We start from the raw sequence: 57,671 nt of genomic DNA, 5'->3' as shown, positions 1-57,671 counted from the left end.
ACCCGTAATCACGTCGAGCACGTGTACACCAAGCTCGACGTCCACAACCGTACGCAGGCAGGGCTCGCCGCCATCGACCTCGGTCTGAGCTGATCTGTGTGGATCCGGCCCCGCCATCCGGGGTCGAACCCACACAAATCAGTGTCCGCATCAGACGATGCGCCAGATGTATGCCGACGTGCTTCAGGACTGGGTACTTCCTCGCCTCCGCACGCGACGGCGCGACGAGCCGGAAGATCTGGTGTTCTCGACCGTCATATACGCCGTCGAGAACACCGGATCGGAACGGCGTCCTCGTCCCCTTACCGCGGATCGTCGGAATGGCTGACGATGTTGACAACCGTGCCGTCCGGTGCGCGCACGAAGAACCGTCGCACTCCCCACGGTTCCGTCGTCAGCGGATACACGATCTCGAATCCGCGATGCTGCGCCTCCTCGTAGGCCGCCTCCACCTCGTCGCCGACGTGGACGGAGATCGCCGAGTCCACGGGAGCCGATTCGTCACCACTGACCAACTGGACGACTGCACGACCGTCGGGAGTGGTGAACCGCGCGACCCATCCGAGGTTCATCTCCTCGACGCTCAGCCCCAGATAGTCCGAATAGAAGCTCCGCGCTTCCCCGATGTCCGGGACGTTGATGTTCGTGGTGATGCCGGTCGGACGCATGCGGGTCACTCCTTCGACGATCTTCGGTGGATTCGACCCTGCTCAGCGGGGTTGATTCCACACGAATCGGGGCGATGGGTCATCTCGGGTTCGAGTACACCACTACTCGCGCTTCGGGGTGTCGATCACGCCGGACTCGTGTTACCGGATGCACACTGTCCGCTCCGCAGTGCCGAACGCGCCGTCCCACCACGAATCGAGTAGCCCCTCTACTCTCGCCGGAGTGCTTGCGCGCTCGTAGTTTTCTTCTCACAGACCGCGGAGGGATCCGCGTTCCTCCAGATCGGAGTCCCGAGAATGAGTACGCAACCCGGACAGTGGCGGCTGTTGGACGAAGCCGAGGCCGCCGCACCCTCTCTGGCCGACGAATCGATGCCGGTGGCGCCGACCGTCGACAAGCCGATACAGACTCCCAGGCGTACACGGCAACCGCCTCGGAGCACTTCCTCTTCTTCTACGCGCACGGCGAAGGCGGCAGCCCGGAATGGAGCGGCCCGTTCGTCACCAATCTGCCGCAGCAGGCATTTGACTGGTGCTGGAACACCGCCAGCTCGTCGGGAACCAACCGCGGTCTCCAGAAGCTGATCGTTCCCACCACGAGCCTGGATCACACGGTCGTCTTCAGCTGATCGGCTTCCGATTCATCCACCCGACGGCGCCGCGTCATCGTCGCGTCGTATCCACAAGGATCGAACATGGCTACCAAGAACGGCAGGACCAGCCGCACACCCCGCCCCGAGAAGGACGAGCTCGCCGTTGCTCTGCGGAAGTTCATCCGCACCAAGGGCGCCGACTACCTCGATGATCCGAACGTCTCGTCGGTCGGCGTCGGATACAAACACGTGGACGGCAAGCCCACCGACGAGCTCACCGTGCAGTTCACGGTGAACGAGAAGGTATCGGAGCCCGAGGCTCTCGAAGCATTGGGCACCTCCCCGCTTCCGGAGAGCATCACGGTGAACGGTGTGGAGGTTCCGACCGATGTGATCGAGAGGTCGTACGAACCCGCATTCCGTCGCGTCCCGGAGGCAGCGACGCCGCCCCGGAAGACGCGACTGGATCCGATCGTCCCGGGTGTGAGCGTCGGGCACACGAGTGTCAGTGCCGGGACGATCGGATGCATCGTCTACGACGTCGACAGCCACACCCCGTACTTGCTCAGCAACTGGCACGTGCTGCACAACGCGACGGGTCGGGTGGGTGACACGATCGTCCAGCCCGGTCCGCACGACGACAACCGCATCGATGACAACCGGGTAGGACGACTCGTGGGTCGCACCTGGGGCCGGCCGGGGACTGTGCCGTGGCGACGATCGAGGATCGGCAGTTCGATCCGGAGATCTGTGGGCTCAGCGTGGTCCCGGACGCGATCGGGGAACCCGAACTCGGCGACAAGGTGATCAAGAGTGGTCGCACCACCGGCATCACCCACGGTCTGGTGCGTCGTGTCGACGTGATCGCCAAGATCACGTATCGAGGGGTCGGCACGAGGTCCGTCGGTGGGTTCGAGATCGGATCCGACCCGAAGCACCCTGCAGCCGACGGCGAGATCAGCAGCGGCGGCGACTCCGGAGCAGCGTGGATGTTCCGGTCCGGAACCGGCGCGGCGACCACCGTCCTGGCCGGGCTGCATTTCGCCGGCGAAGCGAACGGCAGCTCCGACGAGCACGCGCTGGCGTGCCTGCCGCAGTCCGTCTTCGAGAAACTGGGCGTGACCCTCACCCCGCCTGCGTCGGAAGCGGCGGTCGCGGCCGTCGGTTACGACCCGAACTTCCTGTCGACGCCCGTCCCCCTTCCCGAAGTGACGGCCGAGGTGAAGCCCGACATTGCGAAGGCAAACGACGGTTCCGAGGTGCTGCACTACACGCACTTCTCGCTGACGATGCGCAAGTCGCGTCGGTTCGCGGCCTGGGTGGCGTGGAACATCGACGGCGGATCCATGAAGAAGCTCAGCCGGAAGAACATCGACTTCGTCAAGGACCCACGTCTGGCTGCGGACGCCCAGGTCGGCAACGAGCTGTATCGATCGAACCGACTCGACCGTGGCCACCTTGCACGACGGGCCGACCTGCTCTGGGGCAGCACGAGCGAGGCGAAGAAGGCGAACACCGACTCGTTCTTCTACACCAACATCACCCCGCAGATGGACGACTTCAACCAGAGCGCCCGCGACGGCGTCTGGGGCAAGCTCGAGGACGCAGTCTTCGCAGACGTGGACGTCGATGATCTGAAGGTATCGGCGTTCGGCGGTCCGGTGTTCGCGGACGACGACCGCGAGTTCCGGAGGGTGAAGATCCCGCGTGAGTTCTGGAAGGTGCTCGTGTTCGTGGAAAACGGCGAGCTCGAGGCCCGAGGCTTCCTGCTGAGCCAGAACCTCGACCAGCTCGAGGTGCTCGACCTCGACGAGTTCCGGGTCTTCCAGGTGCCATTGACCGAGATCGAACAGCGCGCACTGCTGCGGTTTCCGCAGGCGTTGCGTGATGCGGATCTGCAGGTCGCGGCGGAGGCGATCACCGAACCGCTGGATTCGGTCGCAGCCATCCACTGGTGACGGCTCAGCCGATGTGAGGACGCGTGAGGCGTGTCCGCGGAGTCGTGATGATTCCGACCGATGCACCTACCACGACGGCGCGGGTCGTGGTGGAGGTCAGGGACGTGTCGTACGCGGACGGGACTGCGCCTGTGCTGGCGAGTGTCGCGATCGAGGGCGCTCCCATGTGGCCCGGTGGGCGTATCCCCTTCGTACTCGATGCACCGGAAGTACCTGCTGCAACGGCACTGTCGTTGCGTTGCCACGTCGACATCGTCGGTGACGGGACGGTCGCGGTCGGCGACCTGCTGTCGACTCGGTCGATACCGGTGCCGGTGACCGGCGACGTCGGTCCGCTCACAGCGCCGGTCGACGTGGTCACCTGACGACTCTGCGATCACAACCTCTACGGGAGAAGGCCATCGGATCCCGTATCGAACGAATCGACTCCCGACCGGGACGGTTCGCACCCCACGGAAGGAACACATCCCATGTCCATCGACGAAGCACCACTCACCCACGCCGAGGACTACGGCGACACCGGCGAGTATCAATCGGGACCGGTCGCCGGCACAGCCGTCGTCCACACCGCCGACGGTGATTGGGAAGTCCAATACGCCGACGTGGACGGCCTGGCCGTGTTCGAAGGCGACATCGTGCTGGGTACGGTCGAGGAGGTCGCAGCCCAGGCCGGTCCCGAGGGGATCGGCATCACGGGTGCTCACCTGCGCTGGCCGAACGCGACCGTCCCGTTCGAGGTCGACCCCGCATTCCCCAACGCCCAGCGCATCACAGACGCCGTGGCGCACTGGACCGCCAACACCCGAATACGGTTCGTCGCACGTGCGGGACACGCGAACTACGTTCGGTTCCGTCCGAGCACAGCGAGCCGGTCACCGGTCGGTATGCGCGGTGGACGTCAGGACATCGAGATCGCTGCCAATACTCCTGTCGGCACCGTCGTCCACGAAATGGCCCACGCGCTGGGACTGTGGCACGAGCAGAGCCGCGAGGACCGCAACACTCTCGTCGAGATCCGTTTCGCGAACATCGATCCCGCCAGTGCGCACAATTTTGACCAGCACATCACTGACGGTGACGATATCGGTGCCTACGACTTCGGTTCCGTCATGCACTATTCGGCGACGGCGTTCAGCACCAATGGGCAACCGACCATCGTGCCGCGAGTCCCGCTGCCACCCGGTGTGGTGATGGGGCAACGGAACGGCCTTTCCCGCGGCGACATCAACGCGGTGCACACGCTGTATCCGGATTGGTCGGGCATCGGTGACCGGTGGCGCAACATCGGTGGCGTCTTCCCGCCGGGGGCACCGCTGTCCGTCACGTCGCGCGGTGCCGGCAATCTCGACGCGTTCATCACGGGCAACGACGGTCGCGTCTACACGTCGTGGTGGTACCAGGGCAACGACTGGTCGGGGATCGGCGATCGGTGGCGCAACATCGGTGGCGTCTTCCCCAAGGGTGCACCGGTCACGGCGATCGCCAAGTCGTCGAACAGCATCGACCTGTTCATCACCGGCAACGACGGTCGCGTCTACACGTCCTGGTGGTACTACGGCAGCGACTGGTCGGGACTCGGCGACCGCTGGCGCTCCATCGGCGGGTTCTTCCCTCCGGGCGCACCCATCTCGGTCACTTCACGGAGCCCCGGCAACCTCGATCTGTTCGTCACCGGAAACGACGGCCGCGTCTATACCTTCTGGTGGTACCAGGGCGGCGACTGGTCCGGCATCAACAACAACTGGCGCAATATCGGCGGCGTGTTCCCGAAGGGGGCACCGGTCACCGCAATCGCCAAGTCGTCGAACAGCATCGACCTGTTCATCACCGGAAACGACGGCCGCGTCTACACCTCCTGGTGGTACCAGGGCGGCGACTGGTCCGGCATCGGCGACCGCTGGCGCTCGATCGGCGGCTTCTTCCCTCCCGGCGCACCTGTCGCGGTCACGTCGCGCAGCGCCGGCAACCTCGACGCGTTCGTCACCGGCAACGACGGTCGCGTCTACACCTCCTGGTGGTACCAGGGCGGCGACTGGTCGGGACTCAACAACACGTGGCGGAACATCGGCGGTGTCTTCCCGAGGGGTGCGCCGGTGAGCGCGGTTGCCAAGTCCCGCGACAGCATCGACCTGTTCATCTGCGGCAACGACGGTCGCGTCTACACCTCCTGGTGGTACCAAGGCGGTGATTGGTCGGGCATCGGCGACCGCTGGCGCAACATCGGCGGGGTGTTCCCGGCCGGTCGTAGGGTGACGGCGATAGCGCGTAGCCCCAAGAACCTCGACGCTGTCATCTGCGGCAACGACGGTCGGGTGTACACGTCGTGGTGGAAGGGGGCGTAACCCAGAAGGCCCGGGCCTGCCTCCGCGCCACCTGCGCCCGTGCAACTCCCGCGCGCTGAACCGAGACTCGCCTTGCGTGTAACGCGGACGCACCCCGGTTCAGCGCGTCAAGTTACGCACGTTTCAGTCTCCGCGCTGATCTTGAGAAGATCGAAATTCGAAAGGATGGGTAAACGAGGGCGGTTCTGCTGCGCACCGTGCCGCAAATAAGGGCGAGAGAGCGGCGGTTGCTACTGCTTACGCGCATCTTGTCGGTGGGCGGGCAAAGAACGGTCGGTACAACACTCGTGCCGACGAGTGTTGTACCGACGGTAACGCCCATTGCACAGACCACCCCCTGAAAACTGATGCCTCCCCGCCAAACCAGGTAAATTTTCTTAAGCGCCGTCCATCACCCCGACGTGGGCGCAATGGGTAAACCGCAGACGATCAGAGCATAAGGACGCCAGGCCCAACTCCGATTTTATCGAACGTTGCGGCGACGGCTTTTGTAGCGTTGCGGCGACGGCTTTTGTTCGGAGAGCGACAGCGTCTGGCTAAATGCTAAGCCGCAGGTATGCGAGGTCTCCGCCCCGCTCCCTGTCCCCCGACAGAATAACTGAGTGGTCGGGCAGACCATTCGTGACGCCACAGAGACTTTGCAACGGTCGAATACGCGGCCCTGGGGTTGACGACGTTGGTAAGTCGTACACTCCCGCTTATAAACCAGTCGATAATGTACTTTCACACCCAATGCAGCATGACAGGAACACCGCCTCGGATCGCGAGTAGGCGACGCGCATCGCCACCACCCTCGTTCACGGACAGCCAAGCTGCAGAAGTTCGATGATCCTCATCTGGACACTTGGCGCCTAGATGAAGTAGGGCTCTAGGTCGCAGGTTACGCTTCTTGGCACTTATCTGGTCTCCACAGTTTGAACTTGCGATGAGACGATCGCATCGCGACTGTTACATCTTGTCATCAGCATCCGATACTCTGCTCAGCACTCAGCTAGGGGAAGGATTCAGATGGCGCCGGAGCAGGTCGGTAGACACTTCGTCCTGTTGAAGACGGACAAGCGTTCTGGAGGGCTGTCGACGGTCCGAAAGGCTGTAGACACCAGAGACGGCTCAGCTGTCGCTGTGAAGTTTGTGATCGGCTCGTCGGACGAGCTAACCCAGAAGGTCTTTGAGCGTGAAGTTCGCGCCCTCAAGAGCCTCAGCCACCGCAACATAGTTGGGTTCCGTGATGCTGGCGTGGACGAGAGCGGAACATACTATCTCGTCCTCGACTGGGTGGATCGGAACCTGCATGACCTTATGAAAGATCCGCCGTGGCAGGGGTGGGACGATCTCTACGATGTAATCGCTAAGCCGATGATCGATGGGCTCGCGCATGCTCACCTGCAGCAACTCGAACATCGTGATATTAAACCGGGCAACATTTTGATTGACGACTCCGGTGCACCTCTCCTGGCCGACTTCGGCATCGCAAAGATCCGTGGAGACGAACCACATAGCGAGTTGACCGTCCAACACTACCGTTCAGGAGTTTATGCACCTCCCGAACTAGAGTCCCACCTTCCCTATGTGCGAGACGTTTACAGCGTCGGTGTCGTTCTTCTACAGTGCCTGACCGGTTCGTCCATCAAAGACTTCCCGGACGTGCAACGGGCGCTCGATTCCGTCAACGTTCGACCGGACGTACTCAAGATAATCGAAGCGTGCGTGAGTCCAGAACCCACAGAACGCCCGGTCAACGCAAGTGCACTCGCCGACGAGTTCAGTCGAATCGAGCGAGAACGGGTCGCTAGATACGAGAAACCGCGGAACGTGTTGTGGCTTAAATTGACTCAAGCAGCACAAAAGCACCTCGTTGGAGAACCAGTCGATCACTCTCTCGCTGCAGCGAAATTGCAGAAGGATTTGTCAGGAGAGGTGTTTGTACGGTACGGCACAGATAGTTCCGGACGTCGCGACCGCAACATGTTATTACTCTTCGGATCCGAACATCGATACACCCTCAAGCCTGAAAAAGACGAGCCGAAGTTCGTTGTTACGGCGGCTCCAACCCCTGAGCTGGAGGATCTCGAGGGCGGTCGCCGACGGAGCCTCGCACTGCCACCCATTTTCACCTGGACCGTTCGACAGCCCCTGAACACGCACCTCAGCGAGCGCGCTCGCGACCACTTGATGGAATTGCTCGACGACTATTACGAACGGCAGGATGACCCAGCAAGTGAACCCGGAACTCAGGGCGGCGACGAACTATTCGACCTTTGGCTCCGAGTGCTTGATGCCCGCGAGGAATTGACTCGCGGGGAACAGCGATCGATGCCATATAAGAGCGTTCACGTCGATGGACGGCGAGGAAAATTTGTCCTAACCGAGCCGCAAGAAGCAGATTTGATCGGTACGGATTGGCAGGTTGTCGACCAACAATCCGAGCGCCGATTCGCGTACGGCGAAGTGATCGATCAATCAGAGGATGAGCTTACTTTACTATCCAGCCGGCCACTAACGAGTCTGCCGAAGAGTGCTGCCCTTGTCCCATACGATGCGCCTTCTGCGATTTCGTTGTCTCGTCAGCGAAACGCCGTCACAGCCGTACGTAATGGCGCGACGCCAGGGCCTGATCTTCGGTCTGTGTTGCTCGATCCCTCTTCCAGTTCGACACCCGAGGCCGAAGTAGTCCACTCATGGTCTGCTGAGCTAGACACCCTGAAGAAGCGGGCCGTGCAGCTCGCTCTCGGCGCCAACGATATTCTGGTTGTACAAGGTCCACCTGGAACTGGAAAGACCCGATTTATCGCCGAGACAGTGATCCAGACACTCAGAAAGTGGCCCCGTGCGCGCATTCTGATCGCTTCACAAACGCACGTAGCCGTAGACAACGCTGTGGAGCGATTGCATAACGCAGGCGTGCGTGGGCTCGTACGTCTCGCAGGCGCCAATGAGTCCGTCGTCCAACCTGAGGTTCGTGATCTACTCTTAGATAAGCAAATCCGACGCTGGGCGGAAGGCGTTCGCTCACGCGCGGAATCGCACATTGCACGTCGAGCTAACGCCCTCGGCCTCGAAACGCATCACCTCCGAGCCGCAATGGTCTTGGGTCAATTGGCCGCCGTGTCCTCAAGCCTTGAAATGATGCAGCAGCACGTCACGGATCTCTCTGCGACCAAATCCGCCTCGTCGGAACTGCTTACCGTAGTCGAGAACGGCGACCCGTTTGATCGGTATCAAGCGAAACTTGACCAGCTATCCGAACGGAGGCAAGCCCTCGCTGAGCAAGCTCAGGCCCATCTAGTAGGCGATCTCACCATCTCTACTGAAATCGGGAGCATCGAGGCGCGGCATGCAATCGATGCCCTGGTTGGCGACAGTCCTCACGCCCTCGAACTACTCAAGCTATGGGAGCTTCAAGCCAACTGGTTGGAGCGCATAGAAGTAGAAGAAGATAGCCTTGCTTCGATCTTCTTGGCAGGTACGTCGGTCTTAGCTGGCACTTGTACCGGGTTTTTGCGCAATAAGGCTGTCGGGCAACTCGAGTTCGACCTATGCATCGTCGATGAAGCATCCAAGGCCACGCTGACCGAAGCGCTTGTCCCGATGTCTCGGGCAAAACGATGGGTCTTGGTCGGCGATACTCGGCAGCTCCCCCCGACAGACGAAGAGCTCCTTCGTGACACCAAAGTTCTCAACGAATACGGACTGAGTGCCGATGACGTCACGGAGACCTTGTTCCAGCGACTGGTAGATCACCTTCCCGAGCATTCTCAACTCATGCTCGAGGAGCAGTATAGGATGATTCGCCCAATTGGTGACCTGATTTCAACCTGCTTCTACGAAGGTAGGCTTCGTTCTCCGCGTACCGAGGGCTTGAAAGGTTACGCGAAAGTGATGGGTGGCGCCGTTACGTGGATCGACACAGCACTTCGTACTGACCGCAGAGAGCAAGGAACCACGAGTTTCGTCAATCGCGCCGAAGCCAAGTTACTTGTGACTCAGCTGGACACAATTGACAGGGCGATCAACATCGGATTCATTGAGATTGAGGACCGCGAATTGGAAGTGCTCGTAATAGCGCCCTACAAGAGCCAGGTTGAAGAGTTACGTCGACGGCTGGCACCAAAACGCTTCTCCCATTTGAGCATTAGCGTCATGTCTGTCGACGCGGTACAGGGACGTGAGGCCGACCTAGCTTTCGTCTCACTAACACGAAGTAATTCACAAGGTCGTCTAGGATTTTTGGGAGCGGATTACTGGCGACGCATTAACGTTGCGCTGTCGCGCGCTCGCTTCGGTCTGACCATTATCGGCGATGCCGAGTTCATCCGAGGCACGCATGGATCCCTCCGAAATGTACTTGAGTACATCGAACAGCACCCCGCCGACTGCGAAGTGAGGCAAGCAGGCCGTGACTAGGCAATTTCAGACTCTACAACGTCGATTTGGGGACGCCCGCCCGGGACTGCAGCTCATTGCTGTTGAAGACGCGGCTATTCCAGTCACGGTCGCTCGGGCTGATGTGCTTGCGCAGCAGAGAAAGGAACTTCCCATAACCGAGGAGTTCACCTTGAGGTTTGTAAACTTTGGCGTCGACTCACCCGGAGAAATCGCTGCGTACCTAGGGCTCGAACCGAGTCATGTACTGGATGCTGCCGCTGCTCAACTTAGCGAGAGTCGCCTGCGACGCCGCACATCCGGAAACCGACTCACACTGACCCCCCTCGGGATCGAGGCTGTCCGCGACCTCGCAGCAACGGCGCCGGTGCTAGAACAACTCCCAGTTGTATTTGACCGGCTAGTCTGGAAAATCGCCGAATACCCCCAACGCGCATTGGTCACTAAGAAAGAGGCTCAAGAACAGGGCATGACCATCCTTCCGGCAGCGCGCAACGCGCGAATCGGACTCGATGACGTCACCCCTGCCGGATTCAATGCATTGTTGAAGAAAGACACCCTCCAGGTACTGCGCATCTACAAGGTAGTCAGCACAAAACACCGTTATCTGCCCGTGCAACTTCTGATATATGGTGACGCCAGCCGTCGAGAACTCGAATTGGCGGTTGTCATCGATGATGACATGGCGACCGAACATGGCCTCGCTCTGGACCGCATCGAAGCAGTCGCTCGACTAGGTCTTGCCATGGAAGAAGCCGACCCGCGCCCAGTTCTGGACGATGAGTTGGAATTCCAGCGCGTGACCACTCTTGAGGCAGAGGCGGCAGAGCCAGCAATGTTAGGCGACGAGATGCCCACCCCTACAGCCGACAGTGGGAACACATCCTTAGTCCGAAGCATAAGTGTGCACGAACACGCAGATTTGCTTGCCGAAGCTCTCGATACCGCCAAAGAGCGATTATTAATCATTTCACCCTGGGTGCGCAAGGCCGTTGTCACGACTGATTTCCTTGCAAAACTGGAGCGGAGGCTCAAGTCCGGCGTAGAAGTAACTATCGCGCATGGGTACGGCAAGGATGACTCTGGTTCCGATAGTTACGCATTGACGCGGCTTACCAATCTTGCACACCGATACGAGAAAAATTTTACCTTTACCCGATTGAAGAACACCCATGCGAAAATTCTTATTTTCGATGGGCACTGGATCAGCACAAGTTTTAACTGGCTTTCTTTCCGAGGTGATCCGGAGCGCACCTATCGAATGGAGGAGGGCACCATGGTGAGCATTCCTCATCGGGTCGAGCAGGAATATGCAAGATACCGAGAGATGATCGAGGACCAGCGACTCGACTGAGGTTGAGTCCGGATTGGTCGAGCCATAGTTGCATTTGGCGGTGCCGCGCACTGCGTTACATGTATCGGACGGAAAGCGGGCTGGCGTGACCCCTGTGAGTAGGTCCGGGTTGTTCTAGAGTCCTGATTGCCCTGGTGAGGGCGAGGAAGGGACGATAGGGATCATGGCGGGACGCAAACGTCACTCGGCGGAGGACATCGTGCGCAAGCTGCGCCGGGCCGACGAGTTGGCCGCGGAAGGCAAGAACGGCGAGGAGATCGCCGCTGCGCTCGAGGTGTCGGCGGCGACGCTGTACAACTGGCGTCGTCAATACGGCGGCATGGATGCCGATGCGGCGAAAGAACTCAAGGAACTGCCGGAGCAGAACAGCCGGCTCAAGCGATTGCTCGCAGATGCCGAGTTGGAGAAGGACGCGCTGCGGGAGATCGCGAAGGACGCTCCTATAGAGGTCAAGTGGTCAGAGCTCGGTAGTCCTGTCGTAGCGCGGTGAACACTTCGCGGGCGAGATAGCGTTTCTGGCATCTGATTATCTCGGGCATCGATTTGCCCTCTGACGTGCGGCGTTCCGCGTAGCTGCGGGCGCTGTCGCTGTATCGGAGGCGGACGACGACGGCAGTGTGCAGGGCCTGGTTGGCGCGACGATCGCCACCGCGGTGCAGTCGATGCCGATTCGTCTTCCCCGACGATGCGGGGATGGGCGCGACGCCGCAGAGGTGAGCGAAGGACGACTCCGACCGTAGCCTCTGTGGGTTGTCGCCGACGGTGATGAGCAGTGCCGCCGCGGTGTCCGGGCCGAGTCCGAACACGCTCGCGGTTCGTGGGGCGACTTCCTTGACAAGTGCGGCCAGATTCTTCTTGAGCTCTTGTGCTTCCCTGCGTAGTTCGCGTGTCCGTTTCGCGAGTGAGCGCAGGGCGACGATCGTGGCGTTGACCGTGATGAGGCTCAGCGAAGGTGCTCACTTGTGCTCGTCGAAAGTGCCCACCCGTGGGCGGGTTCACTGTAGCGGTTGCCGGGTGCCGGTGGTGGCTTGACGGAGTTTTTCCGACCGGGCGTGGTGGTCACGCAGCCGGTAGGAATCCCCGTCGAGGTTGAGCACCACCGACCGATGTAGGAGCCGATCGAGCATGGCGGCGGCGACGGTCGTATCGCCGAGGACCTCACCCCATTCCCCGACCCCCCGGTTGGTGGTCATGATGATCGAGGTCTTCAGATAGCGTTGCGCGACAACCTGAAACAGTGCGGATGCGGCCTCGCCGGGCAGGGGTAGATAGCCGAGTTCGTCGATCACCAGCAGCGTCGGGCCGGCGTAGAACCGCATCGTCGTCGCCCACCGACCTTCGATCGCAGCGCGGTGACAGCGTGCGGCCAGATCGGCGGCGGTGGTGAAGTAGGTGCGATAGCCGGCATGCGCGGCCGCCCGCGCCAAACCCACCGACAGGTGGGTCTTCCCGACCCCCGGTGGCCCGATGAGCAGGACGTTCGTCGCGGTGTCGAGGAACCGGCAGGTGCCCAGTTCGGCAATCAGGGCCCGATCGAGTCCGGGGGCGGCGTCGTAGTCGAAGTCCTCGAGTGAGGCCGGGGTGGGCAGGCACGCGAACCGCAACCGCCCGGCCAATCTCCTCGCTTCGGTGGCATCGACCTCGATCGACAGCAACTGTTCGAGAGCAGCGGTCATCGACAGACCGTCCTTCTGTGCCCGGTCGAGCACCGACGGCAGCGCTTCGGCAGCATCGTGCAGCTTCAAGGTCGCCAGATGACCGCGCAGCCGCTGATAAAGACTCGCGGCGTGGATGGTGGTGTCGGGGGTGCTCATGCCAGGGTGTTCCTTCCGCGGGCGGCGCGCTCGTAGGCGGCCAGGTCGACCACCGTCGATCGCGGTGTCGTCGACGACAAGTGACGGTCAGTGGTGTTGGTGCGCAATGCTGCTGCCGCACTCAGGGCGTCGGGTCCGGGTGGGATGCGTTCCTTGCGCCGGTGCGGCCGGCCTCCGGCCGCGGCGGCGGCCATCGCGGCCTGGTCGAGGGCATGGACGTGGCCGTGATCGCGAACGAGAGCGCCGGCCCCGTCCGGAGCGAGGCGGTGGCGGGCGACGGTGATGTGTGAGGCGGTGACGATGTCGATCACCTCGTCACCGAGTCGGCGGGTGACGGTGATCTGTGCTGCGGCCAGTTCCGGGGGCACCGAGTAGCGGTTGCCGCGGTAGGCCACCAACGCCTGCCGTGACACGGTGCGGGTCTCGGTGACCGTCACCGGATACGGAACCGATGGGGGTGGTGTCAGGGGTTCGGCCGCCGCGATCGCCGCCACCGTCGATTTCCCTTCGGGGGTGGTCCGGGATCGGGTGTCGGTGCGCAGACGGCAGAATTCGTTCAGCCTCGTCTGCGCCTGCTCGGCGGTGACCTCGTCCGGCAGTGTTCGCCACCATCTCTGCGCAGCAGTCAGATTCGCTTTCTCGACGACGCCTTTGCGGTTCCCGGCCCGAGGCGGGCAGATCGCGACCGAGACGCCGTAGTGTTTGGCAGCGCCGGCGAACGAGGCGGTGACCTTCCCGCTGTTGGGGTGACACACCGTCGACATTCGATCGAACCGCCAGGTATGGGTCAGTCCGCCGAGTTCACGGACGATGCGGTCGAGACCGTCGATCAGATGCGGCTGGGTCGTCGCCGGGGCGAGCACCCCGCGCCACCGCCCGGAATGCGCCAGCGAGCCGACCAGCAGATATGCGGTCTTGCCCCAGCCCCACGAGGCGGGCGGGTCCGGCAGCTCGAGCCAGTCCCACTGGGTTTCCTCACCCGGTGGATGCGCGATCATCGCGTTCGGACGCTCGGTGACGCAGGCGCAGGCCTGACACACCGGACGCAGTTGTCGTCGCCGGATCTGGCGGGTCAGCGTCTGATACGAGGCGGTGTAGCCGAGGTTCTCGAGTTCGTCGCACAAGGTCCGCGCCCACAGATGCGGATCCTCGGTCAGACGAGCGGTGACGTAGGCGACGAACGGCTCGAACGGGTCCTCACCAGCGGGTTTGCGCACTCCTGGGGTGGTGGTGCCGTTCAGATAGTTACGGATCGTGCGCCGGTTTCGGCCGGTGTGCCGGGCGATCGCCGAGATCGTCCAGCCTCGTTTGTGCAGTGCGTGGATCTCCACGTCTTCCTCCCATGTCAACATGAGAAAGCGGGTCTCCTTCGGGGTGCTGGTGCGTGGTCAGAGACCACCAGCATCGAAGGAGACCCGCCCTCATCGGCGGAGCCACACGGGTGAGCACTTTCGGTGAGCAGGACTGAGCAGGATCAAGGAGCGCCATCAACCGGGTCGGTCATGGCGGCGGTGTCGGGTTCGAGCGCGATGCACGCGTCGAGCAATGCCGTGGTACTGCGCCCGCGTAGCTGAGTGCGCAGCGCTTCGGGGGCGGTGACAAGCATCGCGCGGATCGTGTTCATCGAGGCGGTTGCGGCCTTTACGGCGCCGGATCGGGCGACTCGTAGGGCCCGGATCGCTTCGATGGGTCCGTCGCCGTGTTTGGGCTCGGAAAGTTGGTGGCGGGCCAGGACGGCGCGGGCGGCGGCTTCGGCATCGATGGGGTCGCTCTTGCCTTCGCTTCTGCGGAGCTTGCGGTTCGGTCGGGGCACCTCCACCACGTCGATGTCATGGCGCCGTAGGTGGCGGCTGATGCCGGCGCCGTAGGAACAGGTGCCTTCGATGCCCACCGAGATCGGGTGACCATGATGATGGATCCATTCGACCAGAGCGTCATATCCTGCTGTGGTGGTGTCGAACTGGTGATGTGCAAGCAGGATTCCTGTGTCGGTGATGACGGCGGCGTGATGGGTGTCGGCGTGGGTGTCGATGCCGCAGTAGATGTGCTGGGGGGCTCGGGTCGGTGTCACGTGATGAGGCCTTCCTTCGGTGCGGGATCCTGCGAAAGGCACTTCGTGGCCAGGAAAATTCCGGGTCAGGCCGTCTCGCCAGCGGGTTGTTCTCATTATTCACTGGAAAATTCTGAGCCCGACCGCCAAACGCGCCGCGATCACCATGCTCACCGACACCATGCAGATGTCGGAGCGGTTCGTGTGCAAGGTCGTTGGGCTCTCCCGATCGGTTTACCGGCGGTTGCCGTTGGCGCAGACACCAGGCGACCCGGACGCCGATCTGCGCGCAGAGTTGCGCAGGTATTCCCGCAAGCATCCGCGGCACGGGTTTCGTCGGGCGTGGGCGTGGCTGCGCTACGACCAGGGCATCGAGGTGAACAAGAAGAAGGTGCACCGCCTGTGGAAAGAAGAAGGATTGCAGGTCCGGCGTGCTCCACGCCGCAAACGTGCCGGCCTGTCCTCCGTTCCGGTCGTCGATGCGGATGCTCCGAATGTGGTGTGGGCATTGGACTTCCAGTTCGATTCGACCGTCGACGGCAAGACGGTGAAGATCGCGTCGATGGTCGATGAACATACCCGGATGTCGTTGTTGAACATCGTGGACCGTTCGATCACCGCCGGGCGGTTGATCGAAGGCTTGGAGAAGGCGTTCGCGATGTGGGGTGGGCCGCCGCTGGTGTTGCGCATGGACAACGGGCCGGAGTTCATCTCGGAAGCGCTGCGGGACTTCTGTGCTGGGTCGGTGGGGGTGTCCTACATTCCGCCGGGTACGCCGAGGAACAACGGGTTCATCGAATCGCTCAACAACCGGTTGCGCGATGAGTGTCTGAACCGCAACTACTGGCCCACTCTGCTCGAGGCCCGGGTGGTGATCGAGGACTTCAAGGACGACCACAATCACCGACACCGTCATTCGGCATTGGGGTACCGAACTCCTGCCGAGTACGCTGCCGGATGCACCCACCGGCACCAGCCCGGGGCGTGCGAGATCGACTGATCGACTGCACGTAGGAATCGGCTCTAGAACCGACCGGACCGACTATCGGGGACCTGCCACACGTGCGGGACGGCCGGCTGAGCGTCGGGGACACTCTTCGCTACCAGGACGCCGCCACAGGTCTCACCCATACCTCGGAAGTGACCGCCACCGGACATCTCGGATTCGATAGTCACGAGAGTACGACGACCCGTCCGCTCCACATATCGAGAAGTGCGGTCGCACCCGGAACGGGTGGCGCGACTGGAGGCTCTCCGACGGGCGGTCGCTGCGTGATCTCGGTGTGCAGGCGCGCTCATCCTGATGTAGTTGTTGCCCATGCCCAGCGTTAATCGCGTTGGGCATGGGCAACATTCGTCGTTTCTATTGCCTTCGCAATCGTTCGATGTCAAGATTCCAAGATCGTCACCGTTCCGAGTGACGTCACAATTGAAGAAGGCCCGCCAGGAGCGGCAACTCCCGACGGGCCGGATGTCCGACTAAGTAGGAGTCGAACGTGGGCCAGAATACCCTGGCTGGCGGCGTACGTCGTGGACCGCGCCTCGCCAGCAACTTCACCATCCTCAGCAATGCTGTCATCAACGATGAGCGCTTGTCCTTCCGCGCCCGTGGCGTGCTCATCTGGTTGCTGTCGAAGCCGGACGACTGGCGCACCCGGTCCGACGCCATCGCTGGCCAGTCACCGAAGGAGGGACGCGACGCCATCCGCTCCGCCCTCCGCGAGCTGGCAGAACTCGGCTACTTGCTCCGGGAGAAGATCCAGAACGAGCGCGGACAGTGGATCACTATCCAGACGATCTACGAAGAGCCGCATACCGGCCCGGAGCCTGAAAAGCCGACGCGCGGTCGCGCGGACAGCGGAGAGCCAGGCGGTCTTTCAAATATTGATTCATCAAGGACGAAAACCAACCGCACGCGCCAAGTCTCGAACTCTACCCAGAGTCCCGAGATTGCTCGCTTGGCGGCGGCATGCAAGCAATCCGGATTATCGGCGACATTCGCCTACCTCCGCCCGGATGCCGTGGCTACGATCGAAGCGCTCATAGCGACGCATGACATATCAACCCTGGTCGCCGCAGCGAAGGCAGCGCACCGGCCGAGTGACCCGATGCGGTACGCGCACGCCTGGGTGCCGATTTGGCAAGCCTTACCGGTTCCTCGTATCCAGCGACCGAAGTGCGCCGAGTGCGACGAGTACGGTTGGCTGCCTGACGACGAGGAGGGACGGGCGGTGAGGTGTACCTGCCGCACTATCAGCGCCGCGTAGGAGCCAATCTTGCTGATGCGTCACTTCTCAGACTTCCAACAAATGCACGTAGCCATGCCTTTCGCGGTTTGTCGCAACTATCAGGGGCTTGATCGGCCGCGCCGACGTAGCCAACGCAATCGCGCTGTAACACCGCCCACTGCAGTAAAACTAAACAGGCGATCAATCGAATCGATCACCCGACGACAGCGTGTGCAGCCCTGCAGGAAACAGCGGGGTTAAGGTGGACCGGGGAGGTGACACGTGACAAAAAGCCGTCTCGGCCACGGCTCGTATTCGGCCCATCGCTGCCAGAGCATGCAGCGGGTCTAGACGGTATGGGCAGCCCCGGCGTTGAGTCAGGGGTTGCGGGCCGGGGCCCCTCTCACCCATGTTCGTGGGTTACCGAGTAGGAATCCCCCTGCCCGGCCTATCCGACAGTGGTGGGAGGCCCCGGTGTTTACCGAGCGTACGAGCGTAGGACTGGACGTGCACGCACGTTCGGTCGCAGCAGCAGCCATCGACAGCGTCACCGGCGAAGTGCTCCAAACCAAACTGACGCCGTCCTATGACCACATCCGATCCTGGATTGCGCAGCTACCAGGCCCGGCAGCAGTGACCTACGAGGCCGGCCCGACAGGCTTCGGCTTGTACCGATATCTGACCGAAGCGAGCATTCGGTGTGTGGTCGCCGCTCCGTCGAAGCTGCACAAACCCGCCGGGGATCGGGTCAAGACCGATGCCCGCGATGCGCTGCATCTGGCCCGGTTGCTGCGCCTGGACGAAGTCACCTCGGTGTCGATCCCGTCCGTCGGGCAGGAAGCGGCGCGGGATCTGGTCCGGGCCCGGGAGGACTGCCGCGGAGATCTGATGCGGGCACGGCACCGGTTGTCGAAACTGCTGCTGCGCCGCGGCATCGTCTACTACGGCGGACAGGCCTGGAGCGGGGCGCACGACCGCTGGTTGCGTACCGAGGCCGCACCGCAGTTGACCTCGCCGGCGACACGGATGGCGTTCGACGCCGACTACGACCACGTGCTCACCATGCAGGCGCGGCGCCGACGACTCGATGTGGCGATCGAGGAGATGGCCGTGGCCAGTGAATTGACTCCGGTGGTGCGCCGGATGTGCTGCCTGCGTGGGGTGTCCACCTTGACCGGGTTCGGTCTGGCGGTGGAGATCGGGGACTGGACTCGGTTCACTGGCAACACCATCGGCTCGTTCGTCGGGTTGGTGCCCTCGGAGTATTCCTCGGGATCGTCGCGGGCGCAGGGGTCGATCACCAAGACCGGAAATTCTCATGCGCGTCGGCTGTTGGTGGAAGCGGCCTGGCATCACCGCGCCCGCTATCACGTCGGAGCGGTAATGCGGTCGCGATGGGATCTGGCCCCGGCCGCGGCCCGGGCCCGTGGTGATGAGGGCAACCGCCGGTTGCACGGGCGCTGGGTGGGGTTCCTCGAACGCCGCAAACGACCCGTCGTCGCGAATGCGGCGATCGCCCGGGAGTTGGCGGGGTGGTGCTGGTCGCTGGCGGTGATGGATTGCTGAAGCCGGCCTGATGGACTGCTTCGTCCCATGGGTTCGGTGGTGGCAGCGCGTGGATCGACCCGCGATACACCTATGAGCAGGCCTTCCGGGGTCGACGCTCGATGCTAGACCCGAGTTAGGACATTACCGGCGGGTAGATTGATGCTCGGCTCCGTGACCTGCATGTTCGCTCCTCCGATCGGGTGGATTGGGGTACTAATCAGGTAGCGTCCCGGCGGTGACATACGTGCGGAAGGTGCGGACCGCGTCCGGAGCAGTCGCGGTGCAGGTCGCCCGCAAACACCGCGGCCGGGTCGAGATCATCGAACACCTCGGGTCGGCGCACACCGATGCGGAACTCGGTGTGCTGCTCGCCCGGGCTCGTCGCATCGTCGACGGTGAGCAGGGCGTACTCGACCTCGAGGTCTCCACCCGCATTGCCCGGGTCGACGAGGTCGCCGACTGGCGACCCGAACCCGAGCGGACTGCCGCCGCCTCGGTGGCGCCGGCCGGACGCACCCTGGGCACGAGTTCGCGGTTGCTCTACGACGTGCTCGGCGCCGTCTACGACCGACTCGGATTCGACGAGGTGGGCGACACCGTGTTCCGAGATCTGGTCATCGCCCGGATCGTCGAACCCACCTCGAAAGCCGACTCCGCACGAGTCCTCGACGATCTCGGTGCAGATACAGTCTCGTACAAAACAATCCAACGACATCTCGCCGCGGCGGTCACTCGCGACTATCGCAACATCGTCGCGACGCGATGCTTCGCCCGTGCCGCCACCAGCGGCGACTTGTCCCTGATTTTGTACGACGTGACGACCCTGTACTTCGAAGCGGAGAAGGAAGACGACCTGCGCAAGGTCGGGTACTCGAAGGAGCGTCGCGTCGATCCGCAGATCGTGGTCGGTCTGCTCGTCGATCGCACCGGATTCCCGCTGGAAATCGGATGTTTCGAAGGCAACACCGCCGAGACCACCACCATCGTGCCGATCGTGCGCCGATTCCAGCAGCGGCACGGCCTGGACGACACCGAGATGGTCGTTGCTGCTGATGCGGGCATGCTGTCCGCCTCGAACCTGACCGATCTCGATGCTGCCGGCGTGAAGTTCATCGTCGGGTCCCGTGTCACCAAGGCACCCGGCGATCTCGCCTCGCATTTTCACTGGCACGGCGACCTGTTCACCGACGGCCAGATCATCGACACCATCACCCCACGTCACGGGCGCAGCACCGTCAACAACGTGCGTACCAGGGCCGAGCCGGTGTGGGACCCGGCGACGCATCCGAACGGGTGGCGCGCAGTCTGGCAGTACTCGCGCAAACGTGCGGTGCGCGATGCGCAGACCCTCAACCTGCAGGAAGCTCGTGCCCGCGCTGTCATCGACGGCACCAAGCCCGCGAAAGCGACCCGGTTCGTCACCGTCACCACGAAGGGCCGGCGTCTGGATACTGCGAGTATCGAACGGGCCCGCTCTCTCATCGGTTTGAAGGGGTATGTTTCGAATCTGCCTGTCTCTGTGATGGATTCACGTGACATTATCGCGAAGTATCATGATCTGTGGCATGTGGAGCAGTCGTTCCGGATGTCGAAAACCGATCTGCGAGCTCGACCGATGTTCCATCGCACCCGCGATGCGATCGAGGCGCACTTGACCATCGTGTTCGCCGCGCTGGCCGTCGCCCGTGAAGTCCAGGACCACACCGGGTTGGCGATCGGCAATGTCGTCAAGCAGCTACGGCCGTTGCGGACCTCCACGATCGTCATCAACGGGGCCACCGAGTCGTTCCCGCCGCAGATCCCAGCCGCTCAGCAGAGAATCCTCGCGGATCTCGGCTTCGTGGGGTACTAAAAATGTCCTAAGTCGGGCTAGAGATGCGGATGCGATCCAGCCGAAATCCCGTCCTGCGGTAGCCAACCCGCGTATATCAGTCTGACCGCGCGTCGTATTGTCGACACGCTCACCACGCAGACTCGAGGGCGAAGCAATGAGGCGCCGTCAGGGTCGCTCCCCGACGGCGCCTCACCTTGCCCTCTTGACAAAGGTTCTTACATATCAGGTGTACCCGACCGACAGCTTGACGCCGGTCGGGTACACCTTGTGCGGCTCACCTGCAAGGCGACAGTGAACGCGTCAGTCGTTGGTTACGACCAGCTGGTTCCCCCGTTTCTTCGCGGCGAAGCCAATCCTTCCTCCAGGTGCGGCCGCCTTGGGCAAGGCGTAAGAGAATAGCGTCGCGATATCCCTAGGGTCTACAACAGGCTTGAGATCAGCGGGATTCGCGCCAAAATTCGGATCGACGCCGTGCGGGTCAGCTGCAAACGATAGCAGCAGCGCGCCGCGGGTCGGAGTGTAGAGCGACTCCGCTACGTCGCCGCCGAGCTTCTCGCCGCCAGCGATGTGCTCAATGGCATGCCGTTGACGAAACGAGCTACCCGAGAAGCCAGGCCGGTCGAGGCGGCGCTTCCGCTTGATAATCGGAATCGGCTCTTCCATGCCGTCCACAGAGCGAGTCACGCTGTTAGTGAGCAGCGGCAATAATACAGCGAAGTCTGTAAGTTCATTCGCATCAATCGCTCGCCGCAAGAACTCAGCATGTGGACCAAACTCCCAATTAGGAGCCCATCGGAATTGATTTAGCACATCAATTACAACTTGAGCATCGATGATGCCGTACCTAGCTTCAAAGTTGCCAACCCGATCACCTTCAATTCGTCTTTCCAGATATTGAAACTCTCCAGTTCTGTCAAGCTCAATTATTAACGGCAATACCGCCGCGAAGTGAGCCGCATTGTTCTCACCCTTACCTCGCACGTCCTGCATTGAGAAGTCAACGAGCTTCGCACCCTCTCCTCGGAACTTCAACTCCGCGTTGTACATCTTGTTTCCCGCAGTCGGCTTGAGCCAGGGAAGCCGCTGATAAACAAGAGGAGGAACATCTATCGGAGTGAAGCACGGTCGGCCGTCTTCCTCTGTGTCGGCAAATTGCTTTAGTTCCTCACGAAACTGCTCCTCGTCCTGGATGATCGCACCAAAAGCTTCATACAAGTCGTAGGTCTTATTACCTGCAACTACTGCTCGACCAACATACAACCGAACTAGATCGCGATAGCCCTTACGGAATCCGAACCAGCGCCCCATCTGCATCAACGTGTCAGCCATCAGTGTGCGTCGAGTGTAGTAGGAGACGGTCAACCCCTCGACAGTAAACCCACGGCTTAGTTTTGTACCCCCGACCAAGATCTTCCAGACTCGGGTCGACTGAAAATCGAGAGCCGGTTGGTCGATATCTGTATCTCCGTTGACAACAAGGACAGGCGTGCCCAGCGATGATATTCTGTCCACCGCTTTGCCGATGAAATCACTCAATTCGTCGAAGCTCGCGGGAACACGGTCATCGTCCTCTGCCCGAGCAAGACTAACGGGTTGATAGTCCTCCGCCCAAAGTGCCTGAAGACGCGCGCGCCCTGCGATCGAACTGTACGCCGAACGCATCCAAAGTTGCTGGATCTCCACGCGTAGCGCAGCATGTTCGGCCATCTTCACCGACTCGTGAATGAGCATTGTATGGTGCCGAAACTCTTTCGCACCATGTGATTCCCGATATAGTTTTATGGCTCCGGAAAGCACGAACGAGTCGAGCGCCCGCTGAAGAGTCGTGATCCGTCCATCTCCAGCGTTCGCCTCGATATTCCGAACGAATGCCGCCTCATTCGAGGTGACAGGCGTTTTCGGATTATCACTGAAGTCCCGATCGAAATCATAGAAGTCGGACCCACCCATGTAACCGGAGGGACGTTCTAGCGAAACAATGAAGTCCTTAGGAAAAATGTTCTCGGAGTCATCAGGATCGACGAATACGTTCGCGAATGGCGTCGCTGTATACCCCACGTATTGGCATCGAGGGAGAAGCTCCAGGAGTGCGGAAATCTGCTTGTTGATCGCGGTCCGCTCGACCTCGTCGCTCGATTTTCCTCTCCGGTTGGGATTGATGGTATTGACCGACGCTTGATCAGCCTCATCATCGATAATCAGCGCCGGAATCTCATCCATCCTTGTATGGATCCGCTTCAGGTCTGCGACGAGTTTCTCAAGAGTGCTCTTGTTCTTCTTTACCACCGCGAGACGAACATTAGTCCGATGCAGGTTTGCTGGGTCGTACAGCTTCTTGCTCTTAACGGCGAGTTCATGTCCACCCCTAAAGTCGAGTGCACCGAGACCAGCGAGAAGCTTCTTGTAGTCCCAATTGGGGGAAGTAAGCCGAATGATCCCCGGAATATTGTCTTGCTCAGCAATGTTCACACCATGTTTGAGAAACTTACCGTCAAACCAGTCCTGGTCGCCCTGTCCCGCGTAGTCAACACCCGCCATTAAATCCGAGTCGTCCGGATCAATACCGCCACGGATATTCTCTTCTCCAACGAGCTCCATGTCGAGACGACGCTGGGTTTGGCTGCGAAGTATTTCTACGGTTCCGGTGAGCACAATGATCAACCTGTAGCCCGCATCTATCGCCTTCGCAATGACACCACTAAAGTTGGCCGTCTTTCCGCTTTGGACGTATCCGACGACCAGTCCTTTCGATTGGTACGAAGCATCTCGTTCGGGGTCTGCAAGGCGGCTAACGATCTCGTCGGTGGCCGAATCGAGTTTGGAGATTGCCGTTGCATCCCATCTACCCTCAAGAACCCCGCGGTATGCGCGCCAGTAAAAGTCATGTTCGGCGCGGCGCGTGTCTGTGTACCACGGATCCCACTGCATCGGCTCGCTGATCACCGTGAAGCCACTGAGATCCCGAGGGTATTCCTTGTCGAGTGCCTCAATGCTGGAATCGGTAAACCCAAGCAGGGTGTAAACAAGGCGCCGGCGTTCCATCGATCTCGGATCGGAATCCGCCCTCCATTCGCCGGACTCCGCGGTATCCCACTTTGTCAGTAGAATACGAAACTTTGTCTTGACCGCTAAATTCGGATCATTGGCGGTCAGGATCGCAAGGATTTCCGATTCAGGTACACCCTCTGGCCTGTCCTTGCGGGCCCTGAACCCGACGTTCTCAATTAGGTTCTCCGGGGCAAAGCCTTCAAGCGCTTTCAACTCCTGCAGAATCACCGCAGAAATCAGGTGATCGACGGCAACGATGTCGCTCATATTTCCCCCCTAGAGGTCATGGCAAACTCGGTCAGTGGCTGCGGTGGTACGGATGCTGGCAGCGATGAGACGTCGATACGGTATGAGATGGCACCGACAAAGTGGGATTGCGGCACGATAATGTCGATTCGCGGGCGAGTAATTGCGGGAAATTCTTCGTCGACCAAGTAGGCGGCGGGCTGCGACCGCAACATATACTTTGTGCGGTATAGGTCCACGTCGTCATCACGCCACCCGAGCCTGCGTAGGTATTCGTCAAACGACTCGCGACCACCTCCGAGACGAGGACGAATATTATCGACAAGTCCCGTGAGGCTTACGCTCTCGTCGGCAGCACCTGCCTTCGTAAGCTGAATCGAGATTAGCCACAACACACGTCGTGGTGACGGTTGCAGTTGCATCGCCGAATTGATCATATGCACGCGCTTCTCGGAGAGAGTAGTCTTCACTTCGACGTCGCACGTCGCCAGGACAAAATCGTGTTCTTCGGACTGAGGTCCAAGCCACGCCTGCATTGCCTCGTGCTCACCAACCGTGTCCAGCAAGTGTGAAAACAAGAGCAGCTCTCCAATCAGACCCTGCTCTCGTTCCGGTGTAAGCCGACGCCGCTTAGCGAGGAGATCCATGAAAGTACGTAGTGCTCCCTGAACCGCCGCAGCAAGAGTCTTTCCTGATTTCATTGCATCGACAACGGCCGCAATGAAGCTGTATCCCTCGTACCGTGCATCACCAGCCTCCACGTCAACTCGATAGCAGGCAAGTCCATCCATTTCGTCGAGATTCACCTTTAGTCGCTCATAGGCGACGAGGTCGGGCAGGTCACCCGTCTCTGGGGTAAACAACTGGAGCTCGTCACGGATCGGGTCGATTCGCAACCAGCAATGCGGATCTACACTGAGCGTTTGTAACGTCGGGGTTCCTGCCGCAAAATACGCATTGAGCGTTTCCGGCGTCATATACTCGTCCGGGTCTGCCAATATTCTCCGCCTCAACTGTGTCAATGAGCGATTCTTACGATTCTCCAAGTCCATCCGGCGACGCGTTACGGCGCTCCGCTGTTCTCCCCTGCTGTTCAACCGCTGAAAGAAGGATCTCCTGCCAGGCATCCAACCGGAGCCGCTCCGCTGGCCCGAGCCAGGTACTTTCGAACGTCTTCGACATGAGGAGGAGGAAAAGAACCTTCAGCACCGGGGCGTCGTCGGGGTCGCGACTCCTGTAACCGACAAGGATATCCCTCATGCGCGCATTAAGGTTGAGTCTGTGGTCGTCTAGGTCGATCTCAAATACCTTATCCGGCGGCAGAGCACGCCACCGTATTTCGATAGGTTCGGCCGCTTCGCTGATCTGGACAGTGTCGTCAATTACGTCGATCACCGATCCGGGTAGCCCAAATCCTGGTTCGACGAGTGTGACCGGCAATCTCTTTCGAGTGCGTGACTGACGACACCGGTATTCCAGGTCGGCAAGGAAGTCAGCAAACCCACCTGATCCGTCCTCAAAGCGAGCCTTCCGGATCGCCTCGTCAAACTCAGCAGCAAGGACCAGTCCAGACTTCTCCGGATTGATCGTAACGAATTTTTCTATGTCCTTTCGTAGATCGATCTCGACTCGGCCGAGTTCGTAGTCGGCTCTCGAATAGGCTATACCGTTCCATCCGCCTATCTGCAGTAACCGATCGTTGCGATAAAAGTAAAAGCCTTGGTGCTCACGTCCTGGTCGTCCGAAGAGACGGTAGCTTTCTTCTTGAACCGCGGCTGGCCAAATATGCGCTATTGCGGTAACAGGTTCGACCACACCGGGAAGTGCCACATTCAGCACTCTGGGATACGTGCCGGGTCCAGCCACTTGGTATCCGAATGGATTGATAGCTTCGACGGTCCGAGGAATCCCTGAATGCTTCACGTCAAGGTCATACTGCTGCACCGTGATTTCCACGGATCCCTTAGTGAGGATCCTATGCAGGACGACCCCGAGGTGCGTGCGAATCTCGTTGATGGTCTGTTCCAGCCAGCTAGTCTGATCGCCAGGATCATCCGATGACAAGAAGGTGTAAACGTCCCGCCATTCAACGATCGTCCCGGTAGACATGTCAAAGCCGGAATCAACGTTGGCGAATCGTTTCGCCGCCTGCTCCGCAGATAGCACCGATACGGCGTGGTTACGTCCGACCTCGTCGCGATTCAACATTCGTCCGACCGCATTCGCACCGTACGCCTGTGACCATACGACGAGGGTTTCGGCTTGACTCAACGACGCCGCCTTGAGCCCGAGGCCAAAGTGTCCGAGGTCAGCGTCCCCATAGTCGCGCTTCTTTGCATACGTCATCGCGTGATCGATCGCCGACTCGTCCATTCCTCCGCCGTCGTCGACAACAGCGAGCCCGACGGTTCGAATGCCCCGCTGTTCTAAGCGGATCAGAATATGTTTCGCTCCCGCATCGATACTGTTGTCGACGAGATCCGCAATCGCGGTTGTCAGCGAATGATGCAGTCCGAGGCTCCGAACAAGCGACGGGTCCGGGGGCAGTGTCTTCGTGTCGACAACGACGGGACGTTCGCCGTTCACAAGCCATCCTCGAATTTGGCCCTCGAGAACCCTATCGTCCGGCAGTTTTCGGACACTACCCGCACGAGTCCGTCGTCAAATCCATCGAATCGCTCGGCCTCTATGTCGACCGTTACGTCGAATGTGTTAGCGCCAGGTTGCAATCGGACAAGAACTTCCCGAACGACAGTCGTGATCTGATCTTCGAGTCCACGATCGGGATCGACATTAAACCGTCCGACGAATCGCGCGTTTCGGATAGGTGTTGGCGTCTGCTTCCGTGACGGTTCAAGTCCCGCTGGCGCCACTGATACCGGTTGGTCGTCTTTCTCCGCAGTCTCTCGAGCCACGCGTTCGGCACCACTCGACTGTCGTGCATCCTGCGTCATAGCAAGATTAGGCGCAACCAACAATGTGGTGTCGCTGATTGTCGGTACCTGCCCAGCCGGCGGGAGTACTAGGTCGACAAAGTCACCGCTATTGACGTCATAACTGGCGGCCAGCGCGAAACCGCCGGTCTCCCACCCAAGATCGCCAAGTGCGTCCCGAACTGCAGTTTCGAGCACCCCGCGGTTCTTCAACCGCGGCAGAAATGGATACCGCGAGTAATAGTCCCACAGTTCCCCGAAGGCAATCCTTCCTTCATTCCACCGGCTACGAAGATAGTTATCGAGGTCCATTCGTACGTTTCGGGGCGCCGTACTGGTACGCAGCACATCGTCATCGACGAGCCGCTTTCCGACTGTCTTACTCAGCGCACCAATGCGACCCTCGATTTTGCGCGAGGTAATCGACAGTGGTCGCGACCCGTCTGGCTGTTCCGGGTAGAGGACCCAAATGAAGGTCGCGGGAATACGCTGCTCAACCGCCTTGTTGGTCTCATCCATTCGTCTCCGTGCTTGCGCGGCCTGCTGGTGCGTAAGGTCGGACTCCGCGATCCGTTCGACGATGCTGCGCCACGCAAGGTACGCGCGTACGGCAGATTCGAGCTCGGGCTGACGCTGATGGTCTGCGGCGAGTGCGATAACGGTGTTGCGTCGCTCGCGTTGCGCATTTCCCCTAGTGTTGACCAGCTTCTCGGTGAACTCATACGCCGTGGAACTGGTGCTTCGATTCGCGTGCACCACGCGCGGATCCAGGATAACGAGCCGAACGCCGTCGGAATCGGACACGTCGGCCGACGAGTCCGGCGCAACCAAGACCTCATCAAAATCGCCGGGGTTCGAGATTTCGCTGCGCCGAAGACGGGTAACGACCTCAGCCCATACATCTCCGATCGGGAGTTGCTCCGCATGGTCTCGAACTCGACGACTTAGCGACTGCTGGACGTCATACCAGTACGAATCCGCGTCGACGTAGAAGTATGTCGCCCGGTCGCTCAGCATCTGCAATGACGATCCGAAATTTCCGACCGTATCACCGGGTTGTGCGACACCGAGGAACACTCGTTGCCGTTCGATGCCTTTATGGGCGGTATGTAGTCTTGGCGCGGACCCAAGGAAGACACTGCGCGCGATCCGTCGCGTAAGAGACCGCTTACCGAACAATGGCCTATCGGCATCGATGCGTTGTGGCACCGATCCTGCACCGTCGATGTCGGCATCAATGATTGGCTTCCACTGGTCGGTGAGGTATTGCGTGATCTCATCTCGAACGCCGATGGCATCAAGTGGGATTGAGCCCGGCATGATTAGTGGGGATTCGTCCCCCGCCATCCACAGGGAGCTAACTACTGAACTCATCAGGCGAAGCACGCCGCGGGTACGTTGGAATCGTTCTAGACTCGACCAGTCCTCATACAATCGGTCGAACAACTCTGGGTGAATCGGGTACGCGTCGCGAATCCGCTGTTCGTAAGAAACCTCCCTGGTTTCACTCGGAAACTCGCCACTGTGCTCACGATAGAACTCGACGAAACGTCGTGCCGTAGCGGCGATCTGCGTGCGCGCCTCGTGGCCGGGATCCTGGAACAAACGCCGTCGAACGATTTCGAAGGATTCTCGGGACGACGCCGGACGCCACTGATAAGCTAACCGGCCGACCGCATTCTGTAAGCGATCGAGTGCGGCCCGCCCATTAGCACCTCCAATTTCAAGGTCACTAGCGTCTTTTTCCTCCCCGTTGTCGCCGATACGCACGTCCGAGGCGGGAATCGAAACGAGCAGTAAGATTCCGGGGACTCGCTTGACAGATTCTGTAAGAGTCTGCGCGAACGTGAACTGAGACTCAAAGGTTCCGCCTGTCAAATCCTCCCGACCATACAGTCCGCGAGCGTAGGCCACCCACTCATCTATGAGGACTACAGCTGGACCGAACTGCCGAAACAGGTCTTCAAGCACTGAACCTGGATTGGTGCCCGTGCGGTCTGCCAACGCAACCATTGCGTAGCCTTCGGCCTTGCCGAGTTGCCATGCCAGTTCACCCCAAAGTGTGTGGACGATAGTGCCGTCTTCTTTCGGAGGAAGTGGTTGCCCCGGAGGTATCTCGTTTCCTACCAGGGCCACACGCCGCACATTGGGCGGGATGCGTACGTCACCGACTGCGTCTTGCACATGCTGTGGAAAGTCCGTGAGCTCGGTTCCAGAGCACAGATGCCAGACGGCGAGCATGGAGTGGGTTTTGCCGCCACCGAAATTGGTTTGGAGGTTGATGACGGGTTCAGCATTCAAATCGCCGGACACTCGACGTGCTGCCAGCCCGAGCAAGTCCGCAAGCCCTTCGGTGACGTACGTCCGGCGAAAGAACTCTATCGGGTCCTGATACTCGGCAGTGCCCGCATTCTGCGAAACGGTGTATAGGTCTGCAGCAAACTCTGACTTGGCGTAGTTGCCACTTTCAACGTCTGGATGTGGACGGAGCACTGTCCGCCACGACTTCAAACCCTCACTGGATAAGCCGGGCAGAGCGGTCTGCGCACGGGTAGCGCGTTTGACGCCCGTCTCGAACTGTTCCTGCTGGAGTGCCTGGCGAGTGGTACGGACCTTGTCAGCAGCCCCCGGTGCGTTGACCGCCCGGAGAAGCCGCTCAGACGTATCGAGTGCACGATAGGCATCGTCGTAGCTGAACGGCTCGTTGTGCGCCCAGCGATTACGAACATCGCGCAATTCACTAACCAGGCTGATTTCGGCACGAGAGAGCAAACCGTCGAACGGGAACCATTGTGGCAGAAGCCGTTCGGTAATAGCGCGAAGTTGGCATTGGAGATCACTACGGCTGTAGTAGTTTCGTCCCGACGTCTTTGGTCCGTCTTTTGCTTCTAGGAGCTTCGTCCATTCCGCACCGTTGGGGAGTTTCTCTGCGAGCGCGCTGGCAATGAACGGTTCGAGCGATTCGGCGAGTAGGTCGAGCGCACTGCCAACTCGTTCACGGTTGCTTGCTGCCATGTTTCCGCGTCTCCTAGTACAGTTCGTCGAGGCCCAGCTGGCCCTGCTCGGGAACTTCGTCCTTGTGATCGCGTGCGACCGCGGCGATATCCGCCCAACTTGTCACCAGCGAGTTGAACAGCTGTGCGATCGGCGACCAGTTCTTGCGCTCAGCAATGGAGTAGGCAAGATACGCAAGCCCCTTCGCGGAGTCGAGATCGACTCGATCAACGGCCCTGGCCATAACGCGGGCGGCATCATCGATTCCCACAGTGTCCAGCGCCTTCGCAATGTGACACACCACCTCCCACAGCGTGATGTCGTTGTCGCGCTGCGGATCATAGTTCGCCGGCAGGTCATCGGGGTGAATCAGCGTCACCTTCGACTGCCCCGACCGCACTGCCCCGGATCGTGCCAATCCAGCCACTGAGGTGTTCATCGACACTGAAAGCTGTTCCGCGTCGCCGTATGGGCCCTCGTTGAAACCATATGTTTCGTACCACTTGAGACACCAACGGGTGGCGGGATCGAAGTCCCCCTCCTGTTCCGAGAGGACTTCCGCGAGAATTTGATTGATGAAGCCAAGCGCCTTACGAACACTCATCGAGGTGCCGTCAGGTTCAACGACATCTGAGTACCGCGAAAACACAGCCATGCCCGGCCCAATTGCCGCTTGGGCAAGGTCAACCGGTGCAACCGAGCCTTGCTGGAGTTCACGAAGCTTCTCGGGAAGCTCGTCACGGAGCTCATTCAAGAACGAACGCCGCTCCGTCGATGGCGCTATCTCTGGCCGGGGCCTTAGTGCAAGAACGATCGACGAGGCGAGGGCATTTGTCCCCATACTGAGCATTCTGTTCCCGAGTTCGCTACGCATCGGCCATGTTCCGGTGATCGACCACCCCGACCGAATCATCCCTTCAAGGAGAGTCTCCCAGCCAGTGGAAGCGCTGCCTTCAGTGTCAGTTTCAGTTTGTTTAAACGCGTAATATACCGCGATCGGATAATCCTTTAAAGGAGTCCTTCTTGCGTTTGTAAAAACACGCCGAAATCCCTCTTCAAAGAAAATCTTGGCTCCATCTTTTCCATTATGCCGATATGGGTTCGCGACGAGTTCCTCAACTTTTGGGACGAGCATGGTCCCTAGAATCTCGGGATGGATACCTTTCAGAGACTGACGCAGCCAGACATAGAAGAAGTCCGACAGATCGGAATATCCAATATTGTCGTAGTACGGAGGATCGGTGGATATTAAGGCACCTTCAAATCCGCGTGATGCTGCATCCGACTGTTTTGCTGATGCGCTCGTGCTAGCGGTCAATCGGTCGAGCACCTTGCCAATCCAGACGAACTGATCGCCTAAATTGCCAGACGATGAAGAGAAAGGATTCCCTTCACAATAGTCCCAGATCATCGGAATCGCCTGCCTGGCGAACAAATGGCCGATACCCTCATTCTTTGGATCACTGCGCCAAGCACAGAGGGCATTATGGTAGTCGGTGGCTTTGGAAATACCGAATCCTAGGTAGGTCGCCACGGCATCCGCATAGGCTACAGCTCCCGATCCACCGTCGGCCAAACGCTTTCCAGTGCTCCATCCGGCAGCTTCAGCATCGGCAAGCACCTTTTCGCATGCCTCTCCAACAAGGTCACTGAAAGTCGTTAATGCCACGAGTTGACGATTAGTGAACAAGTCCGACCATTTATTCATTCCGTACGCTTGGACTCGAAAACTCGGCGCTTTCGATGGGATCGCTGCCGACGGCGCGTTTGAGGGTCTCTCGACGCCCGCTGCGGACTCAACGTCATCCGTGGGCGCCAAGTACATACGGCGACGATTTCCCTCGGCGACGGTAGCAAGAATTACGGATGACATTCTGCCTTCGAGGGCCTCTGACCGGATGTACTTGAGATCTACAGCAGAGCTGCACGAAATGCATGTCGCCCCGTTCCTCCCCACTGTGCCGTCGTCTTCCTTCGCAGGCGCGCTCCTGACGTCATGGCCAATTCGGAACGTAACCCGCTTGCCCCTCGGACCATCAACAACGTCAGGTACTATGTAGGCTTCCTTGCCCCTCTTTTTACCCAGCCACCAAGACCGAACCAGCGGCATTTCAATGCCACAGACCGGGTTGGGGCATGTGACCGTGCGTGCCCAGATCCAGGCGATCACCGTCGCCTCTGTACCATCATCAAGCTTCGCCTTTGGATACAGGTGTCCTAGGCGCTTCTCGGCTTCATCCCGCATCCACTTCCCATAGCGACGCACATCCTCGGCGAGCCCCGTGGAATGCGGCCACTCACCGAGTCTCTCGTGGGCGACGCCAGGAAACACCGGTGGCCTGCCCGAGAAGTTCGGGGGGATCTCGATCAGCGCCTTGTTAATGAGGACTGCAACAGGGTTGAGATCGGAGGCGTGAGCCTCAAGCCCAAGACGCTGCGCTTCGAGCGGAATCGTGCCACCGCCGGCGAAAGGGTCGACGATCGGCGGCGGATTACCATCCGTCGAACGGAGAATCTCCTCATGCGCTGCCTTCAGTAAGCGCTCATCGGTGGTGTTTTCCCACTTCACCAGGTCCTCGATCATCCGGAAGAGGCGCGCGCGTTCCGCCCGTATCCAGTGCTCGCGTTCATCCGGATCATCGATGGCTGCCGCTTCTGAGCGCGATGCCGGGTCGTCGACCAGCTGAGCGAACAGAACTGCGCGAGCGGCGGCGAGAGGCCGACGCGCCCACCAGAGATGCAACGTCGAGGGATGTCCATGACGGATTGCCTTCTCCCTTGCGGCTTCCTTATTGATGGCCTCCAGAGGCAACGCCACCTCGATCAACTTCCGCCGCGTCACCGTCACGATCCTCTCCTCGCCGAGGCGGATGGAACACCACCTCTTTCAGACTTTACAAACTGCTCAGTAGATCGTTACACGAAGGAACCGACGAGTCAGGAACATGACGGCCGCAGCCAGCTAGCGTGGGTGATGTAACCACGTCACACCCAGCCGCTATCGTTGTCGCGTGCCCACGCCACCCACCGTTTTCCGAGTCCTCGACCTCTTTGCTGGTGCCGGCGGGCTTACCGCTGGATTACACCAGTCGGACGATAGGTTCCAAACCGTCCGCGCCGTCGAGATGGATCTCGCCGCGGCTGCGACCTATCGGGCAACCTTCGGTGACCTCGTGTACGCGGGACGAATCGAGGACTGGCTGAGAGAGGAAGAGGTTCCCAAGGTCGACGTCGTTGTCGGTGGGCCCCCATGTCAAGGTTTCTCCACACTCGGCAAGCAGGACGCCGAGGACACCCGCAATCGGATGTGGCGGCACTATGCACAAACCGTGCAACGCGCCAATCCGAAGATATTTGTACTTGAAAATGTACCGCAGTTCCTGAGCTCTCCAGAATTTGCGCTGTTCCATCGTGCCACCTGGAAGGGTGGTCGTCTCGCCGAATACACCTTCGAAGCGTACGTGCTTAATGCAGCCGACTACGGGGCACCGCAGGCGCGCAAACGCATCGTAGTAATAGGACGTCACCGAGACCTACAGGATCCCGGCGCACCTGCCGCCACGACGTCTCAGCAGCACAAGACCGTACGGGAAGCTTTAGCCGGGGTACCCGTCAATGTCACGGAGCGCGATCTGCCGAATCACCACATCGAATTCGCTGGACGAACCTTCCCGGGAGCGTTCAAGACGTCCCAGTTGCACTTGACCCGCAAATTTGAGGAGAGATCGCTTGCCCGTTTCGCGACCATCCCACCCGGCGGCAACCGCTTTGACATTCCCGATGAGCTCCTCTCCCCTTGCTGGCGTAAACACACGACCGGCTCGGCGGACGTCATGGGACGGTTGCACTGGGATCGCCCCTCGGTCACTATTCGCACCGAGTTCTTTAAACCCGAGAAGGGTCGATACTTGCATCCAACGGAGAATCGCGCGATAACACATTACGAAGCTGCCCTACTGCAGGGCTTTCCCGAGGATTACCAGTGGGTGGGGTCAAAGACCGCGATCGCGCGCCAAATCGGTAACGCGGTGCCTGTTCCACTGGCCAAGGCGATTGGCAAATTAGTCGCATCAGCTCTCGAGTCGAGCTGAGCAGGCACGCGGTACACGACAGTGCAGTGAAGATGGCTTCTTTAGCACTATGTCCCTACTACCTATAGGAAGCGAGCGTTGCGGAAAAACCCTGATCAAATGCAACCGAACCACAAGACGTGGGTCGAACTCTTCCCCTGGTTGGACGGATACGTTTCCCGCAAGGCAGCGATTCTGGAAAATCTTGCACCCGACCTTGACTGGTGGTTCAGTCAGATGCCCGACGAGACCGCGCTGTACACCGAACTGCCCGCACTCTGCGGGGAGCTGGCACGAATCTTTGTCGCTCGCCATGCCACAGATCGCCTTCACACTGCGTTTCCTGCAATTAGTAGCGACCTCAATGTCTCAGTTTTGGGACTTGACAAGCGCGCACTAGCTGGCCTCGCATACGCAACCGGCCTCAGCCCGGATACCGTCGCCCTTGCACCCCTGAAAAACTCTGCATTGCAGTTCTCCATCGCTGAACTGACCGCTTCACCGGGTATTGGCGCCGCGGCCGCCTACCAGATCGCAATTGCATTGATTGAAAATTCGGTAACCACGTGTGCGCAAGCGACGGTACCTGTCCACGTTACGGACGTCGTCTCGAAATTCGCAATACCGTACACGCGCGCTCCCGAAATGTCGCTCGGATCTCCAAATGATCTTGATAAAATTCGATCACGCGAGGTTAGCGACGCCATCGACTATGCAATCGTCACAATTGTCGATATCGAGGGACCTATCCGGCTCGACCACCTTACGCGCAGGATTATCCAGGGATTCGGCTTCGATCGGGCATCTACCCGCAGGCAAGAACAAGTGAAGCGTCGCATTCCACGCACCATGATCCACCGGTCACGACTTGGTACGTTCGTGTGGCCGGAACACCGCGACCCTGAAACATGGCTTGAGTTTCGGCGCCCCTCACCGGGTACCATCCGCCCCCTCTCCGATATCCCGCCTGAAGAGATTGCAAACGCAATGTGCCGGGTTGCGAGTAATGCCCTAAACCGAGACGCTTTATTTCGCCGCACTGCTGAGTTATTCGGCGTCTCCCGGATTTCAGCGAGCGCTTCCGATCGTTTGCATGCCTGCCTCGATCTACTCCTCATTTCAGAACGTGTAAAATCGGATGGGCTCACCTACTCTGCGCACAGCCGTGTCTTTTCCATCGGTTCCGACGAAACCTATATCCAATAAGGATCCGGATCGACCTAGTAAAATAGGACCGCCCGATCACGACAATGAGAGCAGTCGGTAGATCTCGCTAAGAGCATGTCTCTTATGGCCAAGATCGTTTGTGCGGCATAATGCACTGCCGTGGTCGATGCGTTGTCTTCCCGGCTGGTACCGGATGCGTTGTGGGAGATCGTCGAACCGTTGCTGCCCGGATTCCGGGCGCGGCCCCAAGGCGGCGGTCGGGCGGCACTCGATGATCGGGCGGTGTTCACCGCTATCGTCTACGTGCTCACCAGCGGCTGTGCCTGGCGGCATCTGCCACCGTAGTTCGGGGTCAGTGTTCCGACCGCACACCGCCGCTTCACCACCTGGGTTCGGGCCGGGGTATTCGACGAGCTGCACCGCCGGGTCCTCGATCGGCTCGGCGCCGGTGGGGACCTGGACTGGTCCGCCGCGATCCTCGACGCCGCGCACGTGCGGGCGAAAAGGGGGGTTCTCTGACCGGTCCCAGCCCGGTCGATCGAGGCAAGAACGGCTCGAAGATCCACATCCTCTCCGACGCCGATGGTATCCCGCTCGTCACCGCGGTGACCTCAGCAAACACCCACGACAGCGTCATGCTGCAACCCATGGTCGCCGCGATTCCAGCGGTGCGCTCACCTCGCGGTCCGCGCCGCCGCAAACCCGGCCGGGTGCGGGCGGACAAGGGTTACGACTACCCCGTACACCGCCGGTGGCTGCGGGCCCGGGGCATCGTTCCGCGGATCGCCCGCCGCGGCGTCGACAGCAGCGAACGCCTCGGCCGCTACCGGTGGAAGATCGAACGCACCCTGGCCTCCTGAGTTGCACCAGGTGAGCCGGTTTCCGGGTGGTCCGGTGTATCTGTGCAGGTAGCGACGGTGCGTGTTCGGGAAATGGCACACTAACGGCTCGGTAGACTCCGCCCCGTGGCTGCCTACATCCGCAAAGTCCGCACCGCCTCGGGAGCGACCGCGGTGCAGATCGCGGCCAAACAGGGCCGCCGCGACAAGGTCCTCGAGCACCTAGGATCGGCCCACACCGACCGCGAACTCGCCGCCCTGCTCGAAACCGCCCGAACCAAACTGCTCGCCGGCCAACAAGAACTCGACCTCGATCTCGACCTCGGCACCACCACCAGCTCTGCACCGACGATCACCGGGAAACGCTCCCGCTGGCTGATCGAGGTCATTGCTGCTGCGTGGCAACGTCTCGGCTTCGATGTGGTCGACAACGAGGCGTTCTTCCAGCTCGTGGCAGCCCGGCTCGTCGAGCCGACGTCGGTTGCGGATGCGGGCAGAGTGCTGCGGGAGATCGGGATTGCCCCGGCGCACCGCAACACCTTCGTGCGAACTCTGCAGCGGTGCACCGCCCACGGTTACCGCGACGAAATCGCACGACGCTGCTTCGAGCATGCCGCCACCGCGGGGGATCTGAACCTGCTGCTCTACGACGTGACCACCTTGTACTTCGAAGCCGAGAAGGAAGACGACCTGCGGAAAGTCGGGTACTCGAAAGAGCGCCGGGTGGACCCGCAGATCGTCGTCGGACTGCTCGTCGACCGCACCGGATTTCCTTTGGAGATAGGGTTTTTCGAGGGAAATCATGCCGAGACCCGCACCATCGTGCCGATCGTGCGGCAGTTCCAGGCCCGCCACAATATCGACGGGGTGGAGATGGTCATCGCCGCCGACGCCGGCATGTTGTCGTCGACGAATCTGAAGGATCTCGATGCTGCCGGACTGAAGTTCATCGTCGGATCGCGGGTGACGAAGGCGCCGGCGGATCTGGTCAGTCATTTCCACTGGCACGGGGACGTGTTCACCGACGGGCAGGTCATCGACACCGTCACCCCACGGCACGCCAAGAGCTCGGTCAACGACATCGGTCGCCGCAGCGAACCGGTGTGGGAGCCGGCCGACACGTCGGCGTGGCGTGCGATCTGGGCGTACTCGACCAAGCGTGCCGTGCGGGACAACCAGACCCTGAACGCGCAGGAAGCCCAGGCCCGTGAGGTCGTTGACGGCACCCGTGCTGCTAGAGCACCGCGGTTCGTCAAGAACACAACGAAGGGCAAGTCCCTCGACACCGATGCTCTGGCCCGGGCGCGTTCCCTCATCGGCCTAACAAGGGTTATGACGATGTCGGGGTTATGCCGATGCGAGCGCATCGTTGCTGGTGGCGGCCTCGGCATCGGTGGATTGTTCGGCATAATCACCGACTGCCGAGTCAGGCGTGATGCTGGTCTTCCCTGGTGACGAAGGGAAGGAAACCCAGCTATGTCCACCACCAATGACCACTGCCGCTGGATCACGATCGACAACGCGATCGAGGACTTCGACCGATACCTGATTACGGGCAAGAATGCATCCGCGATGACCCGTCAGTGCTACATCCGGCACGCTCGAGCATTCCTCGACACCGTCACGAATCGACTCAGGAATGCGAATCGAAGTACGTCGATTCACCGGTACCGGAAACTCATCGACGCGGATGCGCCGCGGAGAGGTGTCGCGCATGTGCACGTGAGTCGTGTGGATCGGTCCATCCGACCGGGATCGGCAAACACGCCGAACCTTCCCGCAGTCCGACATCACATACACGAAAGATCCCCGAAGGCAATGCCTTCGGGGATTCTTCGTCGCTCACGGACTACTGGCCGCTGAGGCTGCTGATGCTGCCGATGAGCTCCATGAACGGGCCGAGCAGCTTCGCCAGCTCGATGAGGGTCTTCAGTTCTTCCATGGGGGACTCCTGTCGCAGAGGGAATTACGCGCAACGAGACTCGTTGCGCATCAATAAATATCAGGAACCTGTTTACTTTGCTGAAGAAAGCATGTGAAAAGACGCACTGTAACGTTCCCGGTCGAAAACCGATGCGACCGAGTAGTTTCAGTGGTCATCCGTCCCCGCATTCATTCGCGTACCCAGATTGGGGATCTCGTCGACGACCGTTGCATCCGTCCGACCGACAGATTCGACGAACTCGTGCGACTGTCCGTCGGTCCGGAACTCGGTCGACGGCCGGGACAGTGCGGGCGCAGGAGTATCCACGCGTCCGGGCGTAATTCCGCGACGTTCCAGTTCCTCCCAGAGTCCTGACAGGGCCGCGACCGGGTCGAGGTAGTACTCCGATTCCCGGACCCGCCAGAACTTCCAACCGCTGCGGTGCAGTTCGCGCTCCCGCTCCAGATCGGCGCTCTGCCGTTCGGGGCTCGTGTGCCACTGTTCGTCGTCACAGGCAACTGCCAGCTTGCCTTCCGCCCCGGTCACGACCAGATCGATGAAGTGACCGTTCACCTCGACCCGCGGGTTCACGTGATAGCCGCGAGCGGCGACGTCGAGGAAGACGTCCTGCTGGAAGAGGCTGTCGAACGCTTCGTGCCGCTCGTCGCGCGTCACGCCGTCGGGCATCGGCTCGGCCGGGCGCGGGGACGTCGTCCGCATGTGGGTGAGCAGCGAGTACCGCAGGTCGGTGCGCCGCAGCGTGTCGATGGTCCGCGAGTGGAACAACCACAGCTGGTCCTGGGCACGCGAGGCCGCGACGTTGAAGCGTCGCTGATATTCGGTCCGTGTCAACGCCGCGATGTTCTGTTCGGGCGCGACAACCATCGACAGGAACACCACGTTGCGTTCGTCGCCCTGGAAGTCCGGGGGCGTGCCGACGCGGAGCCTGCGTTCCTCCCACTGCTCCGGGGTGAGCCTCTCGAGCAGTTCGTTCTGAATGATGTCGACCTGCAACTGCCCCTGCAGCACCACCACACCGAAGGTCTTGCCGTCGTAGGCCGGGTCCTCGACGCACTTCACGAGCGTGTCGACGAGGGCGTGCGCCTCGGCGTAGTTCGTCAGCGTCGAGTTCTGCCCGCTGACGGCACCGTCCTCGACGAGCGTGGTGCGTAGCGGCTGCAGACGATCGGAGCCGTACTGCCGCATGGGGACCAGCGGGTCGTCGGCGTAGAACTGGTCGCTGGACCACGCGATGATCTCCGGCATCGACCGGAAGTGCTCGCGCAACCGGACGATGCTGCCGAACCTCGACCGCAGCAACGAGAACAGGCTCGACCGCGGAGTGAAGCTGTCGCGCAGGTAGTTCGGGATGTCGGGCAGATACGAGTCGAGACGGCTGAACACCCCGTCGAGCGCACCCAGCGACACCGCGCTCGGTGCACACTGCTTGTCGTCGCCGACGACGATCACGCGCGGCGCCAGCCACAACAGGAACAGGCTGCTGATGTCGGTCTGGCTCGCTTCGTCGACGATGACGACGTCGAACGAATTCTGTTCGGGCGGAATCGATGCCAGGACCTGCTGCAACGGCATCACCCAAGCCGGCACCGCCCCCTGCGCGACCTGCATGGCCTCGCGGGCCGCCGCCCGATAACGCTCCGCGTAGCGGCCGGTGCCCTTACCGATGCTCGCGATGTGATCGCGGTACGAATGGAGCGCCTGCACCTGCTCGGCCGTGGTGCGGTCGAGACACGCGCTCCACGCCTTCTCCTCGACGAGTTCGGTCGTGAGTCGCGCGATGTCCTTCTCGAGTGCGTCGAGGTCGCGTTCGAACTGTCCGTCGTCGCTGCGCTCGTGGAAGCGTCGCACCCATTCGTCGGCGCGTCGCCACGCCCACGCCTCGTCGATGTCGGCGAGACGAACCGGCCAGGCCAGGCTCAACGGATTCTCCGCGAGGGCCTGAGCGAGTGCGGGTGCTGCGGTGGTCAGGCGCGCGTGGAGGGAGACGAGTTCCAGTTCCTCACGCTGCTCCCCCGCCGCCCGGTCCCACGCATCCAGGGCCGCGTTGATGGCGTCGAAGTCGGCGTCGTGTAAGGCGCGGGCCAGCGCGCGTCCTTCGGGCGACGCTCCCCCGGAGATCTGGCTCCGCACGTACATGCCGATGGATTCGAGCCAGTTCTTACTCGCTTCGGCGGTGCCCGCGGCGGCGATGGTCCGTGCCGACTCGGCGGTGGACCGCGCCTGCTCGATGCTCGTGATCCGCGGCGCCCCCGGATGAACATCGCGCAGTGCCGTTTCGACGTCGTGTACCCGCGCCACGAGATTGTCGACGATGGCACGGTCGCGGTCGAGGAACGCGAGAATGCCGACCGCGCGGCTGCGCGACTCGTCGAGTTCGATGTCGATACCGAGGTCGCGGAGGACCACCCGCGCGACCCGGATCGCCTCGAGCGCACGAAGGTGTTCGGCGACGATGCGCGCCGTCTGGGCGGTGGTGGCGGCGACACCCTCGACGGTCGCGATCTCACCGAGCGCCTCGACGGCGGATTGCTCGTCGCTGCGCCGGAACCGGGTGAATCCGCTGCGCCACGTGTCGCCGGCCTCGAGCTTGCGGGCGAGCGCGTCGTACGCCTCGAAGGCCTGACGTCCCGTCACGGAGGTGTCCACCGAGCTGGCACCGACGATCCGGTCGGCCTCCTGCGCGGCCTGCACGAGCCTGGCGAGCTCGGCGGTCTTCCCCCACAGGTGCTGGGCCCGGCCCGACAGGACGTCGTCGGCGACGCGTTGGATTCGGGCGTCGAGCCGGTCCGCGTCCTCGAGGGCACCCTGCAGTTGCTCGCACAGGTCGCGGATGCGGCCGAGTGCTTCGAGCGATGCACCCTCGAGGACCCGCAACAGCCCCTGTGTCTCGCCGTTGGTCGTGCCGCTCGACGCCTGGGAGACGGCGGCGCACGCGTACTGCAGTTCCCTCTGAGTGGGCAGGGACAATTCGGGGAAGCGCTGCTGGCGACGGCGCGCGCGCTCGACGCTCGACCGCTGATGCAACGAGTGAAGGGTGACGAGTTCGTCGACCGTCAGCGGTGGGGTGTCGGTGAGCAGAGGCGCGGGCAACCACGCGTACTTGGATTCGTGCGCGCGGACCCGCCGGACGATCGACGCGGCCGTCCCCTCGTAGCCGGCGGCGACATCGGCGTGGGCCTCGGTCTCCTCCGCGCGCGCCTGCCGGATCTGTTCCATCAACGTCGCGCGACGCTCGAGTGCGTCGTTGCGTTGCGTGGCGAGCTCGTCGATACGTTCCTGCGCGCGCCGAACGTTGAATTGCGCCTTGCGGATGGCGATTTCGCTGACACTGCGAGTGAGTTCGACCGTGCCGCCGTGCACCGGGTCGGTGACGGCCACGCACAGTTCCTGCAGCTCGGACGGGAGCTTCTCCCGGAGCACACGCAGCGCCTGCGCCTTCTCGCTGGTGACCAGCACACGCTGCCCACGCGCGAGTAGCGCCGCGACGATGTTGGCGATGGTGTGGGTCTTGCCCGTACCCGGCGGACCCTCGACCACGACACCGCTGTCGCCGGCGAGCCGGTCGATGATGTCGCGCTGTTCCTCGTTCGCGGGCAGCGGCAGCAACTGCTCCCCGGTGAACTCGGTCGACGGCGTGCCGATGCGGTCGAGCCACGCGACCCGGTCGGCCGGTTCGATCGCTTCGACGAGCTGCGCCAGCCCGAGCGGCACCGGATTCGACTCGTCGGCAGCCGCCTCGGTCATGCGGCTGTAGTACTCGATGAGCGCGTGGGCGCCGCGCTTACGCAGCACGAGGACCGGCGACGGCGTCACGAACGCATCCGACGACGACGCTTCGTCCGCACGATCGACGACGTCGACCGGCACGGTGAGCGCACGCTCGGCCCAGCTCTTCAAGAACGCGCGGGCCGCGGGGTCGAGGGGCGACGCGACCTGGGTGACGAGCGCATCGTGCAGTTCGCGGACACTCGTCGGGTCGAAGACCTCCAGTCCGGTGAGGAGCTGGACGTCTTCCAGCGACGGCCCGGCGTTGGGACTCAGCCGGACCACCAGGTCGCCGGAGTCGCCCTGTCGCTCGATGAGCGCGGTCTGCGTGATCAGGTGCGTGTGGACCCGCGCGCCCGCCACACCCTCGGACAGGTGCAGCAGACCCGACGCGACGACGAGTTCCAGCGATTCCGGCTGGTCCTCTAGGTCGAGCATCGCTCGCTGCAGGAAGCTGTACAGATGCGAGGCGGCCTGCCGCTCGCGGTCGACGACCGCCCACGTCCGCCAGTCCGTCAGCCAGGCGTCGAGACCGTCGATATCGATGGCCTGCGGGTCGAGTTCGGGCTCGACGGCGGACTCCGCGATGTCTCCGTGCACGTATTTCGCGAGTTCGGCGGGCGGACGCGGGGGCTCTTCGAGCTGAGCGCGACGCGCGCGCAGAATGATGTCGCCCGACGCGGCATGGGCCCGCAGACCGGCCCTGATGTTTCCCTCCTCGAGGGACATCACGGCGCGGTGTTTGTCGACGACGCGGACTGGTGCGCTGCGGGCCTTGACGAGCTCGGCCAGGAAGGCGAGCAGGCGCTGCACGCGATCCCTCAATTCGGGTTCGCGCTCGCCTGACCCCACTCGCACTCCACTCACCCTTGCGGACGTCCTTCCGCCCGTCGACGGAGACGGGCATGTCCACCTTAGAAGTCTTGGTCGACATACGCGTTTCCGGACCCGGACGACGCGCGCCGCCATTTCCGCCGAGTCTCGCCGTCAAGATGCTGACCTGCAGGAATGAGCGAGGTCGACGTGTCAAGGGATGGTGATCGTGCGCGAGGCGCTCGGAGCGTGGTTGGTCGCGCCGAGCTCCCGTGCCGTCTGCCGCGGCGGCACCCGATCGAGCGCCCACCGCTCGACCAGCAGCGTGATCTTGGTGAGCATCTCGGTGCGCAGACGCTGGAAGGAATCGTCCGGATCGGTCCCGACCCACCCGAGGAGCACCCACCATGCCCACGCGACCGCGCCGGCGTTGGCCACGAAGTCCGGGATCACCGGGATGCCGCGGCCGGTGAGCACGGCTTCGGCGTCGGGCGTCGTCGCGGAGTTCGCGGCCTCGATGACGACCCGCCCGGCGACCCGGCCGACGTTCTCCGCCGTGATGGCGTAAGAGATGGCGGCGGGGACGAAGATGTCGGCGGGAATGCCGATCACCGCGTCGCGGGGCAGTTGCTCGACGTCCGACGGGACGCGGGAGCGGTCGATCTCCCCGTACTCGTCGCGGAGGTCGAGCAGTGCCGTGATGTCCAGTCCGTCAGCGCAATACAGTGTTCCTGCGGCATCGGCGACGGCGGTCACGCGCATGCCCGCTTCGTGCAGATACCAGGCTGCGCCGCCACCCATCGTGCCGATTCCCTGGATCGCGACGGTGGTCTCGGCCGGTGCCCAGCGATATGCGTTCGCGGTGGCGATGCAGGCCTGCGCGACGCCGTAACCACCGATCACGTCACCCAGCAGGAAGCCGCCGTAGACCGGCGCGTTCAGGGAGGTGCGTACCCGCTCCAAGGTGATCGCCGGGTCTGCCGCACGGTTGATCGCGGCGTGGAAGGACTGGTGCAGTCCCAGCCGCTCGAAGACCTCGTCGAGAAGGTGCTGGGGAACGCCCAGGTCCTCGGCGGTGACCCAGTGCGCGTTCAACCAGGGACGCATCGCCTGGCAGAAGCGCTGCAGCACATCGACGGCACGGGGGTCCTTCGGGTCGAAGTCGATCCCGCCCTTCGCGCCGCCCACCGGCAGGTCGAACACCGCGGTCTTCGCGGCCATGCCGCGCGCCAGGTCCTCGACCTCCGACATCGTGCACCCGGCCCGCATGCGGGTGCCACCGGTCGCCAGATCGCCCACCAGGGTGTGGACGACGAGATAGCCGTGCGCACCTGTCATCGGGTCCGTCCAGGTGAGACGCAGGAAGGGTTCGTCCCTGCGGGTGTCCACCGCGTCGACGCGTGTTGCCATGGTGGTCATATGCGGTCCCCCGTTCGTCAGAGCCGTCGCTACGTCGATTCGGCCGGTGACGCCAGCGTGCCCGGGGGCGGCGCGGGGCGTCCAGTTACGAAACTCGAAGGTCGGAGTTCACGATTTCTACACAACGCGAGCTCACAGCGGTTGCAGGTCCCCGGGCGCGCCCTACGCTGACGGCATGGAGTTGTCCCTGCGCCGGTTACGGATGCTTCGAGAACTGCATCGCCGAGGCACCGTCACGGCCGCCGCACTCGCCCTGCATTACACCACCTCGGCTGTCTCGCAACAGCTCACCCAACTCGAACGGGACGTCGGCGCAACGCTTTTCGAGCGAAGGGGACGTCGGGTCCAGTTGACGGAGGCGGGCGTGCTGCTCGCCGAACACGCCGAGGAGATCCTGCAGTCGGTGGAGCGCGCGACGACCGCGCTCGAACAGACCCGCGACGGGGTCACCGCGCGCCTGACCGCCGGGGTATGGGCCTCCGTCGCATCCACTCTGATCCCCAGCGCGCTGGCATTGCTGGCCACCGAGCATCCCGGCATCGAGGTCCGCACGCGAGAGCTCGCCCCCGAGGAGACCGCCGGCGCCGTCCGTGACGGATCGCTGGACTTCTCGTTCGTCATCGAATACTCCGGCTACCCGATGTTGTGGGATCCGGAGCTGACCAAGGTGGTGATCGCGGTCGAGCGACTGCACGCCGCGGTGCCGCCCGGGACGGTGCCGGCGGGCACCATCGCACTCGCCGACCTCGCCGAGCATCCGTGGGTATTGGCCGGCCCGAACTCGCACTTCGGCCGCGCGGTGAGCCTCGCGTGTCAACGTGCGGGGTTCGAGCCGAGGATCAACCACGAGGTCGGTGAGCAGGCGACGGCGCTGGCGATGGTCGCCGCGGGGCTGGGTGTCACGCTCGTCTCCGATCTCGGGCTGACGTTGAGCTCACCCGGGGTCGAGGTGGTGGCGCTGACCGAACCGCTCGTGCGCACGATCTCCATCGCGCATCGCGGGGTCGCGTCGGAACGGCCGCCGCTGCGCCTCGTGATCGACGCGGTGCGCACCGCCGCAGCGGAACGGGGGCTCGCGGCGCAGTAGCCACGAGCCCCCGTCTGTCGCTGCCTACTGCGCGAGCTGCTTACGCAGCACGTACTTCAGGATTCCGCCGTGCTGGAAGTACTCGGCCTCGGCGGGGGTGTCGATGCGCACCGTCGCGTCGAACTCCGTGTCCCCCGCCTTCACGTGCACGGTCTCGGGGATCTCGTCGCTGTCCGCCAGACCGGTGATGGTGAACTCCTCCTCCCCCGTCAGGCCGAGGCTCTGCGCCGACTCGCCCTCCGGGAACTGCAACGGCAGCACGCCCATACCGATGAGGTTGGAGCGGTGGATGCGCTCGTACGACTGCGCGATCACCGCGCGCACCCCCAACAGCAACGTGCCCTTGGCCGCCCAGTCACGCGACGAGCCCGACCCGTACTCCGCGCCCGCGAGCACGACCAGCGGTGTGCCGTCCTCCGCGTACTTCTGCGCGGCGTCGTAGATGCTCATCTGCTCGTCGGTCGGCAGATAGCGGGTGACGCCACCCTCGACGTCCGGCACCAGTTGGTTACGCAGTCGGATGTTGGCGAAGGTGCCGCGGATCATCACCTCGTGGTTGCCGCGTCGCGACCCGTAGGAGTTGAAGTCGGCCTGCTCGACGCCGTGCTCCTGCAGGTAGCGACCCGCGGGGCTGTCGCGTCGGATCGCACCGGCCGGCGAGATGTGGTCGGTGGTCACGGAGTCGCCGAGCAGCGCGAGTACCCGCGCGCCCTCGATGTCGCGCAGCGGCTCGGGTTCCGACGACATGTCCTCGAAGTAGGGAGGACGTCGCACGTAGGTCGACTCGTCCTTCCATTCGAACACCTCACTGTCGGGCACGTCGAGGTTCCGCCACGTTTCGTCACCGGTGTAGACGTCCTGGTAGCCGGTCTCGAACATCTCCGCGCGCACCGCGTCGTCGATGACCTCCTGGATCTCCTGCGTCGTGGGCCAGATGTCGCGCAGGTAGACCTCGTTGCCCTCGCTGTCGGTGCCGAGCGGGTCATTGAAGAGGTCGACGAGCATCGACCCGGCCAGCGCATACGCGATCACCAGCGGCGGCGACGCGAGGAAATTCATCTTCGTCTGCGGATGGATGCGTCCCTCGAAGTTGCGGTTGCCCGACAGCACGGCCGAGACGTTGACGTCGTGCTCGTCGATCGCGGCCGCGATCTCGTCGGGAAGCGGGCCGGAATTGCCGATGCAGGTCGTGCAGCCGTAACCGACGAGGTTGAAGCCGAGCTTGTCGAGATAGGGCGTCAGACCCGAACGCTCGTAGTAGTCGGTGACGATCCGCGACCCTGGAGCCAGCGTGGTCTTCACCCACGGCTTGCTCCGCAGCCCCCTTTCCACGGCCTTCTTGGCGAGCAGCGCCGCACCGATCATCACCGACGGGTTCGACGTGTTCGTGCACGATGTGATCGCCGCGATCACCACGTGTCCGTTGTCGAGTTCGAACTCGTCGCCGTCCCCGACCCGCACCGGGACCTTCTTCGACGGCGGCGCCGAGGTGTCGGCGTCGTCGGGCACCGGGTCGCGCGGCTCGTCGCGGGAGTCCTCGCTGCGCACCGACACCGGGTCGCTGGCAGGGAATGATTCGAGCACGCCCTCGTCGACACCCGAGTCCTGGACGCGGGAGACGACGTCGGGCACTTCCTCACCGTTGAGCAGCGAGGTCACGGCCTTCGGCGCGAGGGCGACGGGGATGCGGTCCTGCGGTCGCTTCGGGCCGGCGACGGACGGTCGCACCTTCGACAGATCCAGTTCGACGACCTCGCTGTAGTCGGGTTCGCGATCGGGGTCGTGCCACAGACCCTGTTCTTTCGCATACGCCTCGACGAGGCGGATCTGCCCCTCGTCGCGACCGGTGAGGCGCAGGTAGTCGAGGGTCGCGTCGTCGATCGGGAAGATCGAGATCGTCGAGCCGTACTCGGGGCTCATGTTGCCGATGGTCGCGCGGTTGGCGAGCGGCACGTTGGCGACACCGGGACCGAAGAACTCGACGAACTTGCCGACCACGCCTGTCTTGCGGAGCATCTCGGCAACGGTGAGCACGAGGTCGGTCGCCGTGGTGCCCTCCTGCAGTTCGCCGGTGAGCTTGAAGCCGACGACCTGCGGGATCAACATCGACGCCGGCTGGCCCAGCATCGCCGCCTCGGCTTCGATGCCGCCGACCCCCCAGCCGACGACACCGAGGCCGTTGATCATGGGGGTGTGCGAGTCGGTGCCGACGAGCGAGTCGGGATAGGCGACGAGCCCGCCGTCCTCGTCCTCCCGCGTGAAGACGACGCGGGCCAGGTACTCGAGGTTCACCTGATGGCAGATGCCGGTGCCGGGCGGGACCACCTTGAAGTCGTCGAACGCTCCCTGCGCCCAGCGCAGCAGCTCGTAGCGCTCGCGGTTGCGCTGGAACTCGAGGTCGGTGTTGATCCGAAAGGCGTCCTCGGTGCCGAAGACGTCGGCGATCACCGAATGGTCGATGACCAGCTCGGTGGGGATCAGCGGGTTGATGCGCTTCGGGTCGCCACCCTGCTGGGTCATGGCGTCGCGCATCGCGACGAGGTCCACAACGCACGGCACGCCGGTGAAGTCCTGCATGAGAACGCGTGCCGGGGAGAACTGGATCTCAGGGTTGTGCGTCGACTTCGGATCCCAACCCGCGACGGCCTCGATCTGCTCCCGGGTGACGAGCCGCCCGTCCTCGGTGCGCAGCAGGTTCTCCAACAGGACCTTGAGGCTGTAGGGCAATCGCTCCGAGCCCGGGACCTTGTCGATGCGATAGATCCGATAGTCGGTGTCGTCGACCTTCAGGGTGTCGCGCGTGCCGAAACTGTCGTCACTCATGAACGTGCCTCCCGACTGCGATGTTTCCGGTGGTTACCCGGATGGGTAGCCCGTTCCGCTGTGCGGCAATCACCGGGGTGGATTCAGGCGCCCCGGACACCGGCAGAGGGCGACTCGATAGCGACGCGTGAAACGGTCATCGGTGCGCGTTATTGCGCGCTCCGATGACCAGTTCGCGCTCTTGGTCCGGGGTGCTGTGAGAGCGCTTCGGGAGTGTGTAACGCGGGCGGCGGCACGCGCGACACCCATACGGTCATTCCATACAGAACGGACATTGCAGTGAACCTGTTCGCCGGCTCGCAGCCGTGTCATTCTCGGCCTGCCCTGAGCCGACGAGCACGGATCGCTGCGCACAGTCCGCTGTGGTGGGAGGCGCGATATCTCGGAGGATTCGACGACCCGCGGCCATAAGCCGCCACTTCGCCCTCCTCTCATCCCGTCCACATACGGACTGCAGCCCATATCCGAGGCGGGATGTGCCAGGCCGACAGCATTCACACAAGGATTGGAATCAATGAAGAAGTTCATCGGAACGCTCGCTGCTGCTGCCACGCTCGCGGCAGGTTCGGCAGTGCTCACCACCCCCGTGGCCCAGGCTGTGACCATCTCCGGCAGCGGGGTGAAGTACGTGTTCTGCAGCTCCAACCAGCACAACAACCAGATCTCGTACGACGACCGGTACGGCGAGGTCAGCAAGATCGTCAGCCTGCCCGCCAAGGCGCAGGACGGCAGTTACTGCGGCGTCATCGAGGTCGGCATCGAGTCCGATTCGTATGTGTCTGCTCTGATCAAGAACGAACGTGCGCACTATGTCTACGCCGCCGTCTACTCGGTCTCCTACCCGCTGTTCTCGGGTAGCACCGGTGCGCCGCCGAACTACACCTTGGTTGCACGAGACGAAAGCCATAGCAGCTACGGCGGATACAACTATGCCTTTGCGTACTGACCGTCAGCATTGACCCGCGCGAACCGATAGTCGGGTCGTGGAGGTAACCGAACGCTCTCGGCTTCCTGGAAGCCGAGAGCGTTCGTGTACGACGAATCAGCCCTCATCACCCCTCGCCCGCTTTGTGTTAGCGTCTGCCCGACAATCGATCGGGGGGTCGCATGGGTAAGTGGGGAATCATCGCGCTCGCAGCAGCAGTGGCAGTGGTGACGGCGTGCAGTCCGAGCGCCGCGGATGACCTCACAGACGATGAGGCAGCCACGTCGACGACCCGCACCCCGCGCATCACCGACGACTCCGGCAGACCACCCGTCACCTTCGACCCCTGCTACGACATCCCGGATGACGTCATGAACGCGGCCGGGTACGACGCGGCGAAGAAGGAAGTCGCGGATTACCCGATGGGTACCTACACCTTTCTCGGTTGTACATACCGGAAGGATGACTACGTTCCCGGAATTCGGCGGGGCTATAACCTCAGCATCTTGGCAGGGAATGTCTCCCTTGATGAAGAACTCGCGAAGAACGGCGCTATGGCGACCGAAATCAGCATCAACGGGCGTCGGGCGCTCCTAGAAGTGAATCCGGCGAATAAGGACGCCTGTACATATGTCCTTCAGTCCGACTTCGGAATCGTCAGTTTCCTGCGGCTATACAACAAGGACCGTCCGGGACCGGTTCCCGAAAGTGAATGGTGCACCGACATGGACGAGCTTGTCTCGGCAATTGAACCGATCATCGACAACTGATATGTAAGAACCTTTGTCAAGAGGGCAAGGTGAGGCGCCGTCGGGGAGCGACCCTGACGGCGCCTCATTGCTTCGCCCTCGAGTCTGCGTGGTGAGCGTGTCGACAATACGACGCGCGGTCAGACTGATATACGCGGGTTGGCTACCGCAGGACGGGATTTCGGCTGGATCGCATCCGCATCTCTAGCATCGAGCGTCGACCCCGGAAGGCCTGCTCATAGGTGTATCGCGGGTCGATCCACGCGCTGCCACCACCGAACCCATGGGACGAAGCAGTCCATCAGGCCGGCTTCAGCAATCCATCACCGCCAGCGACCAGCACCACCCCGCCAACTCCCGGGCGATCGCCGCATTCGCGACGACGGGTCGTTTGCGGCGTTCGAGGAACCCCACCCAGCGCCCGTGCAACCGGCGGTTGCCCTCATCACCACGGGCCCGGGCCGCGGCCGGGGCCAGATCCCATCGCGACCGCATTACCGCTCCGACGTGATAGCGGGCGCGGTGATGCCAGGCCGCTTCCACCAACAGCCGACGCGCATGAGAATTTCCGGTCTTGGTGATCGACCCCTGCGCCCGCGACGATCCCGAGGAATACTCCGAGGGCACCAACCCGACGAACGAGCCGATGGTGTTGCCAGTGAACCGAGTCCAGTCCCCGATCTCCACCGCCAGACCGAACCCGGTCAAGGTGGACACCCCACGCAGGCAGCACATCCGGCGCACCACCGGAGTCAATTCACTGGCCACGGCCATCTCCTCGATCGCCACATCGAGTCGTCGGCGCCGCGCCTGCATGGTGAGCACGTGGTCGTAGTCGGCGTCGAACGCCATCCGTGTCGCCGGCGAGGTCAACTGCGGTGCGGCCTCGGTACGCAACCAGCGGTCGTGCGCCCCGCTCCAGGCCTGTCCGCCGTAGTAGACGATGCCGCGGCGCAGCAGCAGTTTCGACAACCGGTGCCGTGCCCGCATCAGATCTCCGCGGCAGTCCTCCCGGGCCCGGACCAGATCCCGCGCCGCTTCCTGCCCGACGGACGGGATCGACACCGAGGTGACTTCGTCCAGGCGCAGCAACCGGGCCAGATGCAGCGCATCGCGGGCATCGGTCTTGACCCGATCCCCGGCGGGTTTGTGCAGCTTCGACGGAGCGGCGACCACACACCGAATGCTCGCTTCGGTCAGATATCGGTACAAGCCGAAGCCTGTCGGGCCGGCCTCGTAGGTCACTGCTGCCGGGCCTGGTAGCTGCGCAATCCAGGATCGGATGTGGTCATAGGACGGCGTCAGTTTGGTTTGGAGCACTTCGCCGGTGACGCTGTCGATGGCTGCTGCTGCGACCGAACGTGCGTGCACGTCCAGTCCTACGCTCGTACGCTCGGTAAACACCGGGGCCTCCCACCACTGTCGGATAGGCCGGGCAGGGGGATTCCTACTCGGTAACCCACGAACATGGGTGAGAGGGGCCCCGGCCCGCAACCCCTGACTCAACGCCGGGGCTGCCCATACCGTCTAGACCCTGGCCATGGAGGTCTCATGTCCGGATTTCTGAGACTGGAACCCGAAATCATTGACGAGATTGTGCGCATCTGTGACATCATGCTTGCCGACTTCGAAAAGTCGAGAGCTACCACCGGAAACCTGTTGTTCGCTGACGGCTTCGGCGATTTCGACTCGGCCAAGCAACTCGCCGCAGGTTACCGACGAAAGGCCGCTGGTACCCCGGAGTCTGCGAAGGAACGCGTCGAGCAGTTCATCGAAGTCCTCACCCAACTCCGCGACGCCTTCGCCACCGGCGGAGAAGCCTTCCTCGACACCGAATCCGACTGGGCACGCCAACTCGCCATCACCGACCCCGACAACGAAACGGGAAACGGTCATCAGAACGCGCAATAACCCGCACCCCTGACCATTTCGCGCTCCGCAGTACTGTCATCGGCGGTTGTGTTAGCGTCTGGCCGACAATCGATCGGGGGGTCGCATGGGTAGGTGGGGAACAGCCGCGCTCGCAGCACTGGCGGTAGTGGCGACGGCGTGCAGTCCGGGTTCGGCGGAGCCGGCCACGAGCGACGAGGCTTCCACGTCGGCCACCCGGACCCCGCGCATCACCGACGACTCCGGCCGCCCGCCAGTCACCTTCGACCCCTGCTACGACATACCCGACGATGTCGTGAACGCAGCGGGGTACGACGCGGCCCAGAAAGAAATCGCGGACATGCCGATGGGGACGTACACCTTCCTCGGCTGCACATACGACAACAGGGACCACATCCCAGGCGTGCGCCGTGGATACGGCCTCAACATCCTGGCTGGCAATGTCACTTTGGACGAGGAGTTCCAAAAGAATGCACATGTCGCCAGCCAGACAAGCATTAACGGCAGACCGGCGCTCCTAGAAGTAGACCCCGACGCACGAAACGGCTGCAAGTACGCCCTGCAGACAGATTTCGGAGTTGTACTCGTCACCCGAGTTCTCTACGCCGACCACTCGGGCCCTGCACCTCAAATCGATTGGTGTGCAGGCATGGAAAACCTCGTCGCCTCGGTTGAACCCTTCATCGCGAACTGACATCGAACAGGACGAACATGCCGGAGTTCAGCAGGCTCGAGCCTCACGTCGTCGCAGAGATCCTAAGGATCTGCGAAACCATGCTGGATGAGTTCGACCAGTCGTACAAACACAGTTTTAGGCTCACCGACGTCCACGGCTTCGGTGATTTCGACTCCGCTCAACAACTTGCTGCAGACTATCGACGCAAAGCTGCAGGCACACCCGAGTCGGCCAGAGAACGGATGCAACAGTTCATCGACGCCCTCACCCAACTCCGCGACGCCTTCGCCACCGGCGGAGCAGCCTTCCTCGACACCGAATCCGACTGGGCCCGCCAACTCGCCGCCACCGACCCCGACAGCGGAGCGCCAAATAGTCATCAGGGCGCGCAATAACGCGCACCTCTGACCACTTCGCGCTCCGAAGCACCACCTCGGGCTGTTGTGTTAGCGTCTGCCCGACAATCGATCGGGGGGTCGCATGGGCAGGTGGGGCATCGTTGCGCTCGCAGCACTGGCTGTCATGGGGACGGCGTGCAGCCCGGGTTCAGCGGACGACGCCGCTGTAGGCGACGAAACCGCCACCACGACAACCCGAACCCCGCGCATCACCGACGACTCCGGCCGACCACCAGTCACCTTCGACCCCTGCTACGACATACCCGACGATGTCATGAACGCGGCCGGGTACGACGCGGCGAAGAAAGAAATCGCGGACATGCCGATGGGGACGTACACCTACCTGGGGTGCCGATACAAAGGCACTGTCAAGATCCCGGGGGTGCTCGCTCGCTACGACCTCACTTTGTTGTCAGGAAACGTGTCTCTCGACGAGCAGCTTGCGGAGAATCCGACCGGAGCGACACCGACGACCATCAACGGTCGCCCTGCTGCGATGAGGGTCGATCCCGATCGAAGCCTCACATGCAGCTACCTGTTGCAAACAAGTTTCGGGGTCGTCATCTTGAACAGGCTTTACCACCCGGATTATCCCGGGGGCCCGCCGATCGAAGAGTGGTGCACCGACTTCGAGGAGTTGGTGTCTTCGATCGAGCCGTATGTCACCGATTGAACTGTCGAATCGTCAGGAGAGATGATGTCGTCGCCCTTCGTGCGGCTCGAACCGGGTGTGGTCGCGGAGATACTTCGAATCTGCGAGGTGATGCTGGATGAACTCCGAGAGTCCAAGACGCTCGCTGACGGACTCTACGACGCGCGTGGATTCGGAGATTTCGAGTCCGCCAAACAACTTGCTGCGGGCTATCGCCGCAAAGGCGCTGGAACGCCACAATCAGCGAGCGAACGCATGCAGCAGTTCATCGATGCCCTCACCCACCTCCGCGACGCCTTCGCCACCGGCGGAGAAGCCTTCCTCGACACCGAATCCGACTGGGCCCGCCAACTCGCCGCCACCGACCCCGACAACGGAGCGCCAAATAGTCATCAGGGCGCGCAATAACGCGCACCTCTGACCATTCTGCGCTCCGAAGCACCACCTCGGGCTGTTGTGTTAGCGTCTGCCCGACAATCGATCGGGGGGTCGCATGGGCAGGTGGGGCATCGTCACGTTCGCAACAGTCGCGGCAGTGGTGACGGCGTGCAGCCCGAGCGCCGCGGAGACGGCCACGAGCGACGAGGCCGCAATTTCGACCACCCGCACTCCGCGCATCACCGATGACTCCGGCCGACCACCGGTCGCCTTCGATCCCTGCTACGACATCCCCGACGACGTCATGAACGCAGCCGGGTACGACGCGGCGAAGAAAGAAATCGCGGATTATCCGATGGGTACCTACACGTTCCTCGGATGCTCGTATCGTAAGGACGACTTCGTTCCGGGAGTCCGACGTGGCTTCAACCTGAGCATTCTGTCGGGAAATGTTTCCTTCGATGAGGAACTTGCGAAGAACGGCCATATCGCGACTGAAACCTCGATCAACGGACGCCGGGCACTCCTTGAAGTCGATTCGAGCGACCGGGACGCATGCGCGTATGCCCTAGAGACTGACTTCGGAATTGCTATCTTCAGCCGTCTGTACAACGCAGATCATGTGGGGCCAGCGCCTCAGAGTGAATGGTGTTTGGGCATGAAAGAACTCGTTATAGAGATCGAACCATTCATCGCAAAGTAGTCAACGTACGGGAGGAACATTGGCCGACTACGCACGGCTTGAACCTGAAGTACTCACGGAAATCCTCAGAATCTGCGGAGTCATGATCTCCGAGATGGAAGCTGCACGAAAGAACGCCAACAACCTCACAAGAACCGATGGTTTCGGCGACTTCGAATCGGCCCAGCAACTCGCCGCGGGATACCGACGGAAGGCTGCGGGCACTCCGGAATCGGCGAAGGAACGCGTCGAGCAGTTCATCGATGCCCTCACCCAACTCCGCGACGCCTTCGCCACCGGCGGGGAAGCTTTCCTCGACACCGAATCCGACTGGGCCCGCCAACTCGCCGCCACCGACCCCGACAGCGGAGCGCCAAATAGTCATCAGGGCGCGCAATAACGCGCACCTCTGACCATTTCGCGCTCCGGAGCAGTGCCCGGGACGGTTGTGTTAGCGTCTGCCCGACAATCGATCGGGGGGTCGCATGGGCAGGTGGGGCATCGTCGCGCTCGCAGCACTGGCTGTCATGGGGACGGCGTGCAGCCCGGGTTCAGCTGATGACGTCGCTGTAAGCGACGAAACCGCCACCACGACAACCCGAACCCCGCGCATCACCGACGACTCCGGCCGACCGCCAGTCACCTTCGACCCCTGCTACGACATCCCCGACGACGTCATGCACGCGGCCGGGTACGACGCGGGGAAGAAGGAAGTCGCGGACATGCCGATGGGGACGTACACCTTCCTCGGCTGCACATACGACAACAGGGACCACATCCCAGGCGTGCGCCGTGGATACGGGCTCAACATCTTGTCCGGAAACGTCACCCTCGAGGAAGAGCACTCGAAGAACGCCCATGTGGCTTCCCCGATCACGATCAACGGCAGAGCCGGACTACGCGAGGTGGGACCGAGCGGGAACAACGAGTGCACGTACGCATTGCAAACGGAATTCGGAGTCGTGCTGTTCAACCGGCTTTATTACACCGACACGGTAGAGCCGGCACCCAAGAGTGAATGGTGCTCGGGCATGGATCAATTCGTCACCTCGCTCGAGCCTTACATTCCCGAGTGAGAGCTGAGGACGTATGCCTGACTTCACCAGACTCGAACCACATGTGATCGATGAGATTCTGCAGATCTGCAACGTCATGTTGGACGAGTTCGAGACCGCAACACGGACCGCTTCCAGACTCACTGCAGTCCACGGTTTTGGCGACTTCGATTCTGCGCAGCAACTCGCTGCAGGTTACCGTCGGAAGGCCTCGGGGACGCCTGAGTCAGCTATGGAACGCATCGAGCAGTTCAGCCAAGCCTTGAAGCAACTCCGCGACGCCTTCGCCACCGGCGGGGAAGCCCTCCTCGACACCGAATCCGACTGGGCACGACAACTCGCCGCCACCGACCCCGACAGCGGAGCGGGAAATAGTCATCAGAGCGGGCAATAACACGCGCCGATGACCATTTCGCGCTCTGCAGTGCTCAGTCGATCCCCACCCGCGCGACGAAGCAGAGATCAGTCGTCGACTTCCACCCCGTACCGGCGTGCGAGGGCCGCGAGGTCGTCGTCGTATCCCTGCCCCACCGCGCGCAGCCGCCACTTGTCGGCTCGGCGGTAGATCTCGGTGAGCACCATGGTGCGTTCGGTGGTACCGGCGTCGAGCACGAAGGTCGCGGCGGTGCCGGTCTCACTGTCGACCGCGACCGATACCGCGCCGAGTTCGCCGAAGGTGCGGTTGCCGTCGATGGCCGCTGCGATGGCGATGCGTTCGCATTCGGCGGGAAGTTCCGCGAGGTCGACGCGGATGCAGTGCTCACTCGAACCGTCGATGGTCAGTTCGATGACGCCGTCGTCGTAGAGCGGATTGTTGTAGAAGACGAAGTCGTCGTCGGTGTCGACCTTCTCGTCGGCGCCGAGCAGGAAGGCGACGATGTCGAGATCGAATTCGTCGCCGACAGCTTCGGCCTTCCAGGCGACGTTCACGGCCCAGCGGTGACTGTCGGACGGCACGTCGATCACTTCACCGCGGGACAGCACCGGCGCCGTGAGCCGTGACTCCACCCGCATGTGCGGGGGCATCACTCCGTTCTCCACTGCGGCATCGACGTCGTCGGGTCGCAGGACGGGCAGCTCACGTGCCGCGACCCGCGTCATCCGCTTGTCGGCCTCTCCCCCGTCGAGGACCAGCACGTCGGTGACGGCGGCCGTGAAGTTGAGGGCCGGGCGGGCACCGAGCTGGGTGAGACGCGAGCGCATCATGACGGCCTGCAGGTGCGTGCCGCCGAGCAGCAGCACCTTGCGTCCTGTCCACAGCTTGGGCTTCTGCCCGGTCGGCGGCCGGACCGGGTGCACCACCGCGACCTGCGGTTCCGGTGGCGGGATGATGTCGACGACGGCCGCAACCTTCGATTCGCCCGGACTCACCCGCGTCAACAGCTCCTCGAGCTGCTGTTCGCTGATCACGGGAATGCCTTCGGACATCGCCTTGCGGACCTTGGCGGTCTGCACCGTGGGGTCGTTGCACACCACGACGCTGGTCTGCTTGCTCGCGTTGTTCATCACGTCGAGTCCGGCGTCGGTCAGCCGGTTCGCGAGCGCGACACGCGGAGTGACGGTGGAGCCGCTGATCACGACCTTCATGCCCTGGACGAGGCCGTCGTCGCCGAGACGACCCGGGTTCTTCCACTGGCACGCGACCCGCGGGATGGATGCGGGATACACCGACTTGCGACTGCGGCAGTTCACGACGGGTAGCGGCAACTGCAGGTTGTCGGCCATGGCGGCGCTGCGCAGGAATATCTCCGACAGGACGCGCGCGTCGTCGTAGGCGTCGTGCTCCTGCAACTGCTGGACCTGCCAGTGCTGCGCGAGGGTGGCCAACCGGTAGTTGGGGACGTCGAGTTCTAGCCGGCGCGACAACGCGAGCGTGCACAGGCGGTGCTCCGCCGGAAGCGAGGTGCCGGCCCGACGGAACTCGGCGTCGAGGAACCCGTAGTCGAACGACGCGTTGTGGGCGACGAGTGTGGCGCCGTCGAGAATCCCGGCGAGTTCGCCGGCGATGTCCTCGAAGCGCGGCGACCCGGTGAGGCGCTCCCGCGTGAGGTTGTGGATGTGCACCGGTCCCGGGTCGCAGCCGGGGTCGACGAGAGTCGAGAACTCTCGCTCGACGGACCCGTCCTCGCGCAACACGAGGGCGGCCACGCTCAGGACCCTGTGGGCGTTGGGACGTACACCCGAGGTCTCGACGTCGACCACCACCCATCGATGGTCGCGGGGCAACGTCACGGACCCCTCCGCCGGTGCATGCACTTCGATCACGTACTCCTCCGATCGCTTCGTCCCCCGACGAGAACCACCACAATCGGACATTCTCGACCAGTCGACCGACAGGATCGACA

Annotated in this window: 42 protein-coding genes and 2 pseudogenes (1 of these 44 cut by a window edge); 29 read left to right on the top strand and 15 right to left on the bottom strand. The window is 62.1% G+C overall.

The window, feature by feature from the left end; translation table 11 throughout:
* A protein-coding gene (locus tag RBB84_RS03565) for an HD domain-containing phosphohydrolase (RefSeq protein ID WP_064256657.1) crosses the window boundary here: on the top strand, nucleotides 1-93 show its 3' end. 1,452 nt of this gene lie to the left of the window's left edge; 93 of the gene's 1,545 nt are visible here — the last part of the coding sequence; its start codon lies off the left edge, out of view; the stop codon is at nucleotides 91-93.
* 209 nt (nucleotides 94-302) lie between these two features.
* Here RBB84_RS03565 and RBB84_RS03560 read toward each other — a convergent pair whose 3' ends face one another.
* Nucleotides 303-668: a VOC family protein gene (locus RBB84_RS03560; protein ID WP_064256673.1), complete on the bottom strand. Its 366-nt coding sequence runs from the start codon at nucleotides 666-668 to the stop codon at nucleotides 303-305.
* A gap of 317 nt (nucleotides 669-985) precedes the next feature.
* Here RBB84_RS03560 and RBB84_RS03555 point away from each other — a divergent pair, with 317 nt between their 5' ends.
* From RBB84_RS03555 to RBB84_RS03520, 8 genes and pseudogenes are all read left to right on the top strand, one after another.
* The gene (locus RBB84_RS03555) at nucleotides 986-1,297 is read left to right on the top strand and encodes a hypothetical protein (RefSeq protein WP_350247174.1); all 312 of its coding nucleotides are present in this window, start codon (nucleotides 986-988) and stop codon (nucleotides 1,295-1,297) included.
* Between the two features lie 66 nt (nucleotides 1,298-1,363).
* Nucleotides 1,364-2,068, top strand: a complete 705-nt coding sequence (locus RBB84_RS03550; protein ID WP_231912046.1) for a hypothetical protein — start codon at nucleotides 1,364-1,366, stop codon at nucleotides 2,066-2,068.
* Nucleotides 1,972-3,219 carry a DNA/RNA non-specific endonuclease gene (locus RBB84_RS03545; protein WP_231912047.1) on the top strand — a complete coding sequence of 416 codons (1,248 nt, stop codon included), beginning with the start codon at nucleotides 1,972-1,974 and terminating at the stop codon, nucleotides 3,217-3,219. The genes RBB84_RS03550 and RBB84_RS03545 overlap by 97 nt, the downstream gene beginning before the upstream one ends.
* A 23-nt stretch (nucleotides 3,220-3,242) precedes the next feature.
* Nucleotides 3,243-3,584: a hypothetical protein gene (locus RBB84_RS03540; protein ID WP_350247172.1), complete on the top strand. Its 342-nt coding sequence runs from the start codon at nucleotides 3,243-3,245 to the stop codon at nucleotides 3,582-3,584.
* A gap of 105 nt (nucleotides 3,585-3,689) precedes the next feature.
* Nucleotides 3,690-5,561: a M12 family metallopeptidase gene (locus RBB84_RS03535; RefSeq protein ID WP_350247170.1), complete on the top strand. Its 1,872-nt coding sequence runs from the start codon at nucleotides 3,690-3,692 to the stop codon at nucleotides 5,559-5,561.
* A 1,008-nt stretch (nucleotides 5,562-6,569) separates the two neighbouring features.
* Complete coding sequence (locus RBB84_RS03530) at nucleotides 6,570-9,965, top strand: serine/threonine-protein kinase (protein WP_064256662.1); 3,396 nt, start codon at nucleotides 6,570-6,572, stop codon at nucleotides 9,963-9,965.
* A gap of 103 nt (nucleotides 9,966-10,068) precedes the next feature.
* Nucleotides 10,069-11,298: a phospholipase D-like domain-containing protein gene (locus RBB84_RS03525; protein WP_350247168.1), complete on the top strand. Its 1,230-nt coding sequence runs from the start codon at nucleotides 10,069-10,071 to the stop codon at nucleotides 11,296-11,298.
* A 163-nt stretch (nucleotides 11,299-11,461) separates the two neighbouring features.
* Nucleotides 11,462-11,731, top strand: a pseudogene (locus tag RBB84_RS03520) (transposase); the annotation flags it as partial.
* 16 nt (nucleotides 11,732-11,747) lie between these two features.
* Here the strand turns inward: RBB84_RS03520 and RBB84_RS03515 are convergent.
* From RBB84_RS03515 to RBB84_RS03500, 4 genes are all read right to left on the bottom strand, one after another.
* Nucleotides 11,748-12,104, bottom strand: coding sequence for a transposase (locus RBB84_RS03515; RefSeq protein WP_231912049.1), 357 nt, complete (start codon nucleotides 12,102-12,104; stop codon nucleotides 11,748-11,750).
* 189 nt (nucleotides 12,105-12,293) lie between these two features.
* On the bottom strand, nucleotides 12,294-13,112 hold the full coding sequence (istB, locus tag RBB84_RS03510; protein WP_350246316.1) for an IS21-like element helper ATPase IstB: 819 nt from the start codon (nucleotides 13,110-13,112) through the stop codon (nucleotides 12,294-12,296).
* Nucleotides 13,109-14,464 carry an IS21 family transposase gene (locus RBB84_RS03505; protein WP_350246314.1) on the bottom strand — a complete coding sequence of 452 codons (1,356 nt, stop codon included), beginning with the start codon at nucleotides 14,462-14,464 and terminating at the stop codon, nucleotides 13,109-13,111. Before RBB84_RS03505 ends, istB begins: the two co-directional genes overlap by 4 nt.
* Nucleotides 14,465-14,586: 122 nt before the next feature.
* The gene (locus tag RBB84_RS03500) at nucleotides 14,587-15,183 is read right to left on the bottom strand and encodes an IS110 family transposase (protein ID WP_064257802.1); all 597 of its coding nucleotides are present in this window, start codon (nucleotides 15,181-15,183) and stop codon (nucleotides 14,587-14,589) included.
* Nucleotides 15,184-15,328: 145 nt separating this feature from the next.
* On the opposite strand from RBB84_RS03500, the gene RBB84_RS03495 reads away from it, so the two are divergent.
* The 4 genes from RBB84_RS03495 (at nucleotide 15,329) to RBB84_RS03480 (ending at nucleotide 20,790) form a co-directional block, all read left to right on the top strand.
* Complete coding sequence (locus tag RBB84_RS03495; RefSeq protein WP_064257803.1) at nucleotides 15,329-16,162, top strand: IS3 family transposase; 834 nt, start codon at nucleotides 15,329-15,331, stop codon at nucleotides 16,160-16,162.
* Between the two features lie 496 nt (nucleotides 16,163-16,658).
* Complete coding sequence (locus tag RBB84_RS03490; RefSeq protein WP_064257804.1) at nucleotides 16,659-17,429, top strand: hypothetical protein; 771 nt, start codon at nucleotides 16,659-16,661, stop codon at nucleotides 17,427-17,429.
* Nucleotides 17,430-17,864: 435 nt separating this feature from the next.
* Nucleotides 17,865-18,956, top strand: a complete 1,092-nt coding sequence (locus RBB84_RS03485; protein WP_064257831.1) for an IS110 family transposase — start codon at nucleotides 17,865-17,867, stop codon at nucleotides 18,954-18,956.
* 217 nt (nucleotides 18,957-19,173) lie between these two features.
* Complete coding sequence (locus RBB84_RS03480) at nucleotides 19,174-20,790, top strand: IS1634 family transposase (RefSeq protein ID WP_350247165.1); 1,617 nt, start codon at nucleotides 19,174-19,176, stop codon at nucleotides 20,788-20,790.
* A 282-nt stretch (nucleotides 20,791-21,072) separates the two neighbouring features.
* Here RBB84_RS03480 and RBB84_RS03475 read toward each other — a convergent pair whose 3' ends face one another.
* From RBB84_RS03475 to RBB84_RS03455, 5 genes are read right to left on the bottom strand one after another with little or no spacing between them, the layout of a single operon-like run.
* The gene (locus tag RBB84_RS03475) at nucleotides 21,073-24,087 is read right to left on the bottom strand and encodes a Z1 domain-containing protein (protein ID WP_350247164.1); all 3,015 of its coding nucleotides are present in this window, start codon (nucleotides 24,085-24,087) and stop codon (nucleotides 21,073-21,075) included.
* Complete coding sequence (locus RBB84_RS03470) at nucleotides 24,084-25,043, bottom strand: PD-(D/E)XK motif protein (protein ID WP_064257740.1); 960 nt, start codon at nucleotides 25,041-25,043, stop codon at nucleotides 24,084-24,086. Before RBB84_RS03470 ends, RBB84_RS03475 begins: the two co-directional genes overlap by 4 nt.
* Nucleotides 25,044-25,098: 55 nt before the next feature.
* Entirely contained in the window at nucleotides 25,099-26,652 is a 1,554-nt protein-coding gene (locus RBB84_RS03465; RefSeq protein WP_064257739.1) for an ATP-binding protein, read from the bottom strand.
* Nucleotides 26,649-30,014, bottom strand: coding sequence for a Swt1 family HEPN domain-containing protein (locus RBB84_RS03460; RefSeq protein ID WP_082921219.1), 3,366 nt, complete (start codon nucleotides 30,012-30,014; stop codon nucleotides 26,649-26,651). Before RBB84_RS03460 ends, RBB84_RS03465 begins: the two co-directional genes overlap by 4 nt.
* 13 nt (nucleotides 30,015-30,027) lie before the next feature.
* Nucleotides 30,028-32,841, bottom strand: a complete 2,814-nt coding sequence (locus RBB84_RS03455) for a DUF1156 domain-containing protein (protein ID WP_350247161.1) — start codon at nucleotides 32,839-32,841, stop codon at nucleotides 30,028-30,030.
* 163 nt (nucleotides 32,842-33,004) lie between these two features.
* Here RBB84_RS03455 and RBB84_RS03450 point away from each other — a divergent pair, with 163 nt between their 5' ends.
* The 4 genes and pseudogenes from RBB84_RS03450 to RBB84_RS03435 all read left to right on the top strand — a co-directional run bounded on the left by RBB84_RS03450 (nucleotide 33,005) and on the right by RBB84_RS03435 (nucleotide 37,524).
* On the top strand, nucleotides 33,005-34,084 hold the full coding sequence (locus RBB84_RS03450; protein ID WP_082921230.1) for a DNA cytosine methyltransferase: 1,080 nt from the start codon (nucleotides 33,005-33,007) through the stop codon (nucleotides 34,082-34,084).
* Nucleotides 34,085-34,183: 99 nt separating this feature from the next.
* A complete protein-coding gene (locus tag RBB84_RS03445) occupies nucleotides 34,184-35,269 on the top strand; it encodes a DUF3320 domain-containing protein (RefSeq protein ID WP_082921231.1) in 1,086 nt (361 codons plus the stop codon).
* 120 nt (nucleotides 35,270-35,389) lie between these two features.
* Nucleotides 35,390-36,081: pseudogene (locus tag RBB84_RS03440) on the top strand (IS5 family transposase); the annotation flags it as partial.
* Nucleotides 36,082-36,195: 114 nt separating this feature from the next.
* Nucleotides 36,196-37,524 carry an IS1634 family transposase gene (locus RBB84_RS03435; protein ID WP_350247160.1) on the top strand — a complete coding sequence of 443 codons (1,329 nt, stop codon included), beginning with the start codon at nucleotides 36,196-36,198 and terminating at the stop codon, nucleotides 37,522-37,524.
* A 634-nt stretch (nucleotides 37,525-38,158) separates the two neighbouring features.
* On the opposite strand, the gene RBB84_RS03430 is transcribed toward RBB84_RS03435, so the two are convergent.
* The gene (locus RBB84_RS03430) at nucleotides 38,159-42,631 is read right to left on the bottom strand and encodes an AAA domain-containing protein (protein WP_231912138.1); all 4,473 of its coding nucleotides are present in this window, start codon (nucleotides 42,629-42,631) and stop codon (nucleotides 38,159-38,161) included.
* Nucleotides 42,632-42,805: 174 nt separating this feature from the next.
* A complete protein-coding gene (locus tag RBB84_RS03425) occupies nucleotides 42,806-44,011 on the bottom strand; it encodes a glutamate dehydrogenase (RefSeq protein ID WP_024103549.1) in 1,206 nt (401 codons plus the stop codon).
* Between the two features lie 175 nt (nucleotides 44,012-44,186).
* On the opposite strand from RBB84_RS03425, the gene RBB84_RS03420 reads away from it, so the two are divergent.
* Nucleotides 44,187-45,098 carry a LysR family transcriptional regulator gene (locus RBB84_RS03420; protein ID WP_024103548.1) on the top strand — a complete coding sequence of 304 codons (912 nt, stop codon included), beginning with the start codon at nucleotides 44,187-44,189 and terminating at the stop codon, nucleotides 45,096-45,098.
* A 24-nt stretch (nucleotides 45,099-45,122) separates the two neighbouring features.
* Here the strand turns inward: RBB84_RS03420 and RBB84_RS03415 are convergent, their stop codons facing one another.
* Nucleotides 45,123-47,921, bottom strand: a complete 2,799-nt coding sequence (locus RBB84_RS03415; protein WP_064257633.1) for an aconitate hydratase — start codon at nucleotides 47,919-47,921, stop codon at nucleotides 45,123-45,125.
* A 514-nt stretch (nucleotides 47,922-48,435) separates the two neighbouring features.
* Here RBB84_RS03415 and RBB84_RS03410 point away from each other — a divergent pair.
* A complete protein-coding gene (locus RBB84_RS03410; protein ID WP_064063175.1) occupies nucleotides 48,436-48,867 on the top strand; it encodes a hypothetical protein in 432 nt (143 codons plus the stop codon).
* A gap of 161 nt (nucleotides 48,868-49,028) precedes the next feature.
* Nucleotides 49,029-49,616: a DUF3558 domain-containing protein gene (locus tag RBB84_RS03405; RefSeq protein ID WP_064063174.1), complete on the top strand. Its 588-nt coding sequence runs from the start codon at nucleotides 49,029-49,031 to the stop codon at nucleotides 49,614-49,616.
* A gap of 291 nt (nucleotides 49,617-49,907) precedes the next feature.
* Here RBB84_RS03405 and RBB84_RS03400 read toward each other — a convergent pair whose 3' ends face one another.
* Nucleotides 49,908-50,999 (bottom strand): IS110 family transposase, encoded by a 1,092-nt coding sequence (locus RBB84_RS03400; RefSeq protein WP_064257831.1) that lies wholly within the window; start codon nucleotides 50,997-50,999, stop codon nucleotides 49,908-49,910.
* Nucleotides 51,000-51,146: 147 nt separating this feature from the next.
* Between RBB84_RS03400 and RBB84_RS03395 the strand changes: the two genes are divergently transcribed.
* From RBB84_RS03395 to RBB84_RS03355, 9 genes are all read left to right on the top strand, one after another.
* Complete coding sequence (locus RBB84_RS03395; protein WP_064257850.1) at nucleotides 51,147-51,506, top strand: hypothetical protein; 360 nt, start codon at nucleotides 51,147-51,149, stop codon at nucleotides 51,504-51,506.
* A gap of 85 nt (nucleotides 51,507-51,591) precedes the next feature.
* Nucleotides 51,592-52,179: a DUF3558 domain-containing protein gene (locus tag RBB84_RS03390; RefSeq protein ID WP_138842361.1), complete on the top strand. Its 588-nt coding sequence runs from the start codon at nucleotides 51,592-51,594 to the stop codon at nucleotides 52,177-52,179.
* Between the two features lie 17 nt (nucleotides 52,180-52,196).
* Complete coding sequence (locus tag RBB84_RS03385; RefSeq protein ID WP_350247156.1) at nucleotides 52,197-52,556, top strand: hypothetical protein; 360 nt, start codon at nucleotides 52,197-52,199, stop codon at nucleotides 52,554-52,556.
* Between the two features lie 85 nt (nucleotides 52,557-52,641).
* Nucleotides 52,642-53,232, top strand: a complete 591-nt coding sequence (locus RBB84_RS03380; RefSeq protein ID WP_350247155.1) for a DUF3558 domain-containing protein — start codon at nucleotides 52,642-52,644, stop codon at nucleotides 53,230-53,232.
* A 24-nt stretch (nucleotides 53,233-53,256) separates the two neighbouring features.
* A complete protein-coding gene (locus RBB84_RS03375) occupies nucleotides 53,257-53,619 on the top strand; it encodes a hypothetical protein (protein ID WP_024103538.1) in 363 nt (120 codons plus the stop codon).
* A gap of 85 nt (nucleotides 53,620-53,704) precedes the next feature.
* Nucleotides 53,705-54,292 carry a DUF3558 domain-containing protein gene (locus RBB84_RS03370; protein WP_350247154.1) on the top strand — a complete coding sequence of 196 codons (588 nt, stop codon included), beginning with the start codon at nucleotides 53,705-53,707 and terminating at the stop codon, nucleotides 54,290-54,292.
* Between the two features lie 19 nt (nucleotides 54,293-54,311).
* Nucleotides 54,312-54,671, top strand: coding sequence for a hypothetical protein (locus RBB84_RS03365; protein ID WP_350247153.1), 360 nt, complete (start codon nucleotides 54,312-54,314; stop codon nucleotides 54,669-54,671).
* An 85-nt stretch (nucleotides 54,672-54,756) separates the two neighbouring features.
* Nucleotides 54,757-55,347, top strand: coding sequence for a DUF3558 domain-containing protein (locus RBB84_RS03360; protein WP_350247151.1), 591 nt, complete (start codon nucleotides 54,757-54,759; stop codon nucleotides 55,345-55,347).
* Nucleotides 55,348-55,360: 13 nt separating this feature from the next.
* Nucleotides 55,361-55,720: a hypothetical protein gene (locus tag RBB84_RS03355; RefSeq protein ID WP_064257351.1), complete on the top strand. Its 360-nt coding sequence runs from the start codon at nucleotides 55,361-55,363 to the stop codon at nucleotides 55,718-55,720.
* Nucleotides 55,721-55,788: 68 nt separating this feature from the next.
* Here the strand turns inward: RBB84_RS03355 and RBB84_RS03350 are convergent, their stop codons facing one another.
* Nucleotides 55,789-57,642 (bottom strand): TerD family protein, encoded by a 1,854-nt coding sequence (locus tag RBB84_RS03350; protein ID WP_064257362.1) that lies wholly within the window; start codon nucleotides 57,640-57,642, stop codon nucleotides 55,789-55,791.
* Nucleotides 57,643-57,671 lie beyond the last annotated feature (29 nt).

It is taken from the genome of Rhodococcus sp. D-6, assembly GCF_040256695.1.
In the GTDB taxonomy this organism is placed as follows: domain Bacteria; phylum Actinomycetota; class Actinomycetes; order Mycobacteriales; family Mycobacteriaceae; genus Rhodococcus; species Rhodococcus pyridinivorans.
Note: the sequence above shows the minus strand (reverse complement) of the source record. Positions and strands in the feature narration are given on the sequence as shown.

What these genes read in the sequence shown, in the direction of transcription:
- RBB84_RS03460 (WP_082921219.1), bottom strand. Translation starts at nt 30,014, where the DNA reads ATGGCAGCAAGCAACCGTGAACGAGTTGGCAGTGCGCTCGACCTACTC.
- RBB84_RS03425 (WP_024103549.1), bottom strand. Translation starts at nt 44,011, where the DNA reads ATGACCACCATGGCAACACGCGTCGACGCGGTGGACACCCGCAGGGAC.
- RBB84_RS03350 (WP_064257362.1), bottom strand. Translation starts at nt 57,642, where the DNA reads ATGTCCGATTGTGGTGGTTCTCGTCGGGGGACGAAGCGATCGGAGGAG.
- RBB84_RS03370 (WP_350247154.1), top strand. Translation starts at nt 53,705, where the DNA reads ATGGGCAGGTGGGGCATCGTCACGTTCGCAACAGTCGCGGCAGTGGTG.
- RBB84_RS03560 (WP_064256673.1), bottom strand. Translation starts at nt 668, where the DNA reads ATGCGTCCGACCGGCATCACCACGAACATCAACGTCCCGGACATCGGG.
- RBB84_RS03360 (WP_350247151.1), top strand. Translation starts at nt 54,757, where the DNA reads ATGGGCAGGTGGGGCATCGTCGCGCTCGCAGCACTGGCTGTCATGGGG.
- RBB84_RS03355 (WP_064257351.1), top strand. Translation starts at nt 55,361, where the DNA reads ATGCCTGACTTCACCAGACTCGAACCACATGTGATCGATGAGATTCTG.
- RBB84_RS03535 (WP_350247170.1), top strand. Translation starts at nt 3,690, where the DNA reads ATGTCCATCGACGAAGCACCACTCACCCACGCCGAGGACTACGGCGAC.
- RBB84_RS03505 (WP_350246314.1), bottom strand. Translation starts at nt 14,464, where the DNA reads ATGTTGACATGGGAGGAAGACGTGGAGATCCACGCACTGCACAAACGA.
- RBB84_RS03530 (WP_064256662.1), top strand. Translation starts at nt 6,570, where the DNA reads ATGGCGCCGGAGCAGGTCGGTAGACACTTCGTCCTGTTGAAGACGGAC.
- RBB84_RS03445 (WP_082921231.1), top strand. Translation starts at nt 34,184, where the DNA reads ATGCAACCGAACCACAAGACGTGGGTCGAACTCTTCCCCTGGTTGGAC.
- RBB84_RS03415 (WP_064257633.1), bottom strand. Translation starts at nt 47,921, where the DNA reads ATGAGTGACGACAGTTTCGGCACGCGCGACACCCTGAAGGTCGACGAC.
- RBB84_RS03380 (WP_350247155.1), top strand. Translation starts at nt 52,642, where the DNA reads ATGGGCAGGTGGGGCATCGTTGCGCTCGCAGCACTGGCTGTCATGGGG.
- RBB84_RS03495 (WP_064257803.1), top strand. Translation starts at nt 15,329, where the DNA reads ATGCTCACCGACACCATGCAGATGTCGGAGCGGTTCGTGTGCAAGGTC.
- RBB84_RS03375 (WP_024103538.1), top strand. Translation starts at nt 53,257, where the DNA reads ATGTCGTCGCCCTTCGTGCGGCTCGAACCGGGTGTGGTCGCGGAGATA.
- RBB84_RS03395 (WP_064257850.1), top strand. Translation starts at nt 51,147, where the DNA reads ATGTCCGGATTTCTGAGACTGGAACCCGAAATCATTGACGAGATTGTG.
- RBB84_RS03410 (WP_064063175.1), top strand. Translation starts at nt 48,436, where the DNA reads ATGAAGAAGTTCATCGGAACGCTCGCTGCTGCTGCCACGCTCGCGGCA.
- RBB84_RS03420 (WP_024103548.1), top strand. Translation starts at nt 44,187, where the DNA reads ATGGAGTTGTCCCTGCGCCGGTTACGGATGCTTCGAGAACTGCATCGC.
- istB (WP_350246316.1), bottom strand. Translation starts at nt 13,112, where the DNA reads ATGAGCACCCCCGACACCACCATCCACGCCGCGAGTCTTTATCAGCGG.
- RBB84_RS03475 (WP_350247164.1), bottom strand. Translation starts at nt 24,087, where the DNA reads ATGAGCGACATCGTTGCCGTCGATCACCTGATTTCTGCGGTGATTCTG.
- RBB84_RS03405 (WP_064063174.1), top strand. Translation starts at nt 49,029, where the DNA reads ATGGGTAAGTGGGGAATCATCGCGCTCGCAGCAGCAGTGGCAGTGGTG.
- RBB84_RS03390 (WP_138842361.1), top strand. Translation starts at nt 51,592, where the DNA reads ATGGGTAGGTGGGGAACAGCCGCGCTCGCAGCACTGGCGGTAGTGGCG.
- RBB84_RS03470 (WP_064257740.1), bottom strand. Translation starts at nt 25,043, where the DNA reads ATGACGCCGGAAACGCTCAATGCGTATTTTGCGGCAGGAACCCCGACG.
- RBB84_RS03385 (WP_350247156.1), top strand. Translation starts at nt 52,197, where the DNA reads ATGCCGGAGTTCAGCAGGCTCGAGCCTCACGTCGTCGCAGAGATCCTA.
- RBB84_RS03550 (WP_231912046.1), top strand. Translation starts at nt 1,364, where the DNA reads ATGGCTACCAAGAACGGCAGGACCAGCCGCACACCCCGCCCCGAGAAG.